This window comes from Kitasatospora sp. NPDC048407 (assembly GCF_043200475.1).
Lineage (GTDB): Bacteria > Actinomycetota > Actinomycetes > Streptomycetales > Streptomycetaceae > Kitasatospora.
Window position 1 is genome coordinate 337213 of sequence record NZ_JBICXW010000004.1, and the last position, 57516, is coordinate 394728.

48 protein-coding genes and 1 pseudogene (2 of these 49 cut by a window edge) are annotated in these 57516 nt (G+C 71.3%); 20 read left to right on the forward strand and 29 right to left on the reverse strand.

What is annotated here, in order from left to right:
• The 3 genes from ACGFWJ_RS11640 to ACGFWJ_RS11650 form a co-directional block, all read right to left on the reverse strand.
• Positions 1–908, reverse strand: partial view of an ABC transporter permease gene (locus ACGFWJ_RS11640; RefSeq protein ID WP_392947896.1) — the 5' portion only. The gene continues 127 nt to the left of window position 1, outside the view; the window shows 908 of its 1035 coding nt (coding positions 1–908); it begins with the start codon at positions 906–908; its stop codon lies off the left edge, out of view.
• A complete protein-coding gene (locus ACGFWJ_RS11645) occupies positions 905–2473 on the reverse strand; it encodes a sugar ABC transporter ATP-binding protein (protein ID WP_392947899.1) in 1569 nt (522 codons plus the stop codon). Before ACGFWJ_RS11645 ends, ACGFWJ_RS11640 begins: the two co-directional genes overlap by 4 nt.
• 99 nt (positions 2474–2572) lie before the next feature.
• Positions 2573–3613, reverse strand: a complete 1041-nt coding sequence (locus ACGFWJ_RS11650; protein WP_392947902.1) for a substrate-binding domain-containing protein — start codon at positions 3611–3613, stop codon at positions 2573–2575.
• Between the two features lie 380 nt (positions 3614–3993).
• On the opposite strand from ACGFWJ_RS11650, the gene ACGFWJ_RS11655 reads away from it, so the two are divergent.
• A complete protein-coding gene (locus tag ACGFWJ_RS11655; RefSeq protein WP_392947904.1) occupies positions 3994–6072 on the forward strand; it encodes an alpha-galactosidase in 2079 nt (692 codons plus the stop codon).
• 69 nt (positions 6073–6141) lie between these two features.
• Positions 6142–8268 (forward strand): NPCBM/NEW2 domain-containing protein, encoded by a 2127-nt coding sequence (locus ACGFWJ_RS11660; RefSeq protein WP_392947906.1) that lies wholly within the window; start codon positions 6142–6144, stop codon positions 8266–8268.
• 88 nt (positions 8269–8356) lie between these two features.
• Here ACGFWJ_RS11660 and ACGFWJ_RS11665 read toward each other — a convergent pair whose 3' ends face one another.
• Entirely contained in the window at positions 8357–8545 is a 189-nt protein-coding gene (locus tag ACGFWJ_RS11665) for a hypothetical protein (protein ID WP_392947908.1), read from the reverse strand.
• Between the two features lie 581 nt (positions 8546–9126).
• On the opposite strand from ACGFWJ_RS11665, the gene ACGFWJ_RS11670 reads away from it, so the two are divergent.
• Positions 9127–9684: a hypothetical protein gene (locus ACGFWJ_RS11670; RefSeq protein WP_392947910.1), complete on the forward strand. Its 558-nt coding sequence runs from the start codon at positions 9127–9129 to the stop codon at positions 9682–9684.
• Between the two features lie 8 nt (positions 9685–9692).
• Positions 9693–14153 (forward strand): hypothetical protein, encoded by a 4461-nt coding sequence (locus ACGFWJ_RS11675; protein ID WP_392947912.1) that lies wholly within the window; start codon positions 9693–9695, stop codon positions 14151–14153.
• Positions 14154–14437: 284 nt separating this feature from the next.
• Here the strand turns inward: ACGFWJ_RS11675 and ACGFWJ_RS11680 are convergent, their stop codons facing one another.
• Positions 14438–15826 carry a hypothetical protein gene (locus ACGFWJ_RS11680; RefSeq protein ID WP_392947914.1) on the reverse strand — a complete coding sequence of 463 codons (1389 nt, stop codon included), beginning with the start codon at positions 15824–15826 and terminating at the stop codon, positions 14438–14440.
• A 532-nt stretch (positions 15827–16358) separates the two neighbouring features.
• Here ACGFWJ_RS11680 and ACGFWJ_RS11685 point away from each other — a divergent pair.
• The 5 genes from ACGFWJ_RS11685 (at position 16359) to ACGFWJ_RS11705 (ending at position 21987) form a co-directional block, all read left to right on the forward strand.
• Entirely contained in the window at positions 16359–17258 is a 900-nt protein-coding gene (locus ACGFWJ_RS11685) for a polyphosphate polymerase domain-containing protein (RefSeq protein WP_392947916.1), read from the forward strand.
• Positions 17255–17932 (forward strand): DUF4956 domain-containing protein, encoded by a 678-nt coding sequence (locus tag ACGFWJ_RS11690; protein ID WP_392947918.1) that lies wholly within the window; start codon positions 17255–17257, stop codon positions 17930–17932. The genes ACGFWJ_RS11685 and ACGFWJ_RS11690 overlap by 4 nt, the downstream gene beginning before the upstream one ends.
• Positions 17932–19596 (forward strand): CotH kinase family protein, encoded by a 1665-nt coding sequence (locus ACGFWJ_RS11695; RefSeq protein ID WP_392947920.1) that lies wholly within the window; start codon positions 17932–17934, stop codon positions 19594–19596. The genes ACGFWJ_RS11690 and ACGFWJ_RS11695 overlap by 1 nt, the downstream gene beginning before the upstream one ends.
• Positions 19597–19720: 124 nt before the next feature.
• Positions 19721–20473: a response regulator transcription factor gene (locus tag ACGFWJ_RS11700; RefSeq protein WP_392947922.1), complete on the forward strand. Its 753-nt coding sequence runs from the start codon at positions 19721–19723 to the stop codon at positions 20471–20473.
• A complete protein-coding gene (locus tag ACGFWJ_RS11705) occupies positions 20470–21987 on the forward strand; it encodes a sensor histidine kinase (protein WP_392947924.1) in 1518 nt (505 codons plus the stop codon). Before ACGFWJ_RS11700 ends, ACGFWJ_RS11705 begins: the two co-directional genes overlap by 4 nt.
• Before the next feature lie 284 nt (positions 21988–22271).
• Here ACGFWJ_RS11705 and glnA read toward each other — a convergent pair whose 3' ends face one another.
• Positions 22272–23684 carry a type I glutamate--ammonia ligase gene (gene glnA / locus ACGFWJ_RS11710; protein ID WP_387643560.1) on the reverse strand — a complete coding sequence of 471 codons (1413 nt, stop codon included), beginning with the start codon at positions 23682–23684 and terminating at the stop codon, positions 22272–22274.
• 322 nt (positions 23685–24006) lie between these two features.
• On the opposite strand from glnA, the gene ACGFWJ_RS11715 reads away from it, so the two are divergent.
• Entirely contained in the window at positions 24007–24474 is a 468-nt protein-coding gene (locus tag ACGFWJ_RS11715; protein ID WP_387643562.1) for an RDD family protein, read from the forward strand.
• A gap of 154 nt (positions 24475–24628) precedes the next feature.
• Here the strand turns inward: ACGFWJ_RS11715 and ACGFWJ_RS11720 are convergent, their stop codons facing one another.
• From ACGFWJ_RS11720 to ACGFWJ_RS11750, 7 genes are all read right to left on the reverse strand, one after another.
• A complete protein-coding gene (locus ACGFWJ_RS11720; RefSeq protein WP_387643564.1) occupies positions 24629–25336 on the reverse strand; it encodes a DUF4191 domain-containing protein in 708 nt (235 codons plus the stop codon).
• Positions 25337–25413: 77 nt separating this feature from the next.
• A complete protein-coding gene (locus ACGFWJ_RS11725; RefSeq protein ID WP_387643566.1) occupies positions 25414–25566 on the reverse strand; it encodes a hypothetical protein in 153 nt (50 codons plus the stop codon).
• A 195-nt stretch (positions 25567–25761) separates the two neighbouring features.
• Positions 25762–26715: a lipoyl synthase gene (lipA, locus tag ACGFWJ_RS11730; protein WP_392947927.1), complete on the reverse strand. Its 954-nt coding sequence runs from the start codon at positions 26713–26715 to the stop codon at positions 25762–25764.
• 131 nt (positions 26716–26846) lie between these two features.
• Positions 26847–27617 (reverse strand): lipoyl(octanoyl) transferase LipB, encoded by a 771-nt coding sequence (gene lipB, locus ACGFWJ_RS11735; protein WP_387643855.1) that lies wholly within the window; start codon positions 27615–27617, stop codon positions 26847–26849.
• 234 nt (positions 27618–27851) lie between these two features.
• Positions 27852–29744: a helix-turn-helix domain-containing protein gene (locus tag ACGFWJ_RS11740; RefSeq protein ID WP_392947929.1), complete on the reverse strand. Its 1893-nt coding sequence runs from the start codon at positions 29742–29744 to the stop codon at positions 27852–27854.
• Between the two features lie 148 nt (positions 29745–29892).
• Positions 29893–31245 (reverse strand): MFS transporter, encoded by a 1353-nt coding sequence (locus ACGFWJ_RS11745; RefSeq protein ID WP_392947931.1) that lies wholly within the window; start codon positions 31243–31245, stop codon positions 29893–29895.
• Between the two features lie 70 nt (positions 31246–31315).
• Positions 31316–32089 carry a 3-hydroxybutyrate dehydrogenase gene (locus ACGFWJ_RS11750; RefSeq protein WP_392947933.1) on the reverse strand — a complete coding sequence of 258 codons (774 nt, stop codon included), beginning with the start codon at positions 32087–32089 and terminating at the stop codon, positions 31316–31318.
• Positions 32090–32387: 298 nt separating this feature from the next.
• Here ACGFWJ_RS11750 and ACGFWJ_RS11755 point away from each other — a divergent pair, with 298 nt between their 5' ends.
• The gene (locus tag ACGFWJ_RS11755) at positions 32388–33989 is read left to right on the forward strand and encodes a regulator (protein ID WP_387643576.1); all 1602 of its coding nucleotides are present in this window, start codon (positions 32388–32390) and stop codon (positions 33987–33989) included.
• A 188-nt stretch (positions 33990–34177) separates the two neighbouring features.
• On the opposite strand, the gene ACGFWJ_RS11760 is transcribed toward ACGFWJ_RS11755, so the two are convergent.
• Positions 34178–35491 (reverse strand): NAD(P)/FAD-dependent oxidoreductase, encoded by a 1314-nt coding sequence (locus ACGFWJ_RS11760; RefSeq protein ID WP_392947935.1) that lies wholly within the window; start codon positions 35489–35491, stop codon positions 34178–34180.
• 320 nt (positions 35492–35811) lie between these two features.
• Entirely contained in the window at positions 35812–36741 is a 930-nt protein-coding gene (locus ACGFWJ_RS11765) for a TIGR01777 family oxidoreductase (protein WP_387643580.1), read from the reverse strand.
• A gap of 94 nt (positions 36742–36835) precedes the next feature.
• Between ACGFWJ_RS11765 and ACGFWJ_RS11770 the strand changes: the two genes are divergently transcribed.
• Complete coding sequence (locus tag ACGFWJ_RS11770; RefSeq protein WP_392947938.1) at positions 36836–37339, forward strand: GNAT family N-acetyltransferase; 504 nt, start codon at positions 36836–36838, stop codon at positions 37337–37339.
• A 113-nt stretch (positions 37340–37452) separates the two neighbouring features.
• Here ACGFWJ_RS11770 and ACGFWJ_RS11775 read toward each other — a convergent pair whose 3' ends face one another.
• The 7 genes and pseudogenes from ACGFWJ_RS11775 to cobU form a co-directional block, all read right to left on the reverse strand.
• On the reverse strand, positions 37453–37968 hold the full coding sequence (locus tag ACGFWJ_RS11775; RefSeq protein ID WP_392947941.1) for a DUF4240 domain-containing protein: 516 nt from the start codon (positions 37966–37968) through the stop codon (positions 37453–37455).
• Between the two features lie 140 nt (positions 37969–38108).
• Positions 38109–39926 carry a 2-oxoglutarate dehydrogenase, E2 component, dihydrolipoamide succinyltransferase gene (gene sucB, locus ACGFWJ_RS11780; protein WP_392947943.1) on the reverse strand — a complete coding sequence of 606 codons (1818 nt, stop codon included), beginning with the start codon at positions 39924–39926 and terminating at the stop codon, positions 38109–38111.
• Between the two features lie 58 nt (positions 39927–39984).
• A complete protein-coding gene (gene lpdA, locus ACGFWJ_RS11785; RefSeq protein WP_387643588.1) occupies positions 39985–41373 on the reverse strand; it encodes a dihydrolipoyl dehydrogenase in 1389 nt (462 codons plus the stop codon).
• Between the two features lie 387 nt (positions 41374–41760).
• Positions 41761–43257: a leucyl aminopeptidase gene (locus tag ACGFWJ_RS11790; RefSeq protein ID WP_387643590.1), complete on the reverse strand. Its 1497-nt coding sequence runs from the start codon at positions 43255–43257 to the stop codon at positions 41761–41763.
• A 212-nt stretch (positions 43258–43469) separates the two neighbouring features.
• Positions 43470–44225, reverse strand: a complete 756-nt coding sequence (locus ACGFWJ_RS11795; RefSeq protein ID WP_392947983.1) for an adenosylcobinamide-GDP ribazoletransferase — start codon at positions 44223–44225, stop codon at positions 43470–43472.
• Between the two features lie 183 nt (positions 44226–44408).
• Positions 44409–45527, reverse strand: coding sequence for a nicotinate-nucleotide--dimethylbenzimidazole phosphoribosyltransferase (locus ACGFWJ_RS11800; protein ID WP_392947945.1), 1119 nt, complete (start codon positions 45525–45527; stop codon positions 44409–44411).
• Between the two features lie 11 nt (positions 45528–45538).
• Positions 45539–46087: pseudogene (gene cobU, locus ACGFWJ_RS11805) on the reverse strand (bifunctional adenosylcobinamide kinase/adenosylcobinamide-phosphate guanylyltransferase); the annotation flags it as partial.
• A gap of 107 nt (positions 46088–46194) precedes the next feature.
• Between cobU and ACGFWJ_RS11810 the strand changes: the two are divergent.
• Positions 46195–46392: a hypothetical protein gene (locus ACGFWJ_RS11810; protein ID WP_387643594.1), complete on the forward strand. Its 198-nt coding sequence runs from the start codon at positions 46195–46197 to the stop codon at positions 46390–46392.
• An 11-nt stretch (positions 46393–46403) separates the two neighbouring features.
• On the opposite strand, the gene ACGFWJ_RS11815 is transcribed toward ACGFWJ_RS11810, so the two are convergent.
• Both ACGFWJ_RS11815 and ACGFWJ_RS11820 read right to left on the reverse strand, forming a co-directional pair.
• On the reverse strand, positions 46404–47096 hold the full coding sequence (locus ACGFWJ_RS11815; protein ID WP_387643597.1) for a class I SAM-dependent methyltransferase: 693 nt from the start codon (positions 47094–47096) through the stop codon (positions 46404–46406).
• 203 nt (positions 47097–47299) lie between these two features.
• Positions 47300–47899 carry a DUF3043 domain-containing protein gene (locus tag ACGFWJ_RS11820; RefSeq protein ID WP_387861189.1) on the reverse strand — a complete coding sequence of 200 codons (600 nt, stop codon included), beginning with the start codon at positions 47897–47899 and terminating at the stop codon, positions 47300–47302.
• Positions 47900–48103: 204 nt separating this feature from the next.
• On the opposite strand from ACGFWJ_RS11820, the gene ACGFWJ_RS11825 reads away from it, so the two are divergent.
• Entirely contained in the window at positions 48104–48895 is a 792-nt protein-coding gene (locus ACGFWJ_RS11825) for a PspA/IM30 family protein (protein WP_392947949.1), read from the forward strand.
• Between the two features lie 27 nt (positions 48896–48922).
• Positions 48923–49216 (forward strand): hypothetical protein, encoded by a 294-nt coding sequence (locus ACGFWJ_RS11830; protein ID WP_387643605.1) that lies wholly within the window; start codon positions 48923–48925, stop codon positions 49214–49216.
• Positions 49217–49303: 87 nt separating this feature from the next.
• Here the strand turns inward: ACGFWJ_RS11830 and nadA are convergent, their stop codons facing one another.
• A complete protein-coding gene (nadA, locus tag ACGFWJ_RS11835) occupies positions 49304–50485 on the reverse strand; it encodes a quinolinate synthase NadA (RefSeq protein WP_387643608.1) in 1182 nt (393 codons plus the stop codon).
• Positions 50486–50671: 186 nt separating this feature from the next.
• Here nadA and ACGFWJ_RS11840 point away from each other — a divergent pair, with 186 nt between their 5' ends.
• The 3 genes from ACGFWJ_RS11840 to ACGFWJ_RS11850 all read left to right on the forward strand — a co-directional run bounded on the left by ACGFWJ_RS11840 (position 50672) and on the right by ACGFWJ_RS11850 (position 53668).
• Positions 50672–51598, forward strand: a complete 927-nt coding sequence (locus ACGFWJ_RS11840) for an NADP-dependent oxidoreductase (RefSeq protein ID WP_387861187.1) — start codon at positions 50672–50674, stop codon at positions 51596–51598.
• A gap of 103 nt (positions 51599–51701) precedes the next feature.
• The gene (locus ACGFWJ_RS11845) at positions 51702–52163 is read left to right on the forward strand and encodes an Lrp/AsnC family transcriptional regulator (protein WP_392947953.1); all 462 of its coding nucleotides are present in this window, start codon (positions 51702–51704) and stop codon (positions 52161–52163) included.
• Positions 52164–52300: 137 nt separating this feature from the next.
• Positions 52301–53668 carry a pyridoxal phosphate-dependent decarboxylase family protein gene (locus ACGFWJ_RS11850; protein WP_392947956.1) on the forward strand — a complete coding sequence of 456 codons (1368 nt, stop codon included), beginning with the start codon at positions 52301–52303 and terminating at the stop codon, positions 53666–53668.
• 24 nt (positions 53669–53692) lie between these two features.
• On the opposite strand, the gene ACGFWJ_RS11855 is transcribed toward ACGFWJ_RS11850, so the two are convergent.
• The gene (locus ACGFWJ_RS11855; protein ID WP_387643617.1) at positions 53693–54574 is read right to left on the reverse strand and encodes a GNAT family N-acetyltransferase; all 882 of its coding nucleotides are present in this window, start codon (positions 54572–54574) and stop codon (positions 53693–53695) included.
• Between the two features lie 205 nt (positions 54575–54779).
• On the opposite strand from ACGFWJ_RS11855, the gene erpA reads away from it, so the two are divergent.
• Positions 54780–55133 carry an iron-sulfur cluster insertion protein ErpA gene (erpA, locus tag ACGFWJ_RS11860; RefSeq protein ID WP_387643620.1) on the forward strand — a complete coding sequence of 118 codons (354 nt, stop codon included), beginning with the start codon at positions 54780–54782 and terminating at the stop codon, positions 55131–55133.
• A gap of 68 nt (positions 55134–55201) precedes the next feature.
• Here erpA and ACGFWJ_RS11865 read toward each other — a convergent pair whose 3' ends face one another.
• Positions 55202–55795 (reverse strand): hypothetical protein, encoded by a 594-nt coding sequence (locus tag ACGFWJ_RS11865; protein WP_392947959.1) that lies wholly within the window; start codon positions 55793–55795, stop codon positions 55202–55204.
• Positions 55796–55880: 85 nt separating this feature from the next.
• Positions 55881–56096, reverse strand: coding sequence for a hypothetical protein (locus ACGFWJ_RS11870; RefSeq protein WP_392947962.1), 216 nt, complete (start codon positions 56094–56096; stop codon positions 55881–55883).
• 203 nt (positions 56097–56299) lie between these two features.
• Here ACGFWJ_RS11870 and ACGFWJ_RS11875 point away from each other — a divergent pair, with 203 nt between their 5' ends.
• The gene (locus ACGFWJ_RS11875; protein WP_392947986.1) at positions 56300–57271 is read left to right on the forward strand and encodes a carbohydrate kinase family protein; all 972 of its coding nucleotides are present in this window, start codon (positions 56300–56302) and stop codon (positions 57269–57271) included.
• Between the two features lie 168 nt (positions 57272–57439).
• Here the strand turns inward: ACGFWJ_RS11875 and ACGFWJ_RS11880 are convergent, their stop codons facing one another.
• On the reverse strand, positions 57440–57516 hold the final stretch of the coding sequence (locus tag ACGFWJ_RS11880; protein ID WP_392947965.1) for a cysteine desulfurase/sulfurtransferase TusA family protein. The gene runs 1315 nt beyond the window's last position; only the last 77 of its 1392 coding nucleotides appear in the window; its start codon lies off the right edge, out of view; the stop codon is at positions 57440–57442.

Genomic DNA, 57516 nt, shown 5'->3' on the forward strand with positions numbered 1-57516 from the left:
TCGAGGGCGCCGAGGAGGGCGACGGCGAGGAGGGTGCCGCCGATGGTGCCCTTGCCGCCTTTGAGGGCGCAGCCGCCGAGGGCGGCGGCGGTGATGGCCTTGAGTTCGAGGCCTTCACTGCCGGAGGTGGGCTGTCCGCTGCCGGTGCGGGCGGTGAGCAGGATGCCGGCGATGGCGGCGACGGTGCCGATGAGGGCGTAGACGGCGACCAGGTACTTGTTGATGTTGATGCCGGCGAGGCGGGCGGCGGTGTCGTTGCCGCCGATGGCGTAGACGTTGCGGCCGATGTCGGTGTAGGTGAGCAGGACGTGGACGGCGAGGGCGACGGCGATGAGGATCCAGACCATGACGGGGAGTCCGGCGATCCTGCCCCGGCCGAGGAAGACGAAGAAGGCGTTGTTGAGGACGTAGCCCTGGGCCCGGCCGTCGGAGAGGAGTTGGGCGAGGCCCTTGTAGGCGGCGAGGCCGGCGAGGGTGGCGATGGTGGGGTTGACCCGGCCGTACACGATGACCGCGCCGTTGAGGATGCCGATCAGCAGGCCGACGGCGACGGCGGCGGCCATGCCCGCGAAGGCGTTGGAGCCGGCGGAGGTGAAGGCCATGGCGCTGACGACGGAGGCGACGCCCGCCTGGGAGCCGACCGAGATGTCGAGTCCGCCGCAGATGATGACGACGGTCTGGACGACGGCGAGCAGGCCGGTGATGGTGGCGGCCTCGGCGATCACCTGCATGTTGGTGAGGCTGAGGTAGTTGTCGTTGAGGAGGCCGAAGACGGTGAGGACCGCGGCCAGGGCGCCGATGAGGCTGAGGTTCTGCCCGCCGACGGCGCCCAGGACGGGAATCCTCGCGGAGGGCCGGCGCCGGCCTCCGTCGTCCGAGAGGGCAGGCGGTGTGGTGGCGGTTGTCATGAGGTTGCTCCTGGGGCGCTCGTGCTGATGTCATCGGCCATCGCGAGGGCGAGGACGGCCTCCTCGGTGGCTTCCGCACGGTTCAGCTCGCCGGTGGTGCGGCCGTTCTGCATGACGACGATCCGGTCGGCGAGGCCGAGCAGTTCGGGCAGTTCGGAGGAGATCACCAGCAGGGCGATGCCCTGTTCGGCGAGGTCGGCGATGATCCGGTAGATCTCGGCCTTGGCGCCGACGTCGATGCCGCGGGTGGGCTCGTCGAGGATCAGCAGCTTGGGTTTGCGGGCGAGCCAGCGGGCGAGGACGACCTTCTGCTGGTTGCCTCCGGAGAGCTTGCGGACCTCGTGCTCGACGGACGGTGCGCGGACCCGCAGGCGGTCGGTGTACTCCTGGGCGAGCTCGCGTTCCGCTCCTCGCCTGACGAAGCGGAAGCGGCGCAGTCGCTCCAGCACCGCGATGGAGGTGTTGTCCCGGATCGTGCGGTGCAGGAACAGCGCCTGCGCCTTCCGTTCCTCCGGGGCCAGGCCGAGGCCGGCGCGGATCACCGCTCCGGGGTTGCCGGACGGCAGCGGCTGCCCGTCCAGGGTGACGCTGCCGGAGCGGACGGGCAGGTCCCCGGCGAGCGCGAGGGCGAGTTCGGAGCGTCCGGCGCCGATCAGTCCGGCGAGGCCGACCACTTCGCCGGCGTGGATCCGCAGGTCGATGCCGTGGACCCGGTCCGTCGTCAGGTCACGGACGTCCAGGACGACCCGGTCGGTGACGACGGGGCGGCGGACGGACATCGCCGACAGGTCGCGGCCGACCATCAGGCGTACCAGGTCGCCTTCGGTGGTGGTCCCGGCGTCCTGGACGCCGACCAGGGCTCCGTCGCGCAGGACGGCGATGCGGTCGGCGAGTTGGAAGATCTCCTGCATCCGGTGCGATACGTAGACGACGGCGACGCCCTGGTCGCGCAAGCGGTTGATCAGTGCGAACAGCGCGTCGACCTCGTGCTCGGACAGCGAGGAGGTCGGCTCGTCGAACGCGATGACCCGGGCGGCGGTTCCGCCGGTCAGCGCTCGCATGATCTCGACCAACTGGCGCTGGGCAGCCGTCAGTTGTGATCCGAGCAGATCGGGTTCCAGGACGTCGGCGAAACCGAACCGGGTGAGGTCCGCGGTGATCCGGCGGCGCAGCTCGGCCCGGTCGAGGCGGCGGCCGGCCCGGCGGGGCAGGGATCCGGCGTAGACGTTCTCGGCGACCGGGACGTGCGGGATGATCTCGGGTTCCTGCGGGATGATCCGGATGCCGGCGGCCCGTGCGTCGGCCGGGGAGCGCAGGTCGACCGGTCGCCCGTCCAGGAGGACGCGTCCCTCGGTCGGCCGGTGGTCGCCGGCGAGGATCTTCAGAAGAGTGGACTTGCCGGCCCCGTTCTCACCCATGAGGGCGGTGACTCTGCCGCTGGGGAGGTCGAGGGTCACGTCGCTCAGGGCCTGCACCGCGCCGAATCGCTTGGTGATCCCCTCGACCCGCGCCCCGGCGGTGGAGGGCGGTCGGGAGATCGGGGTCGAGGGGCGTGCTCTGTTCACTGGGTCACCTCAGGAATGGAGCGAAGGAGTGGAGCGGAGGAGTGGAGCGAAGGAGTGGAGGCGGCCGCCGGCCCCACCGGCGACCGCGGGGAACGACGGTCAGTTGCAGGTGACGCCGGCGCCCTTCCAGGTGGCGGCGTCGACCATGGTGGTGCGGGCGAACGCCTCGGCGGGCATCTCCTTGTTGTTCTTCAGCCGGTCGTACATGGTCTGGACGGCGAGTGCGCCGACGTCCTTGCCGTTGATGAACAGCGCGGCCTTCATCCCGGAGGGCTTGCCGCCGGTCCAGCTCTTGCAGGCGAGATAGGCGCCGAGGCCCACGCCGTCGATGTCGCCGGGGCTGACGCCGGCGTTCTGCAGGGCGGTGACGCCGCCCTGGACGTTCTCGTCGTTGCAGCCCCAGACCACCCAGTGCTTGACCCCGGCGTTGGCGGTGACCGTCGCAGCGACCTTGTCCTGTGCGCCGGTCGGGGTGTTGTCGGTGGCGACGTCGATGTTCCGGACCCCGGGGACGGCGGAGTCGAAGGCTTCCTTGGCGGCCTTGACCCGGTCGCCGCAGACGGTGACGTCCTGCTTCCAGGCGGAGATGATCCGGGTGTCGGCGGCGTTCCAGCCGGCCTTCTTGAACTCCTCGGCGGCGCGTTTGCCGACCTCGCCGCCCATCTGCGCGCCGGAGAAGCCGATCCGCGGCACCAGGTCGGACTTGGCGCACTTCGCCGGGTCGGGTCCGGTGGCGCATACCTGGTCGTCCGAGGTGAGCAGGGCGATCTTCGCGTCCCGCGCGGTCTGCACGACCTGCGGGCCGACGGCCGGGTCGGGCACGACCACGATGACGCCGTTGGTCTTCTGCGCGATCGCGGACTGCACCTCGCTGATGGTCTTGTTGGCGTCGTTGCCGAGGTTCACCACCTTGATGTCGATGCCCAGTTCGGCGGCCTTCGCTCTCGCGCCGGCCGCCTCGCCGACGAAGTACTCCTGGTCGCCCTGCTTCTGCAGGTAGGTGATCGAGATCTTTCCGCCGACCGGGGCGACCGCGGGGGCGCCGGAGGTGGACTCCTGGCCGGTGGAGCAGGCGGTGGTGGTCAGGCCCAGGGCGAGCAGGAGTCCTGCGGCGGCACGGCAGTTGATGGCACGGGACATGAGGGGAGGCTCCTTTTCGTCGAACGCGAGAGGGGGAGAGGGCTCCTGACTCCGTCGCGCACAGGCTCCGGCGGCCCGTCAAACCACCAGAAACCAACATGCTCAAACGCGACCCGACATATCACAGTGCCATTGCACGGGCATGTCAAGAGGGCGGGGGCATGGACATCCGCCCGTGAAGTTATCCGTTGCATTCAACGGCAGTTCGGCCTGAAGCTTCCTGAAGACGGCGTGTTCGAGGTCTTGAGTGCTTGTTTCCGATCTGGCTACCATGCGTTGCTTTCTGTTCGAAAATTCCTCCAGCCGTCGATCTCTGGAGATGGATTCAACAGAACCCACCGGCATGTCACATCCCCCGCAGGCTCACCTGGAGCGCCCCCATGCGTCCATCCATGCCCCGCACCCTGCTGCACGCCCTCGCGGCGTTGTCCCTCGCGGCATCCGGCCTCACGGCCGTCGTCGCCGGCTCCGCCCCCGCCGCGGCCCTCGACAACGGCAACGCCCTCACTCCGCCGATGGGGTGGAACTCCTGGAACATCCTGGGCACCGCGGTGACCCAGCAGCAGGTCGTCCAGACCATCGACTTCATGTCGTCCAAGGGCCTGGTGGCGGCCGGCTACGACACCGTCACCATCGACGACGGCTGGTCGCTGTCCCACCGCGACGGCCAGACCACCGACCTCGTCAAGAACTCCTACGGCGCGATGCAGCTGTACGACGCCAACCGCAACCCCGTCAGCGGTACCGACGGCAACGGCTTCGACCTGACGACGGGACACCTGATACCGGACCCGAACCACTTCCCGGCGCACACCGTCAACGGGCAGACCCTGAACGGCATCCAGTACCTGTCGTGGTACGCCCACAGCAAGGGCATGAAGTTCGGCCTCTACGCCACCGGCACCTATACCACCTGCCAGGGGCACCCGGGCAGTCTCGGGCACGAGTCGACCGACGCCGCCGACTTCGTCGCCTGGGGTGTCGACTTCGTCAAGTACGACGACTGCCCCTACGGCCCGCCGATCACCGGTCCGGACGGGTACAACTACGGAACCCAGGGCGAGGGCCGGGAGTTGACCCGCTCCCTCTACGCCCGCACCCAGGACTTCCAGCGCGCCCTGGACGCGGCCTCCGCCGCCCGGGGCCGACCGCGCGTCACGCTGAGCGTGTCCGCGCAGCCCGTGCACACCGGCCTCCCGTACCTGCTGGCCGGTGACGACCCCGCCCGCACCGACCCGGTGATCCGGGCGGTCGGCACCCCCGCCCGGCAGGCCCCCGGCTACGCGCCGACCGGCATCTGGTGCGGTCAGGTCGCGAACCTCTGCCGGATCGGCGGCGACCGCGGTCCGGACCTGGAAGGCGTGCTCTACAACGGCCAGTTGCAGACCGCGCTGCAGTATCCGGGCAACGTCCGGCCGGGCAGCTGGAACGACATGGACATGATGTTCGCCGGCTGGCTCGACCCGTACGGCCTCTACGGCACCACCGACACCTGCACCTGCCACAAGCCGATGAACGACACCGAATCGCGTAGCGAGATGTCGATCCTCGCCATGGCGGCCGCCCCGCTGATCTCCGGCGCCGACCTGCGCACCGCCGCCGACTCCCAGCACAGCGACCGCGGCTACACCTGGTCCACGGGCATCAGCGACTCCGCGCTCGCCATCTACAAGAACGCCGACGTCATCGCCGTCGACCAGGACAGCCTCGCCAAGCCCGCCACCCTGGTCGGCAACCCGCCGAACAGCCCCACCGCCCCGCTGGTCCTCAAGCGGCAGCTGGCGAACGGCGACACCGCCGTCCTGCTGGTCAACCAGGACCCGAACTCCGCCCGGACCGTCTCCACCACCCTGAGCGCACTCGGACTGACGGGTCCCGGCTACTCCTCCAAGGAGCTGTGGACCGGCGCCACCGGCAACGTCACCGACACGCTCGGCGCCTCGGTCGCCCCGCACGGCGTGGCCATGTACCGGCTCAAGGCCCTGCCCGTCACCGTCCCCGCGACGGTGATCGGCGACGGCCGCTACCACGGCATCAGCGCCGGCGGCACCGGCGGCCAGGTCCTGGAAGTCCGGGGCACGTGCAGCGCCCCCGACGGCTCGACCACCGACATCAACACCTGGTGGGACTGGCACACCTCGGAGCGGTGGCGCTTCGACGCCAACGGTGACGGCACGGTGCACATCACCGACGACTGCTACACCGGCACCCAGGTCCACGGCACCCTGACCGGGCCGGCCACGCCCGGCAATCCGGCGTGGGTCCTCAACAGCTACGACCCCAACAGCCCGCACCAGAAGTGGCGCGTCGTCCAGAACACCGCCACCGGTGCGCTGACCATCACCAACGTGGCCACCGGCCTCGCACTGGACGCCCCGCAGTCCACACCCACGTCCGCCGTCGTCCTCGACCAGCCCGACGGATCGGCCGCAGGCCAGTCCTGGAGCCTGATGTCCTGACGCGGCGGCCCCACAGCGATCCACTTTCCGTGTGGTCGAGTCCCGCATGTCCGTTCCCGGGGAGGAACCTTGCAATCCGTACGCGCAAAACTGTCCCGCCGCATCAGCGCGGCGTTAACGTCCCTCACCCTGCTGGCCGGTGGCGGCGCGCTCGTCGCCGGCGCCCAACTCGCCACCGCCCCACCGGCGATGGCGCTCGACAACGGCATCAACCTGACCCCCCAGATGGGCTTCAACAACTGGAACACCACTTGGTGCGGGTCCCAGTTCAACGAGGACCTGGTCAAGGGCATGGCCGACCTGTTCGTCAGCAAGGGCCTCAAGGCGGCCGGCTACCAGTACATCAACCTCGACGACTGCTGGGCGATGCCCTCCCGGGACCTGTCCGGCAACCTGGTGCCCGACCCGGTCCGGTTCCCGCACGGCATCAAGGCGCTCGCGGACTACGTCCATGGCAAGGGCCTGAAGTTCGGCCTCTACTCGAGCGCCGGCATCCACACCTGCGACGTCCAGGGCTTCCCGGGCGGCCTCGGCCACGAGCAGCAGGACGCCGACCTGTGGGCCTCCTGGGGCGTCGACTACCTCAAGTACGACAACTGCAACAACATGGGCGTCGACGCACAGACCCGCTACAAGGCCATGGGCGACGCGCTGAAGAAGACCGGCCGGCCGATCCTCTACAGCATCTGCGACTGGGGCTCCAGCGGCCCGTGGAACTGGGCTCAGCCGGTCGGCAACTCCTGGCGCACCACCGGCGACATCAGCGACACCTGGCAGAGCATGATTTCCATCGCGCACGCCAACCAGGGACTGTCCGCCTACGCCAAGCCCGGCGCCTTCAACGACCCGGACATGCTGGAGGTCGGCAACGGCGGCATGACCGGCACCGAGTACCGGACCCACTTCAGCCTCTGGGCCGAGATGGCCGCACCACTGCTGATCGGCGCCGACCTGCGCACCGCCAAGCAGGAGACGTTCGACATCCTCACCAACGCCGACGTCATCGCGATCGACCAGGATCCGCTGGGCAAGCAGGGCTCGGTGGTCTCCAGCGACCACGGCCTGGTCGTCATGTCGAAGCCGCTGGCCGACGGCAGCCGCGCGGTCACCCTCACCAACGAGGGCTCCTACGACGCCACCATCACCACCACCGTGCAGGCCGTCGGCATCGCCGGCGCGCCCTCGTACACGGTCAAGGACCTGTGGGCGAAGAAGACCACCATCAGCACCGGGACGATCAGCGCCACGGTCCCCGGCCACGGCACCGCGATGTTCCGGGTCACCCCCAGCGTGCCCGTCCCGCCGCCCACCGGCATGAGCTACCTGAGCGACCTGCCGTTCCTCGCCCAGGCCAACGGCTGGGGCCCGGCCGAGCGCGACCACAGCAACGGCGACTGGGCCGCCGGTGACGGCCGCACCCTGGCCATCCGCGGCACCACGTACGCCAAGGGCATCGGTACGAACGCCGCCAGCGACATCAGCTTCAACCTCGGCGGTACCTGCAAGAACCTGGTGACCAGTGTCGGCATCGACGACGAGACGTCCGGCAACGGCTCCGCCGTCTTCCGGATATTCAAGGACGGAACCCTCGCCGCCGACAGCGGAAAGCTCACCGGCAAGGACCCGGCCAAGAAGCTCACCGTCGACCTCACCGGCGCCACCACCCTGCGCCTGGCGGTCACCGACGGCGGCGACGGCACCAGCTGGGACCACGCCGACTGGGCCGACGCCAAGATCGCCTGCGGCAACGGCCCCACCGCCGGCGCCCACCAGCTCTCCGACCTCACCTGGACCTCCGCGAGCAACGGCTGGGGCCAGGTCGAGAAGGACATGAGCAACGGCGACAACCAGTCCGGCGACGGACACACCATCACCATCAACGGCACCACCTACGCCAAGGGCCTCGGCACCAACGCGTTCAGCGAGATCGTCTACTACCTCGGCGGTACCTGCACCTCCCTGACCACCGACGTCGGCGTCGACGCCGAGGCCATGGGCCGCGGCACCGTCGCCTTCCAGATCTGGAAGGACGGCACCAAGGTCGCCGACAGCGGCGTGCTGAACGCCACCGCCGGCGCCAAGCACCTCACCGCCGACCTCACCGGCGCCAACGAACTCCACCTCGTCGTCACCGACGGCGGCGACGGCAACAACAGCGACCACGCCGACTGGGCGGGCCCGGTCCTTACCTGCTGACCGATCGCCCTCACGGGTACGGTGCCCGGATCCGCCCGGGTCCGGGCACCGCACCCCTCCCAGCGAAACGGGGGCCGCACGGAAGGTGCTACTCGGTCCGCAGCGCGGTGGCGGTCCGGGAGCGGGCCGCCCAGCCGGCCGGCAGCAGGGCGATCGCGATCCCGCCGACCAGCAGCGGGAGCAGCATCCCGGCGGTGTAGACGTGGCTCAGGCTCGCCGGCAGGTTCCTGCCGATCGCGCTGCCCATCCGGCTCAGCGTCACGTTCTCCACCGCCATCCCGACCGGGACTCCGATCAGCCCGGCGACCAGGGGAGTACAGGTGTGGAGCGGGTGTTGCCTTCGGCGTAGTGATGCTTGCCGTCGACCTCCAGGACGATTCGCTCGTCTTCATGACCAGGATGTCGTTGTTGATGGCGTCGCCGAGCACGAATTCCGACTTGGCCCGTTGCGAACGCTCCCGTCTGATCTACGCGATCTGCGAGTAGCGGGCCGCAAGGGCGAGCCGAAGGGCTTCGCCTGTCGCGAGTTCCGGGATCCTCCAACTGCCCACCTGCGCGCTGGACCTCAACTCGCAGGAAGGCATCTGGTCGCCGGCCAAGTGCGACATCGGCAACCTGGCAGCTGTGAACCTCGACCGGTTCACCCGAGCCGTCAAACGCAAGCTCGAGTAGATCCAGTACCGCCCGTGCCTCGTCAACGGCTGCCTCGCCGGGGCGGCCAGGATCACGACGGGGTTGAGTTGATGCCTGGTGGATCCGCCACCGGGATCCGATGTGGTAAGCATAGTGGCGGCAGTTTGGGCATCCTGTGGACAAGGTGTGCGCGGCTGTGGCCGTGCAGGGACCCAAGGGGTGGGGATGGCGGATCCGTTGAGCCTTGCTTTGCTGAGCAGCGTGACGCTCACCGAGGGCATCAAATTCCTCTATGACAGGGCCGGTGGGATCCTTGACCGTGCCCGGGAGCGCCGGGCGGCCCGCCGGTCGGAGGCACTGGAGCTGGAGGCCGCTCAGGACCCGGTGCTGGGGAGCCAGTTGGCTGCAGCGTCGGTGGAATCGGCGGTGGTCGAACGGAACGCGGCGGCGCTGGAGGGACTGCGCACTGTCCTGACGCCCTACGTCCACGGCGAGTTGGCAGCCGACCCTCGGGATGCCGCGCTGCGGGACCAAGTAGAAGCACTGCGGGGCCTGCTGGAGCTTCTCTATGGGCAGCGGATCGCGTTTCGTGGCGAGTCGCGCGGCAAGACCGGCTCCACCATCGATGTTGAGGCGGTGGCCCGGGAGGTCGAAGGGAGATTGACGGCAGTCCGAGCCAAGAAGCTGTCCGGTGGCGCAAAGTTGCGGGTCAGAACCGACACCGATCACGTCGGCTCGGGAGCCGAAGTGATCGGCGTGGACCTCGACGATATCCAGGGCTGAGCCGAAACATGGCCGCCGCAGCGGACGATGGCCGGAACCGAACAGCGATTCCAGGGGAGCCGGCCACGTCGGCGGTGATCTCCCAGTACGTGGACGACCCGTACTTCGTTCACCGTGCCTGGCTGGCCGACCTGGTGGAGCAAGCGGTCTCCGGCGACGAGCAATGGATCGTGGTGGAGGCGGCAACCGGGGCCGGAAAGAGCGGACTTGTGGCGCAGCTGGCCCAGGCGCACCCCGGGTGGGTGTGCCACTTCCTTCGCGCCGGGAGCCGGTCGGCTCTTCATGGTGGCGACCTGGAAGGCTTCCTGTTGGCCGTTGGGCATCAACTGGCTTTCCAGCGCCCTGAGTTGTTTGACCCGCAGCGGCTGGCCATCGAGATCGAGCAGGTCAGCGGGGAGGTCGGCCCCGGCGGGCGCATGGTCGGTCTTTCCGTCGACGACTTTGTCGCCTCTCCGTTCCTGCGGACAGCGGTCTCGGTACGGCAGCGAGCCGACCGGTTGGACGGCGAGATGACCGCCGTCCGAGCAGGCCGGATCACGGTGGAACCCAGACTCCTGCACCCGGACAACCTCGCCTGGCTCGCGTTGTTCGGCCCGGCGACGGTCCTCGCGGCAACCGCCCCCGAAGACCGCATCGTGGTAGTCCTCGACGCGGTGGACGAGGTCGCCGACAACCACCACGGCGGGCTGCTCGACTGGTTGGTGCATGGCCCGCAGTTGCCGGCCAATGTTCGGTTCGTGGTCGCCTCCCGCCCCCACCGCACCCTGGACCGCCTTCGCCACAGTCGGTCCGACGGCGTGCGTGAAGTCCGGATCGACCCCCTTGACCCACGGGTGCACGCGGACGCGCGGGCCTATCTCGCGGCGACGTTCGCGGAACCGCAGACGGCCGGGGCATTGGCCCGTCATGGACTCGACGTGGAGGGATTCGCTCTCGAACTGGCAGACCGGTCACGCGGCAACTTCGCCTACCTCGTCGCCTACGCCCGAGCGGTGATGGACCAGGCTGCCGCTCCCGACGACGATGCTCTGGTGCGGTTGCTGACGCTGAGCGAGGTCCCGGACAGTTTGCAGAGCCTGTACCGGTTCCTGGTGGGCGTGGTGCGCAGCCGGGTTGAGCGCCTGGGTACCTTCCTGCCGGCGGCGAACGCGGATGGAGTGGGCCGGGTGCCCGCGTGGGAGGGCGTCGGCCAACCGATCCTCGCCCTCCTGACCGTGGCGCGTGCTCCACTGCCGTCGATGGCGCTGTTCCGCCTGGCGGGTCTGCAGGTCTCCCGCAGCGACGCACTGAACGTCCTCAACCGGTTTGCCTCCCTGCTGGACAACGGGCCTGCGGGTGTCCAGTGGTTCCATTCCTCGTTCTCCGAGTACCTCGGCTCGGAGCAGGCCGCCGAGCCGCTGGCCGAGGATGCCGTCGACTGCCCGCACTGGCACGGCCGGATCGTGCGGCACTACCGCGCCCAAGCGCACTCCTGGGCGGAGGCTGACTGGGCGGTGATGGACGAGTACGGCCTCGCGCACCTGCCCTCGCATCTGGTGCTGCGGGACGCGAGCGCAGCCCATCAGGTGCGTGAGCTGGCCTGCGAGGGGTACCGCCGAGCCCTTCGCCGCGCTACCGGCGGTGACCGAGCCTTCCATGACCTGCTGAACCTTGCCGACGAGTTCCCGGCCCAACCCGGGGACCTGCTCGGGGCCGTGGGGACCGCCCTCCTCACCGGTACACTCCGCGCCCACCTGCAGCGGAGGGATGGCGCGCTGGCTCCCCACGCCCTGGAGCTGATGGCGGCTCTCGGCCAGGTCGACCAGGCGCTGGACCAACTTGAGACGATCGTCCCGGTGCAGGACCAGTGGCACGGCCTGCTCCGCATCTACGCTCGGGCGAGTGAGCAGGAGCGGGAAGCGCATCGTAGTCGCCTAGGCACGCCACGGCTGCTGGCGTTGGCCCGGGAGTTGATGTCACAACCCGAAGCCGTGACCACTCCGGCTGCGCAGCTTGTGGTCGAACTGGCCGCTGTTCTGCCCACTGAGGACATGGCCGAGCTGCTGCGGTTGTTCGAGGAGATCCCCTTCCCGCCCAACAGCGACCCGGGGACGCGGGAGAGGGCACTGGCGGCTGTCGCGCGGCGCGCGCCGCTCCCCGACGCATGCCGTCTGGCCATGGAGTGCGGTTCACATGCCCCGCTGGTTCTTCTGGAACTGGCGCAGCGGGACGAGGTCTTCGCTGTTGGCCTGCTGCGCCAAGCCGCCGCACTGCTGACCGCGGCGGAGCCCGTGCCGTCGCGGCCGCAGGATCATGCCTGGGACAGCCACGGCGTGCGGCGGACCTCGGAAGCCATGGCGCGCCTGGCGGCGGCGTGGTTTCCGCGCGACCGCCAGGAATTCGCGTACTGGTTGCGGCTCTTGGAGCTCCGGTTCGAGGCATGGAAGGCCCGAAGCAGCCGTCATGAGTCGCAGGCCGAGACGGGGCTGTCGGAACCGTTGGAGAACCAGTGGTGCGCGGTGGTCGAGGTGCTCCATGGGGTAGCAGCGGATTTCTCCGTCCAGGTGCTGGAGGCATTGGAGGAGAGCGACTCCTCGCTGTGGGAACCGGTCTCCCGCTGCTGGCAGGAGCTCGGCCACCCTCAACTGGCGCAGGCGGCGCTGCGGCGAGGAGAGGCGGCCCTTGAGGGGCTGAAGCGGCCGGCTGTCATCGAGGGGCTCTGCCGACTGGCGCTGCTGCATCGCGGGGCGGGCCGTCATGAAGAGGCCGAGGCTCTGATGGACCGCGCTCTCGCCTTGGCGGAAGAGGCGCTGGTAGCGGTGCGTGAGACTCCGGACATGTTTGGTCACGCGGCAGATGGTTCGCTCGACATCGTGCGGGCGCTGGCCGACTGGCAGCCGGAGCGGGCCCTGCGTATCGCCCGAGAAGCACCTTCCTGGACGCCGCTCGGTATCAGGTGGCCTGAACGGGACGTCGACCGGGCCTCGTTGATGGCCCGTGTCGGCCTCGCTGTCCTTGACACCGAGCCGACGCGGGCCGAGGCGATTCTGGGCGAGATCGTCGGCCATCCGGTTGACAAACGTCTCGGCCGCGAAGCCGTCACCGCCACCGGCCCGGGCTACGAGCTCAGTGGCTGGCAGCCCCCCAGCGGTGAACGTGCTTTTCACAACTGGCTTCTTGATCAGGTCGCCTACGTGCATGTTGTGTGGAACAGCTTCGTCGAAAACGCCGACAAGAGGTGGTATTCGACGGTCAACGACTTCTATTCCGGTGTTCAGCCCCCGCCGGGGCCGCGCCTCACCACCGCCGGCTGGGGGCGCGCGTTGCGCTTCCTCGCCGGCTGCACACCCACCGACCCGGTAGCGGCGGCAGCCCACCTGGAGCGCCTCCTGGACCCCGCCGAGCGGGCCGTGGGCCTTGCCCAGATCTCCGTGCTTGCAGCGCGCGCCGGACATCCGGCGGCGGGCTCCCTGCGGGCAGCGGCTGGGGTTGCCCTTGCCGAGGTCCCCGTACACGAGTGGGTGCTGGGGCACGACGATCCGTTGAGGACCTCTCAGTTGAGCGCGCTGTGGGACCCCCGCTGCCGGACCACCGCGGAGTTTGCGGCAGTCGTCTGCCCCGAGGATCCGGAACTGGCCCGGCGGCTATTGGCGGAAGAGGATGCGGCAGCACTCTTTCCCGGGCTCTTCGCGGATGCCCTGCCGCAGACTGTCGCCCTCTCCATCAGAAACCGGAGCACCAAGCACGACGCGCAGGAGTTCCGCCCGGGGGTGTTGCGGCAGGTGGAACGGGCGGTGGGGAGTGGAAACAGTCACTACACTGCCGTCGCGCTGTGCCAGATCCTTCCGGTGATGGCCGAGATCGATGCCGAGGAAGCGTGGAGGCTCACTGAGCTGATCGACGTACCGGTCTACCGGGCCGTCGCGCGCGTCAGGCTGGCGCCCTTTCAGCCCGACCCGGACGCTGCCATAACCGGCGCTTTCGAGACCCTCGGCCCCGAGCCCGAGCCCTGGCACCTCGTCAAGGTGGCGACCAATCTGGCGTTCCTCACCTCCGACGCCATGTCGGAGCAGTTGTTCGAGGACGCCTGGCGGATCGCCTCCGAAGCCGAAGGCGATCAGCGTCGTCGCGCCATGCTCGTCCTTGCCGAGAACTTCGCCAGCCGGGACCTGTTGGACGAACTGGAGGCGGCCGCGCCCGGCCACGGGCTCCCCGGCCTGGACTTCGACGAGACCGTCTTCAATGTGGAGTGCTTCTCGTCGATGCTGCGGATGGCCCCATTCGTCGCCCCGGAGCGCCTGCCCGCGCTCGTGCGCCGCGCCGCCGAATGCGGCTGGCACGTGATCATGGCGGCACTCGAACACGCGGCGCAGACCCTGGTCTACGCCCTGGGCGAGGAGCTCATCCCCACTCTCCAGCAGGTGGTGACCCAGGCCGCCAGATGCCTGGACCCCGCACGGACCCATGTGGACGGGGTGAGGGTGGGGTAAGAAGCGATTCCCTTTGCAGGTCAGGCATGTGGTCGGCGTTGGGAGGCAGGCTGGCCCCACCGTTGCCCGCGAGGAGGCTGCCGATGGTCCGGCGCTCCTACAGGTCGTAGTTCTGATCGAACATGCCCCTGAACTGCGGAAATACGGCCCTCCAGGAAGATCATTTCACAACCAGTGCACACGCGGTGCTGATGGCGATGGGCTGCGGTGAGAAGTGTCGAGCGGTGATGAGCGCACCGTGGCGGCTGCCCGGACCAACTGCTACCCAGGGTTGTCGGGAGGACTCAGCGCCTACGGCGAGGAGGGCGCTGGCGCCGTATGGGCGGGAGAGGGGCCGGCGCCGTGGGCGCTGTTGCCGGATCCACCCACGGCATTGGCTGGGTGTCCCCGGCCCACCTGTCGAGCTGTACCTGTCTCTGGTAGGAGCCGCGGTAGCCGATTTGGTGGAGGATCATCAGGGTCGCGTAGTGCAGGGAGAGCCGCCAGACTTCGGCTGCCAGTCCTTCGTGTGCGTAGAGGTCGTCGGCGAGGATCTCGGGGTGGACCAGCCGGTTGCGGATGCGGGTGACGGCTGTGGGGCCGTCGATTCGGTGGGTTGCTGCGTACTTGGCCAGGGCGGGGAGGGCGGCCGGGTCGATCGAGGTCGGCTCGCCGGCGGAGGCCAGTAGATAGCGCAGCTTGTCTTCGGCGTGGCAGCTCTTGAAATCCTCCCGCGTCATCAGATTCCCCAGGACCAGTTTCGTCCAGGCCAGGTTCTCCAGCACGGGTGCGGCGGAGAGGATCCGCTGTTCGACGAAGCCCGTGGCCACTGCTTCGGTGGCCATCTGCATCTGCAAGCGTGTGGTGCCTTTGAGGGAGGGGTCGGTGAATGCCCGTAGGGCGCGCGTGACGAGTTCGGTGCAGTCGTCGGGACTGCCGTGGTGGAGCCATTCCGAGCCGATGGTCTGGGCCCGGTCAAGGAGGGGGGAGAACCACTGTTCCCAGACGATCTCCCCGTTCGTGTCGTAGCCGATGGGGAGTGCGGGGACGACCTTGCGGCCGAACCCGAACGACAGGCTGACGCGGAGGCATTCCAGGACTTCCCGGCCCTTGGCGAGTGAGAACTCCTCACCGTTCGTGCGCTTGAGTTCCATGACGTGCGTCAGGACGGTCTTGAGCTGATCGCTGGCGGTCCGCAAGGCGTCCGAGAGGTCGGGGCGTTCGTCGGTGGTCACCGTCCATCCGTCGACGTCGAAGGACCACCGTCCCCTCCAGTAGCGGGTGCGCTCACCCTTTCTCTCCTCCAGGGTGGCGTTTCCGACGGACAGCGGCAGGTTCACCCACTGCGCCACCATCCGTCCCAGGCGGACCTGTTGGTCTCCCAGGTGGGTGGAGTTGATCCATCCGGCGTTGTTGCGGCGGGTGTTGGCGGTGAACGTGATGGCCGGCGTGCGGTCCACCGTCGTGATTTCGGAGCCGTTGTTGTCCAGTCCCCAGTAGTCCTCCTCGCGGAGTTCGACCGTCCACTCCAGGCTGGGCCTGGATCCGAAGGTGAGCTCGACCCGGCCTTGCCGCGGCCCCCGCTTGAACCCGGCGAGTTCACCGTCGTACAGGACCACCGTTTCCCCGGGAGCGTTCCATCCGTGGGGCGGGGTGAGGGGAGTGTGGGAGGTGAACTGCTTGTCGGGGTTCATCAGTGAGCGTGCCTCCGTCCGATGGGGATGCCACCCGAGTGGACAGCCGATCAGAATATCGGATGTCTCCGCCAACAACGGCCGGATCAACCGGCATTGGAACGACAGGTGGAACAAAATCTCCTCAAGTCCCGCTCGGGAAGGCGGCAAGGCGGTGCTCGGCGGCGGCCCGGGTCGAACCTTGGGAGTACGTACTGCGGGAGACCGGTCGTTGCCGAGAGGCATGCCCGCGATGCCGCTTCGGTCGGAGTGAGGGAGCGTCGGAGGACACGGCGGACTCCTACTGTCCCTCGTGGCACACGCACCGCTGACCGGGGCCGGAAGTTTGCCGGCGCCCGGCCCGCTGCGTGGTCGAGGAAGGCGCTGCTGCTGCTGCGACCCGTGCCGTTCACCGATCGGACACCCTGTGTGCATTTTTTTGCCACTTCGAATACTCCTTAAATCAACCCGGGATTTTCATTCACCCTTCATGCGCCGTTGGTTGTGTGACCGCTGTCGGTCGGTACGCAACGAACGAGTCAGGAGGTGCGCGATGTCGCTGTCGGAGGCGACCGGGGCGCGCGGGAGCAGTGCGGAGGAGGAGCCGCTGCACGTGGCCAGTCGGCTGCACGCGTTCAACCGGTTCGAGCTGAAGTACCTGGTCCCGGTGGAGCAGGCGGCCGAGATCCGGGACGAGCTGGCTGAGCGGATGGACCGGGACCTGCACAGCCCGGTCGGCGGCTACGGCGTGTGGAGCCTGTACTACGACAGTCCGCAGCTCCGCTTCTACTGGGAGAAGATCGAGGGCCTCAAGTTCCGCCGCAAGCTGCGCGTGCGGCACTACGGCGACCTCGACCTGGTCAGCGACGAGTCGCCGGTCTGCGTGGAGATCAAACAGCGTGTCAACCGGGTCACCCAGAAGCGCCGCATCACCCTCCCGTACGCCGTGGCACGGCAGTTGTGCGACGCCCGGCAGATGGTGGAGCACACGCCGAAGGAGAGCCCTTTCGTCCAGGAGGTCCTCGACCTGGTCGTGCGGCTGGACCTGCGGCCCACCGCGATCACCGGGTACCAGCGCGAGGCCCTGGTCGGCCGGGACGCCGACACCGGGCTGCGGGTCACCTTCGACCGCCGCATCCGCGGCCGGGACCGGGACTTCCACTTCGGCACCCCCGGGGCGGAGAACCGGTTCACCCTCCCGCCGCACATGTCGGTGATGGAGATCAAGGTCAACGAGCGCACCCCGCACTGGATCACCGACCTGGCCGCGCGGCGCAACCTCAGCCTGATCCGGGTCTCCAAGTACGTGCAGTCCGTCGAGGCGTTCGGCCTGGCCCCGCGCTCGGTCTTCCACGTCCGCGAGGAGGACTGCCCGCCCCCCGTCCCCCTCCCCACCCCCACCCCCGAGCGGTCGGCGCGCGACGACGCGCCGCTGAAGGCAGGAGCACAGTGAACTTCGACCTGCAGGAACTGAGCGGGACGTTCAGCGTCGCCGACGTGGTAGCGGCCATGGCGCTCTCGTTCCTCCTGTCCGTCCTCGTCGGCTACGTGTACCGGTACACCCACCGGAACGTCTCCTACAGCCAGTCCTACGTGCAGACGCTGGTCATCGTCGGCATGGTCGTGGCCCTGATCATGCTGGTCGTCGGCTCGAACCTGGCCCGCGCGTTCTCCCTGGTCGGCGCCCTGTCCGTGGTCCGGTTCCGGAACGCCGTCAAGGAGACCAGGGACGTCGGCTTCATCTTCCTGGCGATGGCCATCGGCATGGCCTGCGGCGCCCGGTTCTACACCCTCGCCGCGGTCGGCGCCGTGGTGATCTGCGCCGTCGTCCTGCTGATGTCCAAGTTCAACTGGTTCGCGCTGAACGTGCAGCGCCAGGTCGTCAAGGTCCATGTCCCGGCGGGCGAGGACCACACCCCGCAGATCCGCGACGTGCTGATCAAGTACACCAGCGAGTTCGAACTGGTCAGCACCGAGACCATCCGCGGCGGCGCGCTCTGCGAGGTCTTCTACACGGTGCGCCTGAAGAAGGGCGCCGAACCCGGCGACCTGGTCAGCGCGCTCCAGGAGCGCACCTCCGGTCAGCGGGTCACCGTCCTCACCGGCTACGACACCACGGACCTGTGATGGACGGCGAGATCCCCGCGCAGCGCCGGAGGCGGTTGAAGGACCGGGTGCCCGTCCGGCTGCGCCACCACTGGAAGCCGGCCGCGACCCTGGGCGTCGGGCTCGCCGCGATGGTCTGGTTCCTCGGTGACGCGCGGATCTCCCCGTACGTGACCTCGTCCTCCCGGGTCGAGGCGGACGCGATCACTGAGGACGTTCCCGGCACGGTCGGGCTGTACGACACCTCGGTGTCGCACTCGATCCAACTCACCTACCACCAGACCGACTTCGACAAGATGATGAAGGAGTTCAAGGACGACGGCACCAAGGAGTACATCGAGGCCGACCTGGTCATCGACGGCGTCCGCCTCGACAACGTCGGCATCCGACTGAAGGGCAACTCCACCCTGTCCTCGCTGCGCGGCAACAAGGGCATGCCGGGCGGCGGCCAGTTCCCCGGGGGCGGGAAGTTCCCGGGCGGAGGTCAACCGCCCGACGGGGCGCAGTTCCCCGGCGGGGGCGGGATGCCCCAGCTCCCGGACGGGATGCAACTCCCCGAGGGCGCCCAGGCCGGAGGGGCCGGAGGCCCGGCCGGCGCGGGCGGCGCTCCGGGCGGGATGGTGCAGTACAACCTCTCGGCGGACAAGCCCGAGGAACTGCCCTGGCTCGTCAAGATCGACGAGTACGTCAAGGGCCGCGCCTACCAGGGCGAACGGGAGATCTCCCTGCGCCCCGGCAGCAACAGCCAACTGCCCCTCAACGAGGCCCTGTCGCTGTCCCTGACCGAGCGCAGCGGGCAGCGGGCCGAGCGCTACGGCTTCACCCAGCTGAAGGTGAACGACCGGCCCGCCGCCGCCCGCCTCATGGTCGAGGCACCCGACACCGACTACGCGGAGCAGACCGGCGACGGCAACGGCGTGCTGTACAAGGCCAGGGCGGGCGGCAGCTTCGCGTACCGCGGCGACGACCCCAGCGAGTACGAGGACTCCTTCAAGCAGCTCAACAAGAAGGGCAGCCAGGACCTCGAACCGGTGATGAAGCTCATCAAGTGGGTCGACAGCGCCTCGGACGAGGAGTTCGCCCGGAACCTCGACAAGTACGTCGACGTCGAGTCCCTCGCCTCCTACGTCGCCGCGCAGAACCTGCTGCTGAACTTCGACGACATGGCCGGACCGGGCAAGAACTACCTGCTCCGGTACGACCTGGACACCAAGAAGTTCTCCGTCCTGGGCTGGGACTACAACCTGACCTTCAGCGGCGACGCCACCGCCGGGCCGGACGACTCGATCAGCATGGGCGGTGGCATGATGCCGGGTGGTCAGGGCCAGGGCGTGCCCCAGGGCCAAGGCCGACCCCAGGGCCAGGGCCAAGGCCAGGGCGTGCCCCAGGGTGTGCCCGACGGGAAGGGCGGCCCGGGCGGCATGGGCGGGTTCGCCCAGCACGCCCTGAAGACCAAGTTCCTCGCCTCCGACGCCTTCGACGGCGTCTACAAGAAGGCGTACCGGGAGCTGTACGAGAAGTTCTACGGCTCGGGCGCGGCGTCGCGGCAACTGGACGCGGTCGCGCAGCAGGCCCGCGCCGCGGGCGCCGGTTCCACGGAACTGGACGCCGCGGTGGCCAAGCTCGCGGGGACGGTCACCGACCGCACCGCGGCCCTGGCGAAGGACCCGGAGGTGACCGGCTGAGGGCCGGGTGCCCCGGGCGGCCCTCCGGCAGAGGAGCCGCCCGGGGCACCCGGCCGTGACCGCGCCGCACGACCGTCCCGGGGCCGTGCGGCTCCCGCCCGTCCGGACCCCGAGGTGCCAGAACGTGACCGACCCCTACAGCCCTGCCCGCACGACCGCGGGCCACACCGTCCTGGTGGTGGAGGACGACGCCAGCATCCGCACCCTGCTTGCCTCCGCGCTCGGGGTGGCCGGCTACACGGTGGTGTGCGCGTCCGCAGGGCGGGAGGCGATGTTCGAGGTCGGGCGCCGTCGGCCCCACCTGATCGTGCTGGACGTGATGCTCCCGGACACCGACGGCTTCCGGCTCACCCGCGCGCTGCGGGCCCGGGGCGTCCACACACCGGTGCTGTTCCTGACCGCCAGAGCGGACGTCGAGGACCGGATCGCCGGTCTGAGCTCCGGCGGGGACGACTACGTCACCAAGCCGTTCCACGTCCAGGAAGTGCTGCTGCGGGTCCGGGCCATCCTGCGCCGCGGCACCGCCCCCGGGCCGGCCACCGCTCCCGACCCGCCGCTGCGCTACGCGGACCTCACCCTGGACGAGGCCACCCGCGACGTGCACCGGGCGGACCTGCCGGTGCGGCTGTCACCCACCGAGTTCCGGCTGCTGGCGTGCCTGCTGGCCCAGCCCGAACGCGTGCTGACGAAGGCCGAGATCCTCCAGAAGGTCTGGAACTACGACTTCGTCGGCGACACCCGGATCGTCGACACCTACATCAAGAACCTGCGCCGCAAGATCGACCGGGACGAGCCCCCACTGATCCACACCGTGCGCGGCGTCGGTTACTGCCTGCGCCTGCCGCGTCCCGGCACGCCCCCGGAGGCCGACCGGTGAGGGGGCCGCGCCCGCGCTCCCTGCGCGGCCGACTGGTGCTGATCGCGGGAGTGCTGGCCACCGGAGTCGTCCTGCTGTGCCAGTCGGCGGGCCTGGCCGTGGTGCGCGACTGGCTCACCGACCAGGTCGACGCCCGGCTCGCGCACTTCCGGCCCCCGGCGCAGGTCTACCCCGGCGCCACCGGGACCGACGGCCCGCCCCCGCCGGGGCCGGACGGCGCGCTGCCCTCGGACTACCGGGTGTTCTTCTACGACCGGGACGGGAACCTGCTGGCCTCCTCGCTGAGCAGCGCCGACGGCGGCCGCCCCGGCCCCCGCCTCCCACAGCGAGCGGCGGACCTGACGCTGGCCGACGGGAAGCCTGGCACCCTCCCGTCCGAGGGTGGCGGCCGGGCCTCCGGCTGGCGGGCGGTCTCCTACCAGGGACCGGACCGGATGCGCGCCGTGGTCGCCCTGCCGCTGGACGCCGTGGATGGCGTGACCACCAAACTGCTCTGGTTCTCCCTCGGCCTGGGCGGCGTCGTCGCGGCCGGGGTCGTGCTCCTCGGCAACGGCGCCGTCCGGCTCGGGCTGCGCCCGCTCACCCGGGTCGAGCACACCGCCCAGCGGATCACCGCCGGCGCGCTGGAACTGAACGTCCCGGTGGCGGACCCGGACACCGAGGTCGGCCGACTCGGCCTGGCCCTCAACACCATGCTCGACCGGCTGCGCACCGCCCTGCACCGGACCGAGGCGTCCGAGGCCCGACTGCGCCACTTCATGGCCGACGCCGGACACGAACTGCGCACCCCCCTGACCGCGATCCAGGGCTTCGCCGAACTCCTCCTCGAAGCGCCCGAGTTGTCCGCCGACCGACGGCACGAGGCACACGCGCTGATCGCCCACAACGCCGACCGGATGAGCCGCCTGGTCGACGACCTGTTCCTGCTCGCCAAACTCGGCGCGGCCCCCGTCGTCCACCGCGAACCCGTCGACCTGCTCTCGCTGGCGGCCGACGCCATCGCCACCACCGCGATCCGCCACCCCCGCCGGGTCATCACCCTGGAGCCGCTGCCGACCCCTTCGACGGGGGCGGACGGCGACCTCGACATCGTCGAGACCCCCGGCGACTCCCACCAACTCGCCCAGGTCCTGGGCAACCTGCTCTCCAACGCGGTCACCCACACACCCGCCACCGGCCGCGTCCGGGTCAGGGTAGGCGCCACCCGGGCCACCGCGGGCCCGCACCCCGGCCGCGGACCGCTGCCACCGCCCGGCACGCCGGTCTGCGTGGTGGAGGTCGCCGACGACGGCCCCGGCATCGACCCCGACGACGCCCCCCGGGTCTTCGACCGCTTCTACCGCGCCGACCCGACCTCGGAACCCGGCACCGGCCTCGGACTCGCCATCGCCGCCGCCGTCGTCACCGCCCACGGCGGCCGCCTCGAACTCGACACCCGCCCCGGAGAGGGCTCCACCTTCCGCCTGCTCCTGCCGCACGCCCCGGAGTCCCGCCCGGACGACGGACCCCGCTGATCCAGCAGCAGCAGTGCCAGCAAGAGATCGAACCTGCGAGCCGACAGCCACGAACGGCGATTACTGAGAGTGGCGGGACGGCGTACTGCCCAGTGCTGGCAAGGGCAAGAGAGGATCATCGCGAGTTTGATCTACTCGTGCTCATTTCACACTCATTTCACATCGCGAGCCTCAGAGGTGCCGCAGCAGACCCCCTCACTGCGCGTTTCCGCAGGTCAGGACCATGCCTGACCTGCGGAAACGATGAGAGATCAACCTGCGTTTCCGCAGGTCAGAAGGGGTCTCTAGAGGTCGTAGTACAGCTCGAACTCGTGCGGGTGCGGCCGCAGGGCGATCGGGGCGATTTCCTGGGTGCGCTTGTAGTCGATCCAGGTTTCGATCAGGTCGGTGGTGAAGACGCCGCCGGCCAGGAGGTATTCGTGGTCGGCTTCGAGGGCGTCGAGGACGGCGGGGAGGGAGGCGGGGACCTGGGGGACGGCGGCGTGTTCGTCGGGGGCGAGTTCGTAGAGGTCCTTGTCGACGGGCTCGGCGGGTTCGATCTTGTTCTTGATGCCGTCGAGGCCGGCCATCAGCATGGCGGAGAAGGCCAGGTAGGGGTTGGACGCCGGGTCGGGGGCGCGGAACTCGATGCGCTTGGCCTTGGCGTTGGAGCCGGTGATCGGGATGCGGATCGCGGCGGAGCGGTTGCGCTGCGAGTAGACCAGGTTGACGGGGGCCTCGAAGCCGGGAACCAGGCGGTGGTACGAGTTCACCGAGGGGTTGGTGAAGGCGAGCAGTGAGGGGGCGTGCCTGAGGATGCCGCCGATGTAGTGGCGGGCGATGTCGGACAGGCCCGCGTAGCCCTGCTCGTCGTAGAACAGCGGGGTGCCGGCCGTCCAGAGGGACTGGTGGACGTGCATGCCGGAGCCGTTGTCGCCGAAGATCGGCTTGGGCATGAAGGTGGCGGTCTTGCCGGCCCGCCAGGCGACGTTCTTGATGATGTACTTGAACAGCATCAGGTCGTCGGCGGCGTGCAGCAGGGTGTTGAACCGGTAGTTGATCTCGGCCTGCCCGGCGGTGCCGACCTCGTGGTGCTGGCGTTCCACGGTGAGCCCGGCGCGGCCGAGTTCGAGGGACATCTCGGCGCGCAGGTCGGCGAAGTGGTCGACCGGCGGGACGGGGAAGTAGCCGCCCTTGTACTTGACCTTGTAGCCGCGGACGTCGCCCTCGGCGGAGCCGGTGTTCCAGGCACCGGCCACCGAGTCGATGTGGTAGTAGGACGCGTTGGCGCTGGTCTCGAAGCGCACCGAGTCGAAGACGTAGAACTCGGCCTCGGGCCCGAAGTACGCGGTGTCGGCGATGCCGGAGGAGGCGAGGTAGGCCTCTGCCTTGCGGGCCACGTTGCGCGGGTCGCGGCTGTAGGCCTCGCCGGTGATCGGGTCCTGGATGAAGAAGTTGATGTTGAGGTGCTTCTCGGTGCGGAACGGGTCCAGTCGGGCGGTGGCGAGGTCCGGGACGAGGGCCATGTCGGACTCGTGGATGGCCTGGAAGCCGTGGATCGAGGAGCCGTCGAACATCAGGGTCTCGGTCGGGTCGAAGGTGTCGGCGGGGACCGCGAGGTGCTGCAGCACGCCCGGCAAGTCGCAGAACCGGACGTCGACGAACTTGATGTCGTTGTCCGCGATGTACTGCTTGACCTCGTCGGCGTTGGTGAACATCCGTACTCCTCCTCGACGTGCGGTCCGAGCCTCCGTCAGGGGCGACGGGAGCCCCCGCGCAGGGGGCTCACGATAGGAATCGACCGTTTCCCGATCGTGACTCGACTGTTTCCCACATGTTAACCAGGCCGCTCGGGCGGGCCGCAAAGCGGTACGGTCCCGGGCAAATCGCCGGTGTCAGCAGCGCCCGTGTACCCCGACATGTCGAGACCATTCACGGCAGTCGGCGGAATCCGTTTCACCCCGGCGGGAGCCCGCCCCGGCGCGTCCCGCCCGCGGGCCCGCCGCCGGATCGGCGGGTAAGCCCGGTTAGGGTGGGTCCGTGGACACCAGAGAAGCACTCGGATCGTGGATCGACGGCCCGAAGGCGGCCGCCGAGAAGATGGGCGCCGACTTCGGCTACCGCGGCGAGCGCCTCGGCCTGCCGCGCTCCGGCCCCGGCTCGATGGCCGGCCCCGGCCGCCGGATCGGCGCCCTGTTCGTGGACGGCTGGCTGGTCAGCCTGGTCGCCTACGGCCTGATCACGCACGGCGACCAGGGCTCGGCCAACCTGTGGACCACCCCGCTGTTCTATGCCGTCACCGTGCTGTTCCTGGCCACCACCGGCACCACCGTCGGCAAGCGCCTGTTCGGCCTGCGGGTGGTCCGGCTGGACGGCCGCCGCGCGACCATCCCGCAGGTGCTGCTGCGCACCTTCCTGCTGTGCCTGATCATTCCGGCCGCCGTCTGGGACCGCGACACCCGCGGCCTGCACGACAAGGCCGTCGGCACCGTCGAGGTCCGGATCTGACGCCGCCAGAGCGATAGAACGTCGCCAAGGCCCGCCACAAGGCCCGCCACAAGGCCCGCCACAAGGCCCGCCAAGGCCATGGAACGTCGAACGGCCCCGCTCGCGGAGAGGAATCTCGCGAGCGGGGCCGTGGTGTCCTACGGGGGAGTGAACGCTAGCGCGCGCCGCCCTTGGGCATCCGGGCGCCCTTCGGCATCGGGCCCTTGGGGATCGGCGCCTTCGACAGCAGGTCGCCGAGCGCCCGCAGCCGGTCGTTGGTCTCGGTGACCTGGGCGGCGGAGATCGACCGCGGCAGTCGCATCAGGTGGATCTGCAGCTTCTTCAGCGGGATCTCGCCCTCGCCGTTGCCGACCATGATGTCGTGCACCGGGATGTCGCCGACGACGCGGGACATCTTCTTCTTCTCGGACGCCAGCAGCGGACGCACCCGGTTCGGGTTGCCCTCACCGATCAGCGCGATGCCGGCCCGGCCGACCGCGCGGTAGACCGCGTCCTGGCTGCGGGTGACCGCGACCGGGGTCTGGTTGGCGCTCCAGCCGCGGCGGATGTTGCCCAGCACCGCGGCGACCGCGCCCGGCTGGCCTTCCATCTGCCCGAACGCGGCCCGCTCGGCGCGACGGCCGAACACGATCGCGACTGCCAGCACCGCCACCACAAAGCCGAGAATGCCCAGGTAGACCGGGTGATCCAGGGCGAAGCCGATGGCGAGGAACACGCCGAAGGTCAGCAGGCCGACGCCGGCGATGATCAGGCCGATCTTGGAGTCGACCTGCTTGGTCATGACATATGCCTGGCGGATCTGTGCGAGCCGCCCAGGAGTATCGGATTTTTGCCTCGCCATACCGCTCATGGTACGTGGCATAAGGGGTGATCATCCAAGCGGTGCCGGTTCCGTGACCCTGGACTTTCCCGGATGCCGACCCCGGCGTCACCAGCGGTTCACGCGCTGCGTTCGGGCACCCGTTCGGACCGCTCGCGTTCGCCCGCCAACCGGCGGTTCTCGCACACCGCCGCCCACGCGTTGCGGCGCGCGCCGCGGATCAGCAACAACTGTTCGGCCCGCCGCAGGGCGGTCCTGAGTCCGGTACGCATGACCACACCAACTCCTCGACCCGGGTACCGCTCGAGCGTCCCGGACGCCCGTTACCGTACGGTGACCCGACCGTCAATGCCACGTGAAACGTCGGCGGTTAGTCCGGTCGGCCCCGCCCGCGCCCGGGCCCGCGGGTACCTCCCCGTACGCCGAAGGGCGGGCCCGATCGGGCCCGCCCTCCAGATGCACTGTGCTCAGACCGCCGCCTGCTCGCGACGCTCCAGCGCCTGCCGGTACAGCCGGCCGGCCCGGTACGAGGAACGCACCAGCGGGCCGGACATCACACCGGCGAAGCCCAGTTCCTCGGCCTCCTCCTGGAGCTCGACGAACTCCTGCGGCTTCACCCAGCGCTCCACCGGGTGGTGGCGCAGCGAGGGCCGCAGGTACTGGGTGATGGTGATCAGCTCGCAGCCGGCGTCGACCAGGTCGGACAGCGCCTCGCTGACCTCCTCGCGGGTCTCGCCCATGCCCAGGATCAGGTTGGACTTGGTGACCAGCCCGGCCGCCCGGGCCTGGGTGATGACGTCCAGCGAGCGCTCGTAGCGGAACGCGGGGCGGATCCGCTTGAAGATCCGCGGCACCGTCTCGACGTTGTGCGCGAGCACCTCGGGACGGGACGAGAACACCTCGGCGAGCTGCTCCGGCACCGCGTTGAAGTCCGGGATCAGCAGCTCGACGCCGGTACGGCCGGCTTCGCGGGCCGCCGTCATCGCGTGCACCTGGCGGACGGTCTCCGCGTACAGCCACGCGCCGCCGTCCTCCAGGTCGTCGCGGGCGACGCCGGTGATGGTGGCGTAGTTCAGGTCCATCGTGACGATGGACTCGGCGACCCGGCGCGGCTCGTCCCGGTCGAACTCGGCGGGCTTGCCGGTGTCGATCTGGCAGAAGTCGCAGCGGCGGGTGCACTGGTCGCCGCCGATCAGGAAGGTCGCCTCGCGGTCTTCCCAGCACTCGAAGATGTTGGGACAGCCCGCCTCCTGGCAGACCGTGTGCAGCCCCTCCTTCTTCACCAGGGACTGCAGGGCGTTGTACTCCGGCCCCATCTTCGCCCTGGTCTTGATCCACTCGGGCTTCCGCTCGATGGGGGTCTCGCTGTTGCGGACCTCCAGGCGGAGAAGCTTCCTGCCGTCGGGTGCGACAGCGGACACGTGCGACTCCTAGAACTAGACGGGGTACCCCAAAGGGTACGCCGTTGCTTCGATGGCCTGCGCCGGGCCCCGGGCCTTTATTCGGAAGGCAACACCGGGCGCGGCGCGCCAATTCCGCGACCGGCCCGCGATCAGACCTTGACGGCCGGCTCGGGCAGCTCGGCGAACACCTCGGTCAGCGTCCGCTCCACCGTCCCGACGGCGTCCGCGACCGCGAACGGACGGGCCAGCTCGCCGCTCAGCGAGGCCACGCCGGCGTCCCGGATGCCGCACGGGACGATCTTGTCGAAGTACGTCATGTCCGGGTCGCAGTTCAGCGCGAAGCCGTGCATGGTCACGCCGCGCGCCACCCGCACGCCGATCGCCGCGAGCTTGCGGTCGTCGCCGCGCTGGCCCGCGTTGGACGGGGCGTACTCGGGGCCCGCGAGACGCGGGTCGATGCCCAGCGGCAGGCCCATCCGCAGTGTCAGCTTGCCGATCTCCACCACCTGCGAGGGGTCCACCACCGCGCCCGGGATCTCCGCGCCCAGCTTCCACACCCCGCTGCGGCCCTCGATCCGGGTGGTCTCCACCCCGAACTCGGTGCACGCCCGGATCAGCGCCTCCTCCAGCCGTCGCACGTACGCCACCACGTCGATCGGGTCCGGCAGCTTCACGATCGGGTACCCCACCAGCTGGCCCGGGCCGTGCCAGGTGATCTCCCCACCACGGTTCACTTCCACCACCGGCGTCCCGTCCAGTGGCAGGTCCTCCGGGTTGGTGCGCTTGCCCATCGTGTACACCGGGTCGTGCTCCAGCAGCAGCACCGTGTCCGGAATCTCGTCCGCGACCCGCAACGCGTGCAGCCGCTGCTGCTCCGCCCACGCTTCCTGGTAGGGGACGGTCCGTTCGCCTATCCCCATCCGCACGAACCGCACGTTCTCGCTCACTGCATGCTCCCTGCCGGCCGGCTCAGCCCAACCTCGCCACTGTACGCCTGCGCTCGGGCGCGACCTTCCCGCACGTTGGTCGCGCCCACGCGCAGCTGGCCGTCGGGGGCGCGATCCTGCCGACGCTCGCCTTCCGCTTCGCGAAGTTCTCCCCCAGCCCTGGCGGGCCGGGAGGTACCCCCACGCGCCCCCGGTTTCGCACCCTGATTACTCCCCGGCCAACAGCAAGAGCCTGAGCGCCAGTTGGAGCTCCAGCGCCCGCTCCGGCTGGTTCCAGTCGCGGCCGAGCAGCACCTCGACCCGGTCGAGCCGCTGGACGACCGTGTTCACGTGGACGTGCAGCAGGTCCTTGGCCCGGGTCAGGCTGCCGCCGCAGTCGAAGTAGGCGCGGAGGGTGCGGACGAGTTCGGTGCCGCGCTTGGCGTCGTAGTCGAGGAGCGGGGCGAGCGTCGCGCGGACGAAGCCCTCGACGTCGTGGCCGTCGCCGAGCAGGACGCCGAGGAAGCCGAGGTCGGTCGCGCACGCGCCGTCGCCCTCGCGGCCGAGCACGCGCAGGGCCCGGACGCAGCGCACGCCCTCCGCGTAGGCCGCGGCCAGCGGGACGGGCCCGCTGGCGGCGCGGCCGGTGCCGACGGTGACGGGCACCCCTACCAGCCGGGCGAGGCGTTCCGCGGCGAGGGCGGCGACCGCGCCGTCGCCGGTGCCGTCGTGCGGGACGAGCAGCACCACGCCGTCGCCGAACTCGGCGCTGATGCCGCGCGAGCCGAACAGGTACCGGGCCGCGGCACCGGCCAGCCGTTCCCGGGCACTGACGTCCGCGGCGACCGCGACCAGCACCAGGTGCGGGCGGCCCAGGTCGACGCCGAGACGGCGGCCGCGGGCGGTGAGGCCGGCCGGGTCGCGGTCGGGGGCGGTGAGCAGGTCGGCCAGCAGTTCGCCGCGGACGCGGTTCTCGGTCTCGGCGACCGAGCGCCGCAGCAGGAGCAGCAGCGCGGTGACCACGCTCGCGCGTTCGAACACCCGCCGGTCGGCGTCGTCGAGTTCGGGTCTGCCGTGCAGGACGAGCGAGCCGAGCAGTTCCTGGCCGGCCAGCACCGCGCACACCCACTCGGCGCCGTGCCGCACGGCGTGGCCGCCGGCGCGGGAGGCGGCGACGGCGTCGGAGAGGCCGTCGGGGGTGCCGCCGGGGCCGGTGAGCGGGGCGCCCTCCGCGTCGTGGACGGAGGCCTCGCCGTCGAGCAGAGCGGCCACCTCGGCGGCGACGTCGCCGACCTCCGCGCCGCGCAGGACGAGGTCGGTGAGCCGGTCGTGGGCCTGTTCGGCGCGCTGGACGGAGCCCGCGTGGGCGCGGATGACGGCGTTGGCGGTGGCGAGTTCGGCGAGCGCGGCGCGGGTGTCGGCCAGCGACTTGGCGGTGTCCAGGGCGATCGCGGCGTGCGCGGCGAGGGTGCACAGCAGCGCGACCTCGTCGGGGGAGAAGGCCCGGGGGGTGCGGTCGGCGGCGAACAGCACGCCGATCACGGTGCCGCCGAGCAGCAGCGGCACGCCGATGATGGCGACCAGGCCCTCGTCGAGCACGCCCGCGTCGATCTGACCGGTGTGCCGGAAGCGTTCGTCGATGCGGTAGTCGTGGCTGGCGTAGGGGCGGGCGGTCTGCGCGACCAGGCCGCCCAGGCCGTCGCCGAGGCTGAGCCGCAGGGTCTGGAAGAGCGGCGAGACGGAGCCGTCGGTGACCCGCATGTAGGTGTCGCCGGCCTGCTCGTCGGGGAGCGTGAGGTAGGCGGTGTCGGTGCCGAGCAGCATCCGGGCGCGGCGGACGATGGCCTGCAGCACGGCGTCGAGGTCGCGAGAGGCGGCGAGGTCGCCGGCGGTGTCGAACAGCGCGGTCAGTTCGGCTTCGCGGCGGCGGTGCTGACGCATCGTCCGGTGCACCCGCAGGGCCTGCCAGGTGGCGTCGTCGATCTCGGTCAGGACCTGGGCGGGTGCGCCCTGCCGGCGGGCGTCGGCGAGGACTTCGCCGAAGTCCTCGGTGGCGGCGCCGGTCGCCAGCAGGTCGAGGAGTCGGCGCAGCGCCGGTGCGGCGGTGGTGTGGCGGTCCATTCGGTCTTCCCTGTCACTCGTGCCCCCCGTGGCCCCCGTTGCCCGCGGCCTGTCGCGCTGTCGTGCTGTCGCGCTGTCGCGAAACGGGCCGGGGCCGCGCCGCCGGGCGGATTGCCCGGTGACGCGGCCCTGATTTTGTCGGAAGTGCTCAGGCCGTCGTAGCGGCCTTCACGGAGTCCACCCGAGCGTCGTCCGCCTCGGCGAGGTCGGTGCCGCGGGTCTCCCGGCCGCACAGCACGGCGAGGACGGTGATCGCGGCGGCGATCGCCACGTACACGGCGATCGGGGTGGCGCTGTCGTAGTCCTTGAGCAGCGCGGTGGCGATCAGCGGGGCGGGGGCGCCGGCCGCGACGGAGGAGAACTGGGCGCCGATGGACGCGCCGGAGTAGCGGGTGCGGGTGGCGAACAGTTCGGCGAAGAACGCGGCCTGCGGGGCGTACATCATGCTGTGGAAGAACAGGCCGACGGTGATGGCGGTGACCAGCGAGGTGAAGTTCTTCGTGTCGACCATGCCGAAGAACACGAAGGCCCAGATGCCGACGCCGACCGCGCCGACCAGGTAGACCGGCTTGCGGCCGATCCGGTCGGAGAGCGCACCGAACAGCGGGATCAGCGCGAACTGGATCGCCGAGCCGATCAGTACGGCGTTCAGCGCGGTCTGCTTGGGCAGGTGGGCGTGGCCGACGGCGTACGCCAGGACGAAGGTGGTCATCACGTAGTACGAGATGTTCTCCGCCATCCGGGCGCCCATCGCGACCAGCACGTCCCGCCAGTGGTCGCGCAGCACCGCCACCAGCGGCGGCTTCTCCTTCTCGGCGCGCTGCTCGGCGGCCGCCAGCGCCGCCTTGAACAGCGGCGACTCGTCCACCGCCAGCCGGATCCACAGGCCCACCATCACCAGCACCGCCGACAGCAGGAACGGCACCCGCCAGCCCCAGGCCAGGAACGCCGCGTCCGACTGGACGGACGTCATCACCGACAGCACGCCGGCCGCCAGCAGGTTGCCCGCCGGCGCGCCGCCCTGCGGCCAGGACGCCCAGAAACCGCGCCGCTTCTGGTCGCCGTGCTCGGAGACCAGCAGCACCGCCCCGCCCCACTCGCCGCCCAGCGCGAAGCCCTGCACCAGCCGCAGCACCGTCAACAGCACCGGCGCCGCCACGCCGATCTGGTTGTACGTCGGCAGACAGCCGATCAGGGTGGTCGCGCCGCCCATCAGCAGCAGGGACAGCACCAGCAGCTTCTTGCGGCCTATTCGGTCGCCGAAGTGCCCGAACACCAGCGCGCCCAGCGGCCGGGCGGCGAACCCGATCGCGTAGGTGAGGAAGGACAGCAGAGTGCCCGTCAGCGGATCCGACTTCGGGAAGAACACGTGCCCGAAGACCAGCGCCGCCGCCGATCCGTACAAGAAGTAGTCATACCACTCGATCGTGGTGCCGATCAGCGAGGCGGCGACCACCCGGGGCAGGGAGGCGGGTCTCGCGACGTCGGGAGAGGCAGCCATCAGTGATGTCCCCTTGCAGGAGGTGGGGGTGAGGGAGAGTCAGGACCCTATCGGCCCGTTTCGGCCGGACTCAGTGCGCGGTCCAGCCGCCGTCCACCGGCAGGCTCGCGCCGGTGATGTAGGAGGCGTTCGGCGTGCACAGCCACACCGCCAGCTGCGCCACCTCCTCCGGTTCGATCAGTCGCTTCACGGCGGTGCGGTCGAGCATGATCTGCTCCACCACCTCGTCCTCGGGGATGCCGTGCGCCAGCGCCTGCGCGGCGATCTGCTTCTCCACCAGCGCGGTGCGCACGTACGCCGGGTTGATGCAGTTGCTGGTCACCCCGTACGGGGCGCCCTCCAGCGCGACCGTCTTGCTCAGGCCCTCCAGCCCGTGCTTGGCCGTCACGTAGGCCGACTTGAAGGCGCTGGCGCGCAGGCCGTGCACCGAGGAGATGTTGACCACCCGGCCCCACTCGCGCTCGTACATGTGCGGCAGGGTGCGGCGCAGGATCCGGAACGGGGCCTCCACCATGACCCGCTGGATCAGCGTGAACCGCTCCATCGGGAACTCGTGCACCGGCGCGACGTGCTGCAGGCCGGCGTTGTTGACCACGATGTCCGCGTCGGCGGGCAGCGCGTCCACCGCCTCCGGGTCCGACAGGTCGGTCACGTGCGCGACCCCGCCGATCCGCTCCGCCAGCTCCTCGGCGGGCGCGGCGGCCAGGTCGACGACGTACACGCGCGCGCCGGCCGCGGCGAACGCCTCCGCGCAAGCCTTGCCGATGCCGGAGGCGGCGCCGGTGACCAGCGCGGTGCGGCCGAGCAGCGGGGGCTGGGGGAGGGGGGCAGAAGTGGTGTCCATGGCCGAGAACGGTAGGAATCCGCGGCCCCCGCAACGATGTGGGCGAGCACCACAGCATCCCCGCCTTGCATGGTGGCATGCGCCATGCCGTCCGAACGCGGGCAACGGCCCTCGAACTCAAACACGCGGCACCCGGGCTTCCTCAGAACGGGCGGGCCTGGTTCACCCGTTCGGAGGATCGATGGGCCGAATCCACCCATAGCGCCCCAATGCTCGCTACATTCGCGCCGATTCCCGATCAGGGGGCGCTGTCCCGGGCAGGAGGGGCCGGAACGGTGCCTGAGAGGTGTGGACTGCTATGCCCCAACGGCCAGTAATCGACAGCCCGGCGTACCGACCGCTCGACCCGCTCGACCCGCGTCAAACCGGAGCGGCCGAGACCCCTTCGCGCGCCGCCGAGCCGGCCGACGCAGCGTCGGGCGGGCGCGCCCAGAACCCCCAACTCGCGGCACTCATCGAGGAGTCCGGCTTCTCGCACGCCGGCCTCGCCCGCCGGGTCGACCAACTCGGCCTGGAACACGGCCTCGACCTGCGGTACGACAAGACCTCCGTGACGCGCTGGCTGCGCGGCCAGCAGCCGCGCGGCGCCACCCCGGCGCTGATCGCCGAGGTCTTCACCCGCCGCCTCGGCCGCCGCCTCACCGCCCAGGACGTCGGGCTGGACGCCTGCGCCCCGGTCTACGCCGGGCTGGAGTTCGCCGAGACCCCGCAGGAGGCCGTCGACATCGTCGCCTCCATGTGGCGCAAGGACAACGGCCCCTACGCCGAACTGCGCAAGATCGCCTTCACCCCCGCCGGACTGGTCGTCCCCAGCCGCGACTGGCTGATCGGCCGCACCGACGAACGCGTCGCCCGGGACGGCACCACCCTCAGCGCCGAGGAACTGCGCACACCCCCGCCGGGCCCCCGCGTCCCCCAGCAGGGCGCCCGCCGCCCCACCGGCGGCACGCTCGAACCCGCCGCCGCAGACCCCCGCGAGGCCCGTCCCCCCGTCCGGGTCGGCCGCGGCGACATCGCCGCCATCCGCGCCGTCGGAGACCTCTTCCGGGCCCTCGACCACGCCTACGGCGGCGGCCACGCCCGGCAGGCGCTGGTCCGCTACCTGGAGAGCGAGGCCGAACCCATGCTCCGCGGCCGCTACGGCGAACAGATCGGCCGCGCCCTGTTCGGCGCCGTCGCCGACCTGACCAGGCTGGCCGGCTGGACGTCCTTCGACATCGCCGCGCACGGCCTCGCCCAGCGCTACTTCGTCCAGGCCCTGCGCCTCTCCCAGGCGGCCGGAGACCGGATCCTCGGCGGCTTCGTCCTGACCACCATGAGCCAACAGGCCGTCCACCTCGGCCACGCCCGGGAAGCCATCCAGCTCGCCCGGGTCGCCCAACAGGGCGTCGGCACCACCGCCGCACCCGTCGTCCAGGCCCTGATGCACGCCGCCGAGGCCCGCGGCCACGCCCTGGCCGGCGACGTCCGGGCCTGCACCACCGCCCTGGTCCGCTGCGAACGGGCCCTCGCCACCGCCCGCAGCGGCGACGACGTCCCGTCCTGGGCCCGCTACTTCGACGACGCCCAACTCGCCGACGAGTTCGCCCACTGCTACCGCGACCTCCAGCAGTGGCGCCCCGCCGCCCAGCACGCCGAAAAGTCCCTGCGCCTGCGCGCCCCCGCCTACGCCCGCAGCCGCATCCTGTGCCGCCTCGTCCTCGCCTCCGCCCGCCTCGGCATGGGAGACGTCGACGAATCCTGCTCCATGGCCACCGACAGCCTCCGCGCCGCCGGCGAAATGCGCTCCGCCCGCACCGTCGAATACCTCCGCGACTTCCACCGCCGCCTCGCCCCGTACCGCACTACGCCTGCGGCGCGCGCCTTCGAGGAGGCAACCCGGCAGGCGGGAGTGATCTAGGGTCCCGCAGGGGCCAGGGGGACGAGCCATCAGGGGCCCGGGGAACGGCGGGGCCAAGTCTGCTGGTGATCAGCGGGGCGAGAAGGGTTCCGCCGTTTCTGGTTCCCGTCTCTGACCGGTAGCAGTCATGGCCGCACCGCTCTCCCCGACCACCCTCGACTCGGCGTCGCAGTTCCCCGAGCCCCTGATTACGCCGCCGCCTCCACCACCGAGGGTTCCGCCCGTAGCCCCAGGTCGCGCAGCACCGCGCTCGCGGCCCGCCGGCCAGAGGCAAGTGCGCCCTGGATGGTCCCGGTGTCCCGGTGGTCGCCGCACACGTAGAGGCCGGCCAGGAGCCGGACTGGGCGGCGGAAGTGGTGCGGCGGGGGCATCGAGACCACCGCGTCGGGGACGTGGCGGACGGTCAGGAACTCCCAGCCGGCGGTGGAGGTGCCGTACAGCTCGGCCAGCCGCCGCCGTACCACCGGCTCGTCGCCGGACGGGCCGCCGGAGTCGAAGGCGCGGCGGCCGAGGACGGTGGTGGCGATCAGGGCCCGGCCGTCGGGGGCGTAGGACGGGTCGGCGTCGCTGAGGACCAGTGAGTGGGAGATGCCGGTGCGTTCGGCGTCCAACAGCAGCAGTGGTTCGCCCAGCGGCGAGCGGTTGGCGGCGTGGTAGTAGGTGGTGACGGGGTGGAACCCGGGTTGCCGCAGGCCGGGGAGGAACGTGGTGGCGGTCGCGGCGTCGGTGGCGACGATCACCGCGCGGGCCCGGATCAGGCCGTGCGCGGCGGTCTCCACGCCGTCCGTGCCGACCGAGGTCACGGTGACGCCGGTACGCAGGGTGCCCTCCGGGAGCCTCGCCGCCAACTCGGTGGCGACGGCGCCGATCCCGGCGGCGGGGACGCACAGCCGGCCGCGGGCGTAGGCGCGGAGCACCAGGTCGGCGACCCGGCTGGAGGTGCCGAGTGCCGGGTCGGAGAGCAGCGCGGCGAGCAGCGGCCGCAGGAAGCCGTCCACGGTGCGGCCGGGCAGGCCGCGGTCGGCCAGCGCCCGGGCGGCGGTGGTCTCGTGACGGGTCAGCAGCCGGGGGGTGGGGGTGGCGGCGAGCCGGGCGAGTGCGCCGGCCAGCCGGGCCCGGTCCAGTGGGGTGCCGAGCGGGCTGCGGGTGGCGGCCTGCCGGGCGGGGGTGAGCTGGGGGTCGCCGACCCGGTAGGTGCGGCCGCTGCTGTGCATCAGGACGCCGGGGGCGAGCGGGCGTAGGTCCAGCCGGTCGACGTCCAGGTGGCGGCCGAGTTCGGGGAACGCGGTGTTCAGCAGGTGGCCGCCGAGGTCGAGGCGGAAGCCGTCGAGTTCCCGGGTGGCCGTGCGGCCGCCGACGCGTTCGGTGGCCTCCAGGACCTGGACGTGCAGGCCCTGGGCGGTGAGCGCGGTGGCGGCGGTCAGCCCGGCGACGCCGGCGCCGACCACGATCGCGTCGGGGTCGGTGGCGTGGACACGGCTGATGAAGTCATGTGCGGGCACGAGTGGGTGCTCCCTCCCTGGCGGAGCCCTCCGCTGCCGCCGCGCGCGGCAGCGCCCGCGAGTGAGCGGGTGGGTGCCGGGGCGGGCAGCGGGGAGCGAGGACAACTTGGTCCGTCGAAGGTGATGCCCCGTCACCCGGTCACCCAGACCGCCGGTCGCCACCCAATCGGTTCGTACCACTGGCGGGGGAGACACGGTGGGGCGGCTCCGTCACCCACCGTGCGCCAAACGGGGCGCGCGAGGCGGGAGTGGGCGCGCACGGTCACCGTTCACGCCCCACGCGCCGTCCCTGTGCACCCGTGCGCCCCCTCGACGCTCCGTCAGTGCCCGGGCCGCCCGAGCGCCGCCGCCACGATCGACGCCAGATCCGGGTGACGGAACTCGAATCCCGCCTCCACCAGGGCTTTCGGTACCACCCGGTGACTGCCGACCACCTCGACCGCCATCTCCCCGAGCACTGCGCGCAGTGTCCACTCCGGCACCGCGAACACCGCGGGTCGCCCCAGTTGCCTGGCCAGCTCTGCGGTCAGCTCACCGTTGGTGACGGGATCGGGCCCGGCAAGGTTGACAGGGCCGCTGATGTCCTGGTGGTCGATCAGGAAACGGAGCGCGGCCACCTCGTCGGCCAGCGAGATCAGGCTCCAGTACTGCTTGCCGTTGCCGAGCCGACCGCCCAGGCCGAGTTTGAACAGCGGCAGCAGCCGGGCCCCCGCGCCGCCCTTCGGGTCGAGCACCAGCCCGGTGCGCGGGTGCACCACCCGGATCCCGGCCGCCGCGGCGGGCTGCGCGGCCCGCTCCCACTCCTGGCACACCTCGGACAGGAAGTCGCTGCCGCTGGGCGCCTGTTCGTCGATCAGCTGGTCCCCGGTCTGCCCGTACCAGCCGACCGCGGAGGCGCTGACCAGCACCTTCGGCGGGGTCTTCAGCCGGGCCAGCGCGGCGGCCAGCGTCTCGGTGCCGAGCACCCGGCTGTCCCGGATCTCCCGCCGGTAGGCGTCCGACCAGCGCCGGTCCCCGACGCCCGCCCCGGCCAGGTGCACCACCGCGTCGACGCCCTCCAGCGCGGCGTCGTCGATCTGCATCAGGAGTGGGTTCCACCCCACCCCGACCGTCCCGTCCGGCTGCGGGCCGGTGCGCGAACGCCGCCGCACCAGCCGCAGCACCTCGTGCCCGTCCCCGACCAAGGAGCCCACCAGCGCGGACCCGATCAACCCCGTGGAACCTGTCACCGCGATACGCATACCGGCCATCCTCGCAGCCCTTACCGGCCCGCCCGGGCAGCCGGGCCGCCCGCCCGCGAGCGGGGCGACAATTCCCGGCAGGATCCGCAGGTGAGCGCCTAGCATGGCCGCCATGCCATCGACCAATCCGATCATCCGACCCGCTGCGGAGCAGGACGAGCAGGCGATCCGCGCCCTCGACCACGCCACCTGGTCCACGCTCAGCGAGGTCGCCCCGAAGGGCGCCGCCGACGCGCCGGTCTTCGACCAGCAGCACCCGCCCGAGCAGTACCTGCTCGCCGAACTCGACGGCCACATCGTCGGCTACATCCGTCAGTTGCAGGAGATCCCGCTGGCCTCCAGCGCCCACGTCCGCCAGATCCAGGGCCTGGCGGTGCACCCGGAGGCCCGCGGCCGGGGCATCGGCGACGCCCTGATCACCGCCGCCTGCGACGCCGCCCGCACCGCAGGCGCCCGCCGGATGACCCTGCGGGTGCTCAGCCACAACGCGCCCGCCCGCCGCCTGTACGAGCGCAACGGCTTCCAGGTGCTCGGCGTGCTGCCCGAGCACTTCCTGCTGGACGGCGCCTACGTGGACGACGTCTGGATGGGCCGCGCCCTGCACTGACCGCACGGAGCCGGTGGCGGCCCCGCACCCGGACGGCCGCCACCCGCCCCGTCCGGCAGGCCGTCACCCGCCCCGCACCCGGACGGCCGCCACCCGCCCCGCCCGGCAGGCCGTCAGTCCCCGTACAGCTCCCACAGCCGCGGGTAACGGGCCGCCATCGCCGCCTTGTCCGCGAAGTCGAACGGGACGCCCTGCGGCGCGGGTGGCTGACGCACCCCCAGGTCCGGAAGCGGCAGCCCGGTCAGCCGCTCGTACGCCTCGTCGGCGGCGTACCCGAGCTCCTCCGCGTCGCCGTCCTCCTCGTCGTCGAAGTCCGGTAGCAGGCCCGCGAGTTGGTCCGGCTCGTGCACCCCGCCCTCGAACACCTCCCGGCCCTGGCCGATCAGCCAGCAGCGGAAGTAGTCGAAGCTGTCCTCGGAGGCCCCGCCCAGCAGCAGGTGCGCGGCGCCCCACAGCTCCACCGTGTACGCCCGCTGGAACCGCGCCTCGAACTGCCGGGCGAAGTCCAGCACATCGTCCGGGGTCAGCCCCATCAGCCGCTCCACCAAGGACTGCGCCTGCTCGTCCGGGTCACCCCCGGCCGCGTCCCGGGAGTCGTCGATCAGCTGCCAGAATGCCGTCTCGTCCATCACCGCTCCAGCATCCACAATCCGCACCGCGCCCGCACCCGATCGCACCGCTGACGGCACAGCCCGACAAGTGCCCGGACACGCCGAAGCCCGCACCGTCCGGGGACGGTGCGGGGCTTCCGGACGAAACCGGGGATGCCTTACAGGCCGAGCTCGACCTCGAACTCGCCGGCCTCCAGGATCTCCTTGACCGCGACCAGGTAGCGGGCGGCGTCCGCGCCGTCCACCAGGCGGTGGTCGTAGGAGAGCGACAGGTAGGTCATGTCGCGGATGCCGATGGCGGTGCCGCCGTCGGCCTCGATCACCACGGGGCGCTTCACGGTCGCGCCGATGCCCAGGATGGCGGCCTGGTTCGGCGGAACGATGACGGTGTCGAACAGCGCACCGCGCGAACCGGTGTTGGAGATGGTGAAGGTCGCACCGGACAGCTCGTCCGGGGTGATCTTGTTGCCGCGGACCTTCGACGCCAGCTCCGCGGTCTTCTTCGAGATACCGGCGATGTTCAGGTCGCCCGCACCCTTGATGACCGGGGTCATCAGACCCTTCTCGGAGTCCACCGCGATACCGATGTTCTCGGTGTCGAAGTAGGTGATGGTGCCCTCGGCCTCGTTGATCCGGGCGTTGATGCCCGCGTGGGCCTTCAGCGCCTGGGCGGCGGCCTTCACGAAGAACGGCATCGGGGACAGCTTCACGCCCTCGCGGGCCAGGAAGGAGTCCTTCGCCTTCGCGCGCAGCGACATGATCTTGGTGACGTCCACCTCGACCACGCTGGTCAGCTGCGCCTGCTCGTGCAGGGCCTTCATCATGTTGTCGCCGATGACCTTGCGCATGCGGGTCATCTTGACGGTCTGGCCACGCAGCGCGGACGGCGCGGCGGCGGCCTTCGCCGGGGCAGCGGCGGCAGCGGGGGCGGCGGCGACCGGAGCCGGCGCGGCCTTCGCGGCCTCGGCGGCGGCGATCACGTCCTGCTTGCGGATGCGGCCACCGACGCCGGTACCGGCGACCGAGGCCAGCGCGACACCGTGCTCGGCGGCGAGCTTGCGCACCAGCGGGGTGACGTAGGCGTCACCGGCGTCCGCGACCGGAGCGGCAGCGGCCGGGGCGGCGGCAACCGGAGCCGGAGCGGCCGGAGCCGCGACCGGGGCCGGGGCCGGGGCCGGGGCGACCGGGGCGGCGGGCGCGACCGGCGCGGGGGCCGGGGCAGCGACCGGAGCCGGAGCAGCAGCCACCGGAGCCGGAGCGGCCGGAGCAGCGGGAGCGGCCGGGGCCGGGGCCGGAGCGGCGGCCGGGGCCGGGGCGGCGGCGACCGCACCCGCGGCGCCGATCAGCGCCAGCTGGGCGCCGACCTCGGCGGTCTCGTCCTCGCCGACCAGGATCTTCACCAGGGTGCCCGCCACGGGGGAGGGGATCTCGGTGTCGACCTTGTCGGTGGAGACCTCGAGCAGCGGCTCGTCGACCTCGACGGTGTCACCCTCGGCCTTCAGCCAGCGGGTGACGGTGCCCTCGGTGACCGACTCGCCCAGCGCGGGCAGCACCACCGGGGTGGCGTCGGCGGCCGGAGCGGCGGCAACCGGAGCGGCGGCCGGGGCCTCGGCGACCGGCGCGGGAGCCGCGGGGGCCTCCGCAACCGGAGCAACCGGAGCGGCCGGAGCGGCCTCGGCAACCGGCGCGGCCGGGGCCTCGGCGGCGGCCGGGGCCGGAGCGGCAGCCGGGGCGCCGGAGCCGTCGTCGATGACCGCCAGCTCGGCGCCCACCTCGACGGTCTCGTCCTCGCCGACCTTGATCGAGGCCAGGATGCCGGAGGCCGGCGCCGGGATCTCGGTGTCGACCTTGTCGGTGGAGACCTCGAGCAGCGGCTCGTCCATCTCCACGCGCTCACCCTCGGCCTTCAGCCAGCGGGTGACGGTGCCTTCGGTCACGCTCTCGCCCAGCGCGGGCAGTGTTACTGAGACCGCCATGGTTCCAGCGACTCCTATCAAGTCTTGCGTTCAGGAATGAAGGGGGACGGGGGCGCGATCAGTCGTGCGCGTGCAGCGGCTTGCCGGCCAGCGCGAGGTGGGCCTCGCCCAGGGCCTCGGACTGGCTCGGGTGCGCGTGGATCAGCTGCGCGACCTCGGCGGGCAGGGCCTCCCAGTTGTAGATCAGCTGGGCTTCGCCGACCTGCTCGCCCATGCGGGCGCCGACCATGTGGACACCCACGACGGCGCCGTCCTTGACCTGGACCAGCTTGATCTCGCCGGCGGTCTTGAGGATCTTGCTCTTGCCGTTGCCCGCCAGGTTGTACTTCAGGGTGACGACCTTCTCCTTGCCGTACTGCTCGACGGCCTTGGCCTCGGTCAGGCCGACGGAGGCGACCTCCGGGTTGGAGTACGTCACCCGCGGGATGCCGTCGTAGTCGATCGGGACGACCTTGAGGCCGGCGATCCGCTCGGCCACCAGGATGCCCTCGGCGAAGCCGACGTGGGCCAGCTGCAGGGTCGGGACCAGGTCGCCGACGGCGGAGATGGTCGGCACGTTGGTGCGCAGGTACTCGTCGACCAGGACGTAGCCGCGGTCCATCGCGACGCCCTGCTCCTCGTAGCCCAGGCCGGTCGAGACCGGGCCGCGGCCGATGGCGACGAGCAGCACGTCGGCCTCGATGGTCTTGCCGTTCTCGGTGGAGACCTTGACGCCCTCGGCGGTGTACTCCACGCCGGAGAAGCGGGACTTCAGCTCGAACTTGATGCCGCGCTTGCGGAACGCGCGCTCCAGCAGCTTGGAGGAGTTCTCGTCCTCCAGCGGCACCAGGTGCGGCAGGCCCTCGACGATGGTGACGTCGACGCCGAAGGACTTCCAGACCGAGGCGAACTCGCAGCCGATGACGCCGCCGCCGAGGATGATCGCCGACTTCGGGATGTAGTCCAGCTTCAGCGCGTGGTCGGACGAGATGATCCGGTCGCCGTCGATGTCCAGGCCCGGGATCGAGCGCGGCACGGAGCCGGTGGCGAGGACGATGTGGCGGCCCTCGATGCGCTGGCCGTTGACGTCCACCGAGGTCTGCGAGGACAGCCGGCCCTCGCCCTGGATGAAGGTGACCTTGCGGGAGGCGACCAGGCCCTGCAGGCCCTTGTACAGGCCGGCGACGACGTCGTCCTTGTACTTGTGGACGCCCTTGATGTCGATGCCCTGGAAGGTGGCCAGGACGCCGAAGTCGGCGGCCTCGCGGGTCTCGTCGGCGACCTCGGCGGCGTGCAGCAGCGCCTTGGTCGGGATGCAGCCGCGGTGCAGGCAGGTGCCGCCCAGCTCACCCTTCTCGATCAGCGCGACGCTCAGGCCCAGCTGAGCGCCGCGGAGGGCCGCGGCGTAGCCGCCGCTTCCGCCTCCGAGAATGACTACGTCGAAAACGGTGCTGGCGTCGTTCGCCACGTCACGTCCTCCATGCAAAAGGTGCGGATCGCCGGGCCGGTCGCGGTCCGGTGGGTGAGAGCCCTTGTAAGGGCGCCCAGTCGTGCCGGAAATACATCTTTGCACTTGTTGGCGGCGGGTGGCGTCGGAGGGTGCCCCGGCCCGGGCCCGGTGCGGCGCGCGGAGCGGTGGGGTGACCCGCTCTCGGAGGTATCGTCCCAGCTCACGGCCGTGAAATCGGCAATCGGAGGTAGTCCGTTCGGGGGGCTTCGCCGTAGCAGTTCCGCTCTGCGGAATCAAGTTTCGCCGGAGGCGAACAGTCGGCCGGGTTGGCGCGGCTGCTACTGGCTGGTAATGCACGTGGGGCCCGGCACCATCGGTGCCGGGCCCCACGCGTCGATCAACGGGTCACTTGCCCGCGGCGGTGTCCTCCGCGAAGCGGACCAGGGTGCGCACCGCGCTGGCGGTGCCGCCCTTCGGGGTGTAGCCGGACGCGGCACCCTCGTTGAACGCCGGGCCGGCGATGTCCAGGTGCGCCCAGTCGATGCCCTCGGCGACGAACTCCTTCAGGAACAGACCGGCCACCAGGCCGCCGCCCATCCGCTCGCCCATGTTCGCCAGGTCCGCGACGGTCGACTCGACCATGCCCTTGCGCAGGTCGGCCGGCAGCGGCATCGGCCAGGAGGCCTCGCCCACCGCGCCCGCGGTCTCGTGCAGCTTGGTGCGCAGCTCGTCGTCGTTGGCCATCACGCCGAAGGTGCGGCTGCCCAGCGCCACCATCATGGCGCCGGTCAGGGTCGCCACGTCGATGATCACGTCGGGCTGCTCCTCGCCGGCCCGGACGATCGCGTCGGCCAGCACCAGGCGGCCCTCGGCGTCGGTGTTCAGCACCTCGACGGTCTTGCCGCCGTACATCCGCAGCACGTCGCCGGGGCGGGTCGCGGTGCCGGACGGCATGTTCTCCGCCAGCGCCAGCCACGCCGTCACGTTGACCTGCAGACCCAGGCGCTTGGCGGCGACCACGGCGGCGAACACCGCGGCGGCACCGGCCATGTCGCACTTCATGGTCTCGTTGTGACCGGCCGGCTTCAGCGAGATGCCGCCCGAGTCGTAGGTGATGCCCTTGCCGACGAACGCCAGCGAGGCCTGCGCCTTCGGGTGGGTGTAGGCCACCTTCACCAGCCGCGGCGGGTTGGCCGAGCCGGTGCCGACGCCGAGGATGCCGCCGAAGCCGCCCTTGGTCAGCGCCTTCTCGTCCAGCACCTCGACCTTCAGGCCGTGCTCCTTGCCGGCCGCCTGGGCGATCGCGGCGAAGGACTTCGGGTTCAGGTCGTTCGGGGCGGTGTTGACCAGGTCACGGGCCCGGTTCATCTCCTCGCCGAGCGCCGTGGCGCGCTCGACGGCGGCCTTGGCGTCCTTCGAGCCCTTGCGGTCGGCCAGCACGACCAGCTCGGCGACGGGGGCCTTCGCCACCTCGGCCTTGTAGGTGCCGAACGCGTACGAGCCGAGCAGGGCGCCCAGCGCGACCGCCTCGACGTCCTCGGCGGAGGCGGCCGGCAGCGCCAGCGCGACCTTCTTGGAACCGGCCAGGGTGCGGGCGGCCGTACCGGCGGCCTTGCGCAGCTCCTCGGCGCCGAACGCGCCGTCGGCGGCGTCGCCCAGGCCGACGGCCAGCACCAGCGGCGCCTTCAGCCCGGCCGGAGCGGCAAGCTTGACCGCCTCACCCTCGGCACCGGTGGCGCCCAGGGTGGTGAGGACCTCGGCCAGCTTGCCCTCGAACGCCTCGACGACCGCCTCGGCGCCGGCTGCCACGATCAGGCCCTTGGGGCCCTTCGCGACACCGATCACCAGGGCATCCGCGCGCAGGCTCGCGGCGGAGGAGGTGCTCACAGACAGTGCAGTCACGGCAAATGCGTCCTGTTCTTTCGCGGTCCACGGCCGGTGACGGCTCCATTGCCGACCGGCAAACCCAGGCAGACTCCGCGGCAAAACGGGGCATGGGGCCAGGGTGCTCACCGCATGGTAGTCCGCATATTGGGATCTCGCCGCCCCGCCTACCCCCGTGCACGAACCGCCGCAACTCGTGACGGTGCGTGAGTTCCCGCGCGGACGCGCCGTCATGTCAGCGCGAGTGCCACCAGCGCCGCCGTCGCCGAGGTCTCCACCAGCGCCCCCAGCACGTCACCCGTCACCCCGCCGAAGCGCCGCACACACCGCCGCAACAGGCCCGCCGCGACCACCGATCCGAGCAGCACGGCCACCCCGCACTGCCACCGCACCGCCGCCGCCGCACCCGCCACCAGCAGCGTCACGACGACCGCCGACACCGGACGCACCGTGCCGGCCACCATCGCCCCCAGCCCCCCGGGCCGGGCGGCCGGTACCGACCGCAGACACCCCCACGCCAGCGCGACCCGCCCCGCAGTCGCCGCGACGGCCGCGGCGAGCGCCCCGCGCCACAGCGAGACCCCGAACTGGCCTGCCAGCACAGCAACTTGAGCGAACATCAGCAGCACCAGCGTCAGCACGCCGAACGGGCCGATGTCCGACTGCTTCATGATCCGCAACGCGTCCTCGGCAGGCTTGCCACTCCCCAGCCCGTCCGCGACGTCCGCGACCCCGTCCAGATGGAGCCCCCGCGTCACCACCGCCCCGACAGCCACCACCGCGACCGCCCCCGACAACGACCCGCCCCGCCACGCGACCAGCGCCCCCACCGCGCCCGCCAACACCCCGACCACAACCCCGACCACCGGCGCCACCACCATGGCCACCCCACCGGCCGCCCGGTCCCACCGGTGCACCCGCACCCGAAACACCGTCAACGTCCCGAACGCGAACCGCAGCCCGGCGACCGCTCCACCACGCCCCACCGAGAGACTCTCTGCGCGCTCGGCCCCCCGCTGCGCGTTCTCGTTGCTCACCAGCCAGGCCCTTTCACGTGCAAGTTCTCATCGGCGAAGGGCTCTTCGACGGCTCTCTCCCGCTTCGCGCAGTTCTCCCCCAGCCCTGGCGGGCCGGGATGTACCCCCACGCGCTTCTCGCACCCGCCCGCGCTAGTACCGCCCCAACAGCTCCGCCGCCGTAGGCAGCTTCGCCGGTGCCCGCGGCGGCAGCGGCTTCGCGCTCGGGACGGCCGTCGGCTCGGCGAGGGTGTCGGTCGCGGCCTGGAGGAGCGGCAGCGCCAGCACCGCGGAGATGCCCTCGCCCATGGTGACGCCGGTGTCCTGGAGCGGGGTCAGGGTGAGGCGGTCGTACGCCTTGGCCTGGGCAGGCTCGCCCGTGAGCGCGGCGGCCTGCCACCACTCGGGGGCGCGGAAGGCGATCCGCTGCGCGACCAGCGCGCAGGCCGCGGTGACCACCCCGTCGAGGACGACGGGGAGCTTGCGGACGGCGGCCTGCAGCAGGAACCCGGTGATCGCCGCGAAGTCCGCGCCGCCGGTCGCGGCGAGCAGCGCGAGCTGGTCGCCGAGTACGGGGCGGGCCCGGCGCAGCGCGTCGCGGATGGTGGCGCACTTGACCATCCAGACCCGGTCGTCGATGCCGGAGCCGCGGCCGGTGACGGCGGCGGCGTCGGTGCCGCAGAGGGCTCCGATCAGGACGGCGGCGACGGTGGTGGAGCCGACGCCGAGGTCGCCGAGCAGGACCAGGTCGGTTCCGGCGTCGGCCTCTTCGTCGGCGACGGCCATGCCGGCCCGGAAGGCCCGGGTGGCTTCGTCGAGGCTGAGCGCGTTCTCGATGTCGATCCGGCCGGAGCCGCGCCGGACGCGGTGGCGGACGACCTCTTCGGGGAACTCGGCGGGGTCGGCGTCCACCGCGATGTCGACCACCCGGACGTCCGCGCCGTAGCGGCGGGCCAGTACGGAGACCGGCGCGGTGCCGTCGAGCACGGCGCGGACCCGGTCGGCGGTGCCGCCGCGGGCGTCGAGGGTGGAGATGCCGAGCGAGGCGACGCCGTGGTCGGCGGCGAACAGCAGGACCCGGCTGTTGCGCAGCGGGCGGGTCGGTGCCTCGCCCTGCGCGGACGCCAGCCAGGCCGCCAGCTCCTGGAGCCGGCCCAGGCCGCCGCGCGGCATGGCCAACTGCTGCCAGCGCTCCTCGGCGCCGCGCCGCGCACTCTCGTCAGGCCGTTCGACGAGCGAGGAGAAAGTGTCGAGATCCACGGTGGTGTCCATCGCTCGGCAATCTACACGGCCACCGCTTTGATGGTCAGCACCTGTCCGGCGACCACCAGCAGCACCTGCTCGGAGGCGTCGGCGACGGCCATGTTGAGCCGTCCGAGGGTGTCCCGGAAGCGCCGCCCGGAGGCCGTGGCGGGGACGACGCCCATGCCGACCTCGTTGGAGACCGCGACGACGGTTCGCCGGGTGGCGGCCCAGGCCGCGGCCAGTGCCGCGCAGCGCGTTTCGACGGCCTCCCGGCCGCCGGCCGTCCACCGTTCGTCGTCCCAGGCGTCGTGCTCGTCCATCACGGCGGTCAGCCACAGCGCCAGGCAGTCGATCAGTACCGGTGCGGGGTCGGTGTCGTCGGCGAGCACGGCTTCCAGCTCGCAGGTCTCCGCGGTGCGCCAGCCGTCGGGCCGGCGGGAGCGGTGCAGTTCGACGCGGTGTGCCCAGTCGGTGTCGCCGTCGCGGGTGCCGGAGGTGGCGACGTACAGGACGTCGGGATGCGGGGCGAGCAGCTGTTCGGCGTGGGTGGACTTGCCGGAGCGGGCGCCGCCGAGCAGCAGGGTGCGGGGGAGTGCCATGCGATCATCCTGCCGGACGGCGCATGCCCGTATCCCAGCTGGGCACGCTACTGTCGCAACCCTTCAGCAGCAGCGTTGACCCGGAGGAGCCCGGCATGGTGTGGACCTGGCGGTACGAGAAGAGCGACGGCGCCGTGGTGGCCCAGGACGGCGCCGAGGAGTTCTCCAGCCAGGGCGACGCGGAGACCTGGATCGGCGAGGAGTGGAAGACGCTGCTGGACGACGGCGTCGACCGGGTGGTGCTGGTCGAGGACGGCCGCGACATCTACCCGATGAGCCTGCACGAGGGCTGACGCCCGTCGCGCTACTTGGCGCCGACCACGTGCAGCAGCGCCGCGACGTGCCGGTACGGGTCCTGCTTGCCGGCCCGTTCCTCGGCGTCGAGCAGCTGGCCGAGCTGGCGGCCGTCCACCGGGGCGGCCTCGTCCGGCATGGTGTCGGTGAACACCCGCACCCCGTACCAGTGGCGGACGGGGACGGCGAACTCGGCGAGCGTGGTGGAGAGTTCGGCGAGCCGGTCGGCGCGGGCGGGCAGGCCGAGGCGGTTGGTGTAGCGGGTGCTGTCGAAGGCCTCCTGGCAGGCCCGCCAGTCGCCGGTCAGCCCGGCCCGCATGGCCAGCGCGTCGCCGTTGCGGACCAGCAGGGAGAGCAGCCCGCCGGGGGCCAGGATGCGGGCCACCGAGGCGAGCATCGGGTCCGGGTCGGGCAGGTACATCAGGGTGCCGTGGCAGAGCACCAGGTCGAAGCTGCGCGGTCCGAACCAGCGGCCGACCTGGTGGCCGTCGCCGGTGAGCAGCTGGACCCGGTCGCGGACCTCGGGCGGTTCGGCGGCCAGCGCCTCGTGGACGACGGCGAGCATCTCCGGGTCCGGGTCGATGCCGGTGACGAAGTGCCCGGCGCGGGCCAGGCGCAGCGCCTGGGTGCCCTCGGCGCAGCCGACGTCCAGCACTCGCAGCGCGGTGCCGCGGGTGAGCTGTTCGGCGAGCTGACGGGTCACCAGTTCCTGGCGGACCAGGTTGTGCAGTCCGCCGTGCCGCTCCAGCCATTCGCCGGCCCCGCTGTGGTACGGCCCGCCGCGGGCGGGCAGCCGGCCGTGCCGGCCGCGCGGCAGCCCGTGCTGGGCGGGGATGCCCGGCGTGCCGAAGGCCCCGACCGGCTGCTGCGCCGGCGGGGCCCAGTACGGCGGAACCGCTTCCGCGGTCAGGGCCGCTCGCCCCGCTTGACCATGGGCTTGGGCAGCCGCAGGCGGCGCATCTGCAGGGTGCGCATCAGGCCGTACATCACGGCACCGCGGGTGTTGTCGTTCGGGAAGCGCTCGGCGAGGCCCTTGCGCAGCGTGAAGCCGAGCCGGACGAAGTCGAGGATGACCACCACGAAGAAGATCATGAACAGCAGCGTGGACATCAGCTGCAGGGACTGCACCTTGGTGATGCTGAGCACCAGCACCACGACGGCGTACGGCAGGAAGAACTCGGCCGCGGCCCAGCGGGAGTCCACGAAGTCGCGGACGTAGCGCCGCACCGGGCCCTTGTCGCGGGCCGGCAGGGCGCGCTCGTCACCCTCGAGCAGCGCGGTGCGCTGCTTCTCGCGCTCGGCGCGCATCCGCTCGCGGGCCTGCCTGGCGGCCTCCTTGCGGTCCTTGGGAACGGAGACCCGGGTCTTCCGGTGGGCCTCGGCCTCACTGCGCTTGGGCGTGGGCCGGCCCTTCGGGGCCTGCGGGTCGCGGGGCAGCCGCTCTTCCTCCTTCGTCAACGTGACGGACGAGGAGGCGGCGGAGTCATCGGAGCGGCGTCGAAACACACTCCCAGCGTACGGGTTGACCGGCCGCTTTCCGGCCCGGCCCCGGATGCGAACCGATATCGATCGTGAGGACGATGCCGAACGGCCGCTCGCTGTAGCAGCATTGTTGCTGGCTGGTGGACTGCGCCGGGGACCCCGTCGCGCATACACTCGACCTGTCACGAGACGCAAACCCAGGCCCGAAGAAGGGGGCTATCGAGGCCCATGAGCGACGGAATCATGAAGCGTATGGGGCTGATCTTCCGCTCCAAGGCGAACAAGGCCTTGGACCGGGCGGAGGACCCGCGCGAAACGCTCGACTACTCCTACCAGAAGCAGCTGGAACTGCTGCAGAAGGTGCGCAGGGGCGTCGCCGACGTGGCCACCTCCCGCAAGCGCCTGGAGCTCCAGCTGACGCAGCTGCAGCAGCAGTCCTCCAAGTACGAGGACCAGGGCCGCAAGGCGCTGTCCCTCGGCCGTGAGGACTTGGCGCGCGAGGCGCTCAGCCGCAAGGCCAACCTGCAGTCCCAGATCACCGACCTGGAGACGCAGTACCAGGCCCTGCAGGCCGAGGAGGAGAAGCTCACGCTCGCCTCCCAGCGCCTCCAGGCCAAGGTGGACGCCTTCCGCACCAAGAAGGAGACCATCAAGGCCACCTACACCGCCGCCCAGGCGCAGACCCGGATCGCCGAGTCCTTCTCCGGCATCTCGGAGGAGATGGGCGACGTCGGCCTGGCGATCCAGCGGGCCGAGGACAAGACCGCGCAGATGCAGGCCCGCGCGGGCGCGATCGACGAGCTGCTGGCCTCCGGCGCGCTCGACGACGCCAGCGGCCTCGGCCGCAAGGACGACATCGAGGCCGAGCTGGAGCGGGTGGCCGGCGGCAGCGACGTCGAGCTGGAGCTGGCCCGGATGAAGGCCGAGCTGACGGGCGGCACCCCCGCCTCGCAGCCGCAGGCGATCGAGCAGGGGAAGAACGACACCCCGCCGCCGCCCACCATCAACTACCGCAAGTAAGCCCGCGAGCAGGGGAGACGCACCAGCATGATCATGCGGGTCTTGGGTGAGGGGCAGTTCGAGGTCGCGGAGGGCGACCTGAACCGGCTGAACCAGCTGGACGACGATCTGCTTCAGGCCGTCGAGGCGGGCGACGAGGAGGCCTTCAAGGCCGCTCTCGGCAGCCTGCTCGCGGCCGTCCGGGAGGTCGGTACGCCGGTGCCGGCGGAGTCGTTGGAGCCGTCGGACCTGATCCTGCCGGACGCCGAGGCGTCCCTGGAGCAGGTTCGCGAGCTGCTGCGCGCCGAGGGTGACGGTCTGATCCCGGGCATCCCGGAGTAGTTCGGGCGCCGTTCGTGACGAGAGGGCGGGCATCCCCCAGGGGGTGCCCGCCCTCTCGCGTGCCCGAAGCCGGCTCGCGGCGAACCGTTACGGCAGGGCCAGCATGCGGTCCAGCGCGGCCTTGGCGTACTTCTCGGTCTCCGCGTCCACCGTGATCACGTTCGGGACCCGGCCCTCGGCGAGCGACTCCAGCGCCCAGACCAGGTGCGGCAGGTCGATCCGGTTCATGGTGGAGCAGAAGCACACGGTGCGGTCGAGGAAGACGACCTCCTTGTCCGGGTGCGCCTTGGCCAGGCGGCGGACCAGGTTCAGCTCGGTGCCGATGGCCCACTTGGAGCCGGGCTCGGCGGCGTCCAGCGCCTTGATGATGTACTCGGTCGAGCCGACCTGGTCGGCGGCGGTGACCACCTCGTGCCGGCACTCGGGGTGCACCAGGACGTTGACGCCGGGGATCCGCTCGCGGACCTCGTTGACCGAGTCCAGGTTGAACCGGCCGTGCACCGAGCAGTGGCCGCGCCACAGGATCATCTTCGCGTCCCGCAGCTGCTCGGCGGTCAGGCCACCGTTCGGCTTGTGCGGGTTGTAGAGGACGCAGTCCTCCAGCGCGAAGCCCATCTCCAGCACCGCGGTGTTGCGGCCCAGGTGCTGGTCCGGCAGGAACAGCACCTTCTCTCCCTGCTCGAACGCCCACTCCAGCGCCCGCTTGGCGTTGGAGGAGGTGCAGATGGTGCCGCCGTGCTTGCCGGTGAAGGCCTTGATGTCGGCGGAGGAGTTCATGTACGAGACCGGGACGGTGACGTCCGCGATGCCCGCGTCGGTGAGCACGTCCCAGCACTCGGCGACCTGCTCGGCGGTGGCCATGTCGGCCATCGAGCAGCCCGCGGCGAGGTCCGGCAGCACGACCTGCTGGCGCTCGGAGGTGAGGATGTCGGCGGACTCGGCCATGAAGTGCACGCCGCAGAAGACGATGTACTCGGCCTCCGGGCGGGCCGCGGCGTCCCGGGCCAGCTTGAAGGAGTCGCCGGTGACGTCGGCGAACTCGATGACCTCGTCGCGCTGGTAGTGGTGGCCCAGGATGAAGACCCGGTCGCCCAGCTTCTCCTTGGCGGCGCGGGCGCGCGCCACCAGGTCCGGGTCGGAGGCGGCGGGCAGATCGCCGGGGCACTCCACGCCGCGCTCGCTGTTCGGGTCGGCCTCCCGGCCGAGCAGCAGCAGGGCGAGCGGCGAGGCGGTGGGGTCGACGCCGTAGGTCTCGGTGGTGGTGGTCACGGGCGGCTGCCCTCCTGATGCGGCCGGATCGTTCCCGAACACAGCCTTCTCGTCTATCTGACGCTATCTATGATAACCGGTTCTCGTCAGCCTGACGATGGCCATTCTGTCGATGTGACGAGAACCGCTCACCGGGATGGATGCTTCCCGCGCGAGAACCTGCCGTGCCCCCGGTTGGCTGGACCCATGAAGGCAATCGCGATCAACCGCTACGGCGGCCCCGACGTGGTCGAGTACACCGAACTCCCGGACCCCAAGGTCGGCCCCGACTCGGTACTCGTCCGCACCCGCGCGGTCGGCGTCAACCCCGTCGACTGGAAGATCCGCGAAGGGCACCTCGACGGCATCCTCGACGTGTGCTTCCCGCTGATCATGGGCTTCGACCTGGCCGGCGTGGTGCAGGCGGTCGGCGGGGCCGTCACCGAGTTCCGGCCCGGGGACGAGGTGATCGGCTACGTCCGCAAGGACGTCATCGGCTACGGCACCTACGCCGAACTCGTCGCCGCCCCCGTCCGCACGCTGGCCCGCAAACCCGCCGCGCTCGGCTGGGCCGAGGCCGGCGGCCTGCCCACCGCCGGGCTCACCGCGCAACAGGCGCTGGTGAACGCACTGCGGCTGCGCCGCGGCGAGAGCGTGCTGATCCACGCCGCGGCGGGCGGCGTCGGCTCGCTCGCCGTCCAGATCGCCACCGCCCTCGGGGCCCGGGTGATCGGCACCGCCGGGCCGCACAACCACACCTACCTGCGCGGCCTCGGCGCCGAACCCGTCGAGTACGGCCAGGGCCTGGCCGAACGCGTCCGCGCCCTCGCCCCCGACGGGGTGGACGCGGTGCTCGACCTGGTCGGCGGCGACGCCCTCGACGTCTCCACCGCCCTGGTCAAGGACCCGGCCCGGATCGCCTCCACCGTCGACTACCGGGTCACCGGGCTCGGCGGTCACTACATCTGGACCCGCCCCGACCCCGACGACCTCGCCGCCGTCGCCCGGCTCGCCGACGACGGGCTGCTCACCGTCCCGGTCGCCTCCACCTTCCCGCTCGGCCAGGCCGCCTCCGCCCAGGCCCTCAACGCGGAAGGGCGCACCCGCGGCAAGATCGTTCTGCTGGTGGACTGAACGGACACCCGGCGTCGGCGAGAATGGGCCCGCAGAGTCCGCCCCTGTGCGGGGGCCGCGGCTCGACCCACCCTCACACCCGTACCACCCGTGGAGCCCCGCCATGAGCACCCACCGGCCGCCCGACCTCGGCCAGGCGGGTTTCGACGACACCGACCGCCTCCTGCTGGAGCACCTCAGCCGCGACGGCCGCGCCTCCTACGCCGAGATCGGGCTGCTTACCAACCTGTCCGCCACCGCCGTCCGCCGCCGCATCGACCGGCTGCGGGCGCGCGGCGTGGTCCGCGGCTTCACCGTGGTGCTCGACCCCGCGCTGCTCGGCTGGGGCACCGAGGCGTTCGTCGAGGTCTACTGCCGGCCCCGCACCTCGCCCGAGGAACTGCTCGCCTCGCTGCGCCAGTTCCCCGAGGTCGCCGCCGCCTGGACGGTCACCGGCGACCCCGACGCCCTGGTCCACCTGCGGGCCGCCGACACCCGCCACCTGGAAGCCGTCATCGAACGCATCCGCAAGGAGCCCGGCGTCCAGCGCAGCCGTTCCTCGGTCGTGCTCTCCCAGTTGATCTGACGCAGGAATCCTGCGCGGCCCCCCTCGAACACGCACGAAACCGGCCCTGACCGGCCCCGTTCCGACGCGCGCCCGCCCGGCACCGCTGCCTACGCTGATCATGACCCCCACGCACCGCAGCAGCGAAGAGGACACCCGTGTACGCAGCCCCCGACCGCATGCACAAGCCGGACGCCGAACTGGTCGAGCTGGTCTTCGACTACATGCGTGAACGGCTGCGGTACGACCCCGTGCCGCTCGACCACCCCGGCGACGGCGCCCACCTGCGGGAGGTCCTTGCCGGACTGCTCAACGACCACGGCAACAACCCCGCCGACGTGCTCAAGCTGTACGACCACGAGCTGTCCCGCGCCGTCATCTCCGCCGACAGCCCGCGCTACCTGTCCTTCATCCCGTGCGCCCCCACCAAGGCCGCCCTGCTGTTCGACATGGTGGTCTCCTGCGCCTCCCTGCAGGGCATCTCCTGGCTGGAGGCGGCCGGCGCGATCGCCGCCGAGAACCAGGTGCTGCGGCTGATAGCCGACCGGGCCGGCCTGCCCGCCACCGCCGGTGGCGTCTTCGTCTCCGGCGGCTCGGCCGGCAACCTGTCCGCGCTGGTGGTCGCCCGCGACACCGCCCGCCGCCGCTTGGGCGTCGGTCCGGAGGCCCGGCTGCGGATCGCCGTCGCCGACCAGGTGCACTCCTCGGTCAAGAACACCTTCAACATCATCGGCGTCGAGGCCTTCCCCGTCCCCGCCGTCGACCGCCGCCTCACCGGCGCCGCCCTGCGCGCCGCCCTCGACGCCGACCCGCACCCCGAGACCGTCATCGCCGTGGTCGGCACCGCCGGCACCACCAACGAAGGCATCATCGACGACCTCGCGGGCATCGCCGAGGTCGCCCGCGAACGCGAGCTCTGGTTCCACGTGGACGGCGCGTACGGCGGCGCCGGACTGTTCGCCCCCTCGGTGCGCGAGCGCTACAACGGCATCGAGCACGCCGACTCCTTCGTGGTCGACCCGCACAAGTGGCTGTTCGCCCCGTTCGACTGCGCCGCGCTGCTCTACCGCGACCCGCGCCTGGCCCGCGCCGTGCACACCCAGGACGCCGGCTACCTGGACGTCCTGCACACCGAGGGCGACGAGTGGAACCCCACCGACTACGCCTACCACCTCACCCGGCGCGCCCGCGGCCTCCCGCTCTGGTTCTCGCTCGCCGTCCACGGCGTCCAGGCATACACCGACGCCATCGAGACCGGCCTGCGGCTGGCCCAGGACACCGCGCAGCTGATCCGCGACACCGAGCACCTCGAACTGCTCCACGACCCGCAGCTCTCCGCGGTCTGCTTCCGCCGCACCGGCTGGACCCACGACGACTACTACCGCTGGTCCCGGCAGCTGCTCGCCGACCAGATCGGCTTCGTCACCCCCACCGGCTGGGACGGCGAGACGGTCGCCCGGTTCGCCTTCCTGCACCCCGGCACCACCATGGAGATGGTCCAGGAGATCCTCGACACCATGCGCTGACCGGTCGGCGGACCGAAACGGCGGCTACAGGTAGCCGCCGTTCGGGATGTACGGGGCCGGTGGGCGCATCCCGCGGACCGCCAGGTAGCCGCGGGTGGTCAGCGACAGCCCCAGGTCCAGGCCCACGTCCACCGCCCACTCCTGCTCGGCGGTCAGGAACTCCACGTCCGCGTCGGTGCCCTCCGGCACCCGGGCCAGCGCCTCCCGCAGCAGCCGGGCGGCGATCCGCTTCGAGGTGGCGGCCACCAGCTGGACGGTGCCGCCGTCCCGGTAGCAGTAGCCGGTGCCGGCCAGGGTGTCCGCGATCAGCAGCTCCTCGAAGTGCGCCAGCATGAACGCGTGGTCCGGGCCGTGCGCCGCGCCCCGCAGCCGCCGGTCCACCGAGTCCAGCAGGTGCAGGTGCGAGGCGTTGCCCGCGTGCACCGGAATGTCCCCCGGGTCCAGCAGCCGCTCCCGGTCCACCCGGCCGGTCAGCCGCATCGTCGGGTGCAGCGTGAACCCGGCTGCCCGGTAGCGGCGCGCGGCCGCAGGCGACGGCGAGGCGCACAGCATCCCGCGCAGACAGCCCCGCCCGTACGCGGCGGCCCGTTCCAGCAGCAGCCGCCCCACGCCCTGCCCCTGCGCGGACGGAAGCACCACGAACAGCGCCAGCACCCACACGCCCTCACGGCGCAGCGACAGCGCCGCCCCCACCGGTTCACCGTCCTGCTCGGCGATCCAGCACCCCTGCGGGTCGGTGACGGCCAGGTGCCGCGAACGCGCGAGCCGGCGGATCCGGGACGGCGCGTCCGCCGGCTCCGGCTCGGCGTCCGCCGGCCGGCCGTCCAGGTCGCGGAACGCCGCCCGGGAGACCCGGTTCACTGCTTCGGCGTCCTCGGCGGTGTCTCTCAGCTGACGAATGATCACCGTCACATCCTGCTGTGCCCGCCGTGCGGGCGGTAGCGGTTTGCCCGAGCGACCGGTGACCGCCCCCGCCCGGTGTGCGAGCATGGGGTACGTGGGGGAGTGGGCGACGAAAAATGTCCCCCGAACGCACCACCTTCCGGAAATGAATCCGGGAGGCCGCTGGTTGGCACTGGCGGATCACAGTCGTCACAGACCGGGAGTAAGCATGACCGTCCAGGACGAGACCACCGTCGAGAGTGGCATCCTCCTCACCGATGCCGCCGCGGCCAAGGTCAAGGGCCTGCTGGAGCAGGAGGGCCGCGAGGACCTCGCTCTGCGCGTCGCCGTGCAGCCCGGCGGCTGCTCGGGCCTGCGTTACCAGCTGTTCTTCGACGAGCGTTCGCTGGACGGCGACGTCGTCAAGGACTTCAACGGTGTCAAGGTCGTCACCGACCGGATGAGCGCCCCGTACCTGGGCGGCGCCACCGTCGACTTCGTCGACACCATCGAGAAGCAGGGCTTCACCATCGACAACCCGAACGCCACCGGCTCCTGCGCCTGCGGCGACTCGTTCAGCTAAGCCCTATTACGGCGCGAACGACGAGGGCGGCTCCCCACCAGGGGGGCCGCCCTCGGGGCTTTCCGGGGTCAGCGCGGGCCTCCGGCTCCCACCCCGCCGGTCTGCGGCGGCACCTGGTCGCCGGTCGCGGTGTCCACCACGCCGCCGCCGTTCATCGGCCGGGGCAGGGTGACCGTCGCCTCCTGCTCCTTCATCAGCTGCGGGCAGGCCTTGCCGGGCTCGGCGGTCTTGGTGACCACGATCCGCAGCTTCACGGTCGGCGGGGCGTCCTCCTCCAGACGCACCCCGTACTTGTCGCACACCCCGGCGGTGTAGAACACCGTCAACTGGGTGGGGCTGTCCTGCCGGTAACCCGTCACGGGGATCTTCACCGCGGTCGGCGGGTGCTCGCCGACGGCGATTCCCGGGCTGGTCGGCGAGGACTGCGGGCTGCTGCCGGTACCGGCGGACGGGGTGGCGGTCGGCGAGTCCGGGGCGGCGGTGCCCGGGCCGGGAGTCGCGTCGGTGGCCGCGGTCGGGCCGGATCCGGTCGCGATCGCCGGGGTGCCGGAACTGCCGCACGCGGTCAGCAGCCCGGCGGCGAGGGACGCGGCGGCCAGCGCCAGGACGGTCCGGCGCGCGTGCGAGGGCTTGGCGGAGACGGCTGCGGTCCTGTCGTCCATGATCTGCGTTCCTCCCGGGGGTCACGCGGCGCCGCTGGAGCGGCACCGCGTCGCTTTGACGTGCCCGGGAGGAAACCGGTTCCCGCTACTCGCCGAACTCCGGCATCCCCGCCACCACCCGGCGGGCCTCCACCGGTACCTCGACGCCCAGCACCGTCGGCACCGACCGCACCGGACCCGGACCGGCGGCCGGCCAGAACCGGCCCAGCCTGCGCGAGGAGTCCAGCAGATCGGCCAGCGATTCGGCATCGACGTCGTACGCGCCGGTGAACAGCTGGCGGGGGGAGTGATCGATCACCATGCGGAACCAGCTCCGATCGCCGCGCCGCGGCCACGGCACCGCGGACTGGACGGGGGCCGCGTCCGGCCCCCGTACTCGCGACCCTAGGACGCTCCGGCCACCCGCAACAGGCCTACCCATGGGTAGTACCGGATCGGGCGGGTACCTTAGGTGAGTTGATGTCCGCCGCTCCGGCCACCGCCGGGCAGCCCGAGGAGAACCCCGTGCGCATCGCCGTCGCCGGCTCGATCGCCACCGACCACCTGACGACCTTCCCCGGACGCTTCTCCGACCAGCTGGTCCCCGAGCAGCTGCACACGGTGTCCCTGTCGTTCCTGGTCGACACCCTGGACATCCGGCGCGGCGGCGTCGGCCCGAACATCGCCTTCGGCATGGGCGTCCTCGGCCTGCACCCGATCCTGGTCGGCGCGGCCGGCGCGGACTTCACCGAGTACCGCAGCTGGCTCGACCGCCACGGCGTCGACACCGAGTCCGTGCACATCTCCGAGACCCGGCACACCGCCCGGTTCATGTGCACCACCGACCAGGACCACAACCAGATCGCGTCCTTCTACACCGGCGCGATGGCCGAGGCCCGCAACATCGAGCTCAAGCCGATCGCCGACCGGGTCGGCGGCCTCGACCTGGTCCTGATCGGCGCGGACGACCCCGCCGCGATGGTGCGGCACACCCAGGAGTGCCGCACCCGCGGCTACGCCTTCGCCGCCGACCCCTCCCAGCAGCTCGCCCGCCTCGAGGGCGACGACATCCGGGAGATCGTCAACGGCGCGGCCTACCTGTTCACGAACGAGTACGAAGCCGCGCTGATCGAGTCCAAGACCGGCTGGTCCTCCGACGAGATCCTGAGCCGCGTCGGCACCCGGGTCACCACCCTCGGCCCGAAGGGCGTCCGCATCCAGCGCGAGGGCGAGCCCGACATCCTGGTCGGCTGCGCCACCGAGGAGCGCAAGGCCGACCCCACCGGCGTCGGCGACGGCTTCCGGGCCGGCTTCCTCGCGGGCCTCTCCTGGGGCCTCGGCCTCGAGCGCGCCGCGCAGGTCGGCTGCATGCTGGCGACCCTGGTCATCGAGACCGTCGGCACCCAGGAGTACGAGCTGCGCGGCGGCCACTTCCTGGAGCGCTTCGAGGCGGCCTACGGGGCGGACGCGGCCGCTGAGATCCGCGGCAACCTGTAAGTCTGTCTTTCAGGGGCCCGGGGAACGGCGGGGCCGAGACTGCTGGTGAGCAACGGGGCGTAGAGCGTCGGGTTGTTTCGGGTTCCTGTCTTTGACCCGACGCAGCACGACCTCCCGATGGGCTCCGACCGCCAGCAGTCATGGCCTCGCCGTTCCCCGAGCCCCTTTTTATGCCTCCGTCGCTTTGACCACCAGGTACGCCGTGCCGTGGGTGGCACCGTATTCGGTGGCCGGGGTTTCGCCCT

Bases quoted from the DNA above. Each gene is read 5' to 3' on its own strand.
- ACGFWJ_RS11745 (WP_392947931.1), bottom strand. From the start codon at position 31,245: ATGGCTGCCTCTCCCGACGTCGCGAGACCCGCCTCCCTGCCCCGGGTG.
- ACGFWJ_RS11800 (WP_392947945.1), bottom strand. From the start codon at position 45,527: ATGGACACCACCGTGGATCTCGACACTTTCTCCTCGCTCGTCGAACGG.
- ACGFWJ_RS11720 (WP_387643564.1), bottom strand. From the start codon at position 25,336: ATGCCACGTACCATGAGCGGTATGGCGAGGCAAAAATCCGATACTCCT.
- ACGFWJ_RS11695 (WP_392947920.1), top strand. From the start codon at position 17,932: ATGGACGGCGAGATCCCCGCGCAGCGCCGGAGGCGGTTGAAGGACCGG.
- ACGFWJ_RS11770 (WP_392947938.1), top strand. From the start codon at position 36,836: ATGGCCGCCATGCCATCGACCAATCCGATCATCCGACCCGCTGCGGAG.
- ACGFWJ_RS11665 (WP_392947908.1), bottom strand. From the start codon at position 8,545: ATGGCGGTGGAGAACGTGACGCTGAGCCGGATGGGCAGCGCGATCGGC.
- ACGFWJ_RS11650 (WP_392947902.1), bottom strand. From the start codon at position 3,613: ATGTCCCGTGCCATCAACTGCCGTGCCGCCGCAGGACTCCTGCTCGCC.
- ACGFWJ_RS11870 (WP_392947962.1), bottom strand. From the start codon at position 56,096: ATGGTGATCGATCACTCCCCCCGCCAGCTGTTCACCGGCGCGTACGAC.
- ACGFWJ_RS11865 (WP_392947959.1), bottom strand. From the start codon at position 55,795: ATGGACGACAGGACCGCAGCCGTCTCCGCCAAGCCCTCGCACGCGCGC.
- ACGFWJ_RS11670 (WP_392947910.1), top strand. From the start codon at position 9,127: ATGGCGGATCCGTTGAGCCTTGCTTTGCTGAGCAGCGTGACGCTCACC.
- ACGFWJ_RS11775 (WP_392947941.1), bottom strand. From the start codon at position 37,968: ATGGACGAGACGGCATTCTGGCAGCTGATCGACGACTCCCGGGACGCG.
- ACGFWJ_RS11725 (WP_387643566.1), bottom strand. From the start codon at position 25,566: ATGCGTACCGGACTCAGGACCGCCCTGCGGCGGGCCGAACAGTTGTTG.
- ACGFWJ_RS11765 (WP_387643580.1), bottom strand. From the start codon at position 36,741: ATGGCCGGTATGCGTATCGCGGTGACAGGTTCCACGGGGTTGATCGGG.
- ACGFWJ_RS11830 (WP_387643605.1), top strand. From the start codon at position 48,923: ATGATCATGCGGGTCTTGGGTGAGGGGCAGTTCGAGGTCGCGGAGGGC.
- glnA (WP_387643560.1), bottom strand. From the start codon at position 23,684: ATGTTCACCAACGCCGACGAGGTCAAGCAGTACATCGCGGACAACGAC.
- lipB (WP_387643855.1), bottom strand. From the start codon at position 27,617: ATGGGGATAGGCGAACGGACCGTCCCCTACCAGGAAGCGTGGGCGGAG.
- ACGFWJ_RS11750 (WP_392947933.1), bottom strand. From the start codon at position 32,089: ATGGACACCACTTCTGCCCCCCTCCCCCAGCCCCCGCTGCTCGGCCGC.
- ACGFWJ_RS11825 (WP_392947949.1), top strand. From the start codon at position 48,104: ATGAGCGACGGAATCATGAAGCGTATGGGGCTGATCTTCCGCTCCAAG.
- ACGFWJ_RS11840 (WP_387861187.1), top strand. From the start codon at position 50,672: ATGAAGGCAATCGCGATCAACCGCTACGGCGGCCCCGACGTGGTCGAG.
- ACGFWJ_RS11655 (WP_392947904.1), top strand. From the start codon at position 3,994: ATGCGTCCATCCATGCCCCGCACCCTGCTGCACGCCCTCGCGGCGTTG.
- ACGFWJ_RS11685 (WP_392947916.1), top strand. From the start codon at position 16,359: ATGTCGCTGTCGGAGGCGACCGGGGCGCGCGGGAGCAGTGCGGAGGAG.
- ACGFWJ_RS11680 (WP_392947914.1), bottom strand. From the start codon at position 15,826: ATGAACCCCGACAAGCAGTTCACCTCCCACACTCCCCTCACCCCGCCC.
- sucB (WP_392947943.1), bottom strand. From the start codon at position 39,926: ATGGCGGTCTCAGTAACACTGCCCGCGCTGGGCGAGAGCGTGACCGAA.
- ACGFWJ_RS11755 (WP_387643576.1), top strand. From the start codon at position 32,388: ATGCCCCAACGGCCAGTAATCGACAGCCCGGCGTACCGACCGCTCGAC.
- erpA (WP_387643620.1), top strand. From the start codon at position 54,780: ATGACCGTCCAGGACGAGACCACCGTCGAGAGTGGCATCCTCCTCACC.
- ACGFWJ_RS11740 (WP_392947929.1), bottom strand. From the start codon at position 29,744: ATGGACCGCCACACCACCGCCGCACCGGCGCTGCGCCGACTCCTCGAC.
- ACGFWJ_RS11845 (WP_392947953.1), top strand. From the start codon at position 51,702: ATGAGCACCCACCGGCCGCCCGACCTCGGCCAGGCGGGTTTCGACGAC.
- ACGFWJ_RS11810 (WP_387643594.1), top strand. From the start codon at position 46,195: ATGGTGTGGACCTGGCGGTACGAGAAGAGCGACGGCGCCGTGGTGGCC.
- ACGFWJ_RS11675 (WP_392947912.1), top strand. From the start codon at position 9,693: ATGGCCGCCGCAGCGGACGATGGCCGGAACCGAACAGCGATTCCAGGG.